The sequence below is a fragment of the Halofilum ochraceum genome (assembly GCF_001614315.2).
GTDB lineage: Bacteria > Pseudomonadota > Gammaproteobacteria > XJ16 > Halofilaceae > Halofilum > Halofilum ochraceum.
Genome location: NZ_LVEG02000004.1, coordinates 56,950 through 114,620, shown reverse-complemented (window position 1 = coordinate 114,620; position 57,671 = coordinate 56,950). Strand labels below are relative to the sequence as shown.

Genomic DNA, 57,671 nt, shown 5'->3' with positions numbered 1-57,671 from the left:
GAGCCACGAAGACGGCAGGAGCTCGCTGGCGACGGGGAAAGGCAATGGTTCACCGGCGGCGACCGCCGCCTCCAGCGGCGGCCGCTCCGCCAGTGGGACCCACTGCAGATGCCGATGGGGCTGACTCGCCCCGGCGACCGCACCGCCGTTGAAGAACGCGAGGCCAGCGCCCGCGCGGAGTATACGCAGCCAGGCCTCGAAGTCCGTCTCATCCAGCACGCCCTCCTGCGGCTGGAACGTCCCGGTAACGATCAGCAGATGATGCTCGAGCACGGGGAACTTGTTCAGCAGGCCGACGTGCGCCGGCGGCACCGGGCCGACGTATAGCCCCTCCTCATACGGGGGCAGGAACGGGTCGCGGTCGAAGCCGCCGGCGCGGGCCTGCTCCTGGGCCGCCTCCTTGCGGGCGAGGCTGGCGACGGTGCGCAGGCGGAAAGCGTAGCCGCCATCGTGCAGCACTTCTTCGCCTGTACCGATCGGGCCAAGCGCACCACTGGCGAGCGCGCGTTCGGTGGCCGCCTGGACCCGCGGCAAAAGCGGGCCTGCCGTGATGTCGTCATCCATGCCCATCTCCGGCATCAATACCGGCGGTCGTTCAGACCGGCTCGCGTTCAAATTTCGGCAGACGCTCGAGCGCGGCGGCAACCTCATCCTCCGGGTAGTCGTAATCATCGAGCTCGCCGGCCAGGTATTTGTCGTAGGCCGCCATGTCGAAGTGGCCATGCCCGGAGAGCGTGAACAGCAGCGTCTTCGGTTCGCCCGTCTCCCTGCAGCGCAGCGCCTCCTCGATACAGCCGGCGGCCGCATGGGCCGACTCGGGCGCCGGGATAATCCCCATGGTCTGGGCGATCAGCTGGCCGGCGCGGAATGTCGCCAGCTGTTGCGGGGCGACGGACTCGATCACGCCCTCGGCATGGAGCTGGGAGACGAGCGGCGACACGCCGTGATAGCGCAGCCCACCCGCATGGATCCCCGGCGGCATGAAATCATGCCCGAGGGTGTACATCTTCATCAGCGGCGTCAGCCCGATCGAATCGCCCCAGTCCCAGGTGAAACGCCCGCGGGTCAGCGTCGGGCACGAGGCCGGTTCGCAGGCCACCAGCCGGATATCCCGCCCGGCGGCCTTGTCCGTCACGAAGGGGAACATCATGCCGCCGACATTGCAGCCGCCGCCGCAGGGCGCGAACACCATATCCGGGTAATCGCCGACCTGCTCCAGCTGCCGCTTCGTCTCCTGGCCGATGACGGTCTGGTGCAGCAGCACGTGGTTCAGCACGGAACCAAGCGCGTAGTTGGTATCGTCGCGCCCCGCGGCCTCCTCGACCGCCTCGGAGATCGCGATCCCGAGCGAGCCGGGATTGTCGGGATCCTTCGCCAGCACATCGCGCCCCGCCTGGGTCAGGTTCGACGGACTCGGGATCACCTCGCCACCCCAGAGTTCCATCATGGATTTGCGGAACGGCTTCTGCTCGGCCGACACCCGCACCATGTAGATGCGCACCTCCATGTCGAACAGTTGCCCCGCCAGCGACAGCGAAGACCCCCACTGCCCGGCGCCGGTCTCCGTCGTCAGGCGATGGATGCCGGCGATATGGTTGTAATACGCCTGCGGCACCGCGGAGTTCGGTTTGTGCGAACCGGCGGGGCTCACGCCCTCGTACTTGAAGTAGATCTTTGCCGGGGTGCCGAGCCGTTCCTCCAGCCGTTTCGCGCGGTACAGCGGGGCCGGCCGCCACAGCTTCAGGGCGTCGCGGACGGGCTCCGGGATCGGAATCCAGCGCTCGGTGGACACCTCCTGCTCCAGAATCCCCGGCGGGAATATCGCCCCGAGGGCCTCGGGGGGCACCGGTTCCCCGTCCGGCCCCAGATACGGTGCCGGCGCGTTGGGCATATCGGCGACCACGTTGTACCAGTGGGTCGGCAGGTCGCTCTCGGGCAGCAGAATCTTCGTTTCACTCAATGGGGCGTACCGTATGTCGGCGGGTTGGGACCTCCTATTCTACCGCAGCGGAATTTTCTGTCCTCCGTACTTGAAGCCGGTGCCACGGGCATCAACAATGTGCGACGCCTCGGGAGGCTGTCCGAGAAACCGCTCGCACGCGATCCGCATCGATCGCAAGGAAAAGCACGCAACCATGAAACGCCTCTCCGCCACCCTGCTGGTCGGCCTGCTTCTTGTTTCCAGTACTGCTTACGCCGCGTCCGAAACGTTCCCCCGGCCACCCGAGATTGAACCCGCGATCCGCTTCTGGACACAGGTTTACACCCAGGTCTCCACCGACGGTGGCCTGCTCCACGACCGCGACAACCTGGGGGTCGTATACGAAAAAATCGCGCTCGACAGCCGGTACCGCGATCAACGGCAACGTCAGGTCAACGCGCGCAAGGCACATTATCGGGAGGTCCTGCGTAACATCGCCCGCAAGGAGCGCGCGAACCTGAATCAGGAAGAACGCCGCGTGCTCGGACTCTGGCCGGAAGGCGTGAACGACAGCCGCCTGCAGCGGGCGGCGAACAACATCCGCTTCCAACTCGGCCAGTCGGACAAATTCCGCGCCGGACTCGTGCGCTCGGGGGCATGGGAGCCGCATATCCGGCGTACCCTGGAGGACATGGGGCTGCCGGAAGAGCTGGCCGCACTGCCGCACGTCGAGTCTTCCTTCAATCCGGATGCATGGTCACGCGTGGGCGCGGCTGGCCTCTGGCAGTTCACGCGCGCGACCGGTCGCCGCTATATGCGCATCGATCACATCGTCGACGAGCGCATGGACCCGTTCACGTCGAGTATCGCGGCGGCCCGCCTGCTGGAGCACAACTACTCGATCACCGACAACTGGGCGATGGCGATCACGGCGTACAATCACGGCCTGGCCGGCATCCGCCGGGCGGCTCGGCAGGTGGGCAGCAAGAACATCGCCACGATCATCGACCAGTATGAGAGCCGGACCTGGGGCTTCGCCTCGCGCAATTTCTATCCCGCCTTCCTGGCGGCGGTCGATGTCGACTTCAATGCCAGCAAATACTTTGGTCTGATCGAACGCGACGACACCATCGTCACCGAAACAATTGAACTGCCGTTCTATGCCCCGGTCGACGCGCTCACGCGGGCCTTCGATGTCGACCGTGAGCGTCTGCGCGACCTCAATCGCGCACTCCGGGATCCCGTCTGGGCGGGCGACAAGCGGGTGCCGCGCGGCTACAGCCTGCGGGTTCCGGCCGGGCCGGAACGCCCGCCCGCGGAGCAGTTGCTCGCCAGAGTGGACCAGAGCGCCCGCTACGTGGCCCAGGTCCCCGACCGCTTCCATCGGGTCCGCAGCGGCGAGACGCTGTCGGCGATCGCCTCACGCTACGGCGTATCCAGCAACGCGATCATGTCGCTGAACAACCTCCGCAGCCGCAACTTCATCCGCGCGGGACAGACCCTGCGCCTACCGGTACCGGCGGGTCAGGGCGACGATAGCGGCCGCTTCTACACCGTCAGCCGCGGGGACACGCTCTCGGGCATCGCGAGCCGGACGGGGCTCAAGGTTTCCAGCCTGGCCGCCGCGAACAATCTCGGTGACGAGCACCGCATCTACCCGGGACAGAGACTGCGGGTGGACGGCCGCGTGGCGGAGGATGCGCAGACGGTCGCGAGCGCGGCTACCGGAACCAGCGCGGATGATGGCGGAGATGCGAAGGCGGCGTCCGCCGCGCAGGAGGACGCCGCCGCCGACACCGCGGAGACCGGGAGCGGGTCGCCGACGGACGTCGCCACGACCGAAACGGATGCAGCCGAGCAGACCATAGCCGAGGCCGAATCCGCCGCCGAGACGACGGACACCGCAAGCGCGGAAACCGGATCCACCGCCACGGCCGGAGAGGCGACCGACGACACCGACAACACCGGGCCACTGGCGACGCTGCGGGCGAACAACCCGGCCCAGTCCAGTCGTGCGGAGCCCGTACCCGCATTGTCGGCCGACCCTGCGGATTACAGCGTCGCGGCCGACGGCACGATCGAGGTGCAGGCGGCGGAGACGCTCGGCCATTACGCCGAGTGGCTTGATCTGCGCGCCAGCGAGCTGCGCCGCGTAAACAACATGCGCTACGGCAAACCGGTGGTTATCGGCAAGCGGATCAAGCTGCGCTTCAGCCGGGTCGCCCCCGCGGAATTCGTACAGCGCCGTGAGGCATACCACGAGGAGCTGCAGGCGCGTTTCTTCGAGCAGTTCCGGATCGCGGGCACCGAGAAGACGCTGGTGCAGTCCGGCGATTCCCTGTGGACGCTGGCCCGGCGGGCCGACAACGTCCCGGTCTGGCTGCTGCGCCAATACAATCCGGACCTGAACTTCGAGGACCTGCATCCCGGTATGCCGGTTTCACTACCCAAGGTCGAACGCCAGGCCGACAGCCTCGGCGACAGCGACGCGACGGCCGAGGCGGATAGCGACGGTCCGGGCGACGGCAGCGGCGCCTGAGCGTACGTGGGTGCCATCCTGGACACGCGCGAGGGGCTGGCCCCACTGACGGGCAGCTGGGCGTTCGTCGATCTGGAGACCACGGGCGGGAATCCGGCCCGTAACCGCATCATCGAGGTCGCCGTGGTCGCCGTCGACGATGGCGAGGTCGTCGACGAATGGTCCCGCCTGGTCGCCCCCGGGCGCCCGATCCCGCCCTCGATCACCGGCCTGACCGGCATCGACGATTCGATGCTCGCGGATGCCCCGGCGTTCGCGGATATCCGGGATGAACTGCTCGAACGCCTGCGCGGGCGCACGGTGGTCGCCCACAACGCGCGTTTCGACTACGGCTTCCTGCGCAATGAATTCCGGCGCGAGGGCATCACGTTCCGGGCCCCCGTCATGTGCACGGTGCGTCTGTCGCGGGCGCTGTATCCCGATCACCGCGGTCATGGCCTCGACGCCCTGATCCAGCGCTTTGATCTGCCGCGCGATGCGCGTCACCGGGCCCTCGGCGATGCCCGCGCCGCGCTCGCCTTCGTCGGCGCCGCGACCCGCGATCGCGGCACCGCGGCCGTCACCCATGCGATCGAACGTCAGTGCGGCGGCCCATCGCTGCCGCCGCAGCTGGCGCCGGATGCGCTCGAGGGGCTGCCCCACAGGCCCGGCGTGTACCTGTTCTACGGCGAAGACGACGCGCTGCTCTACATCGGCAAGAGCGTCGACCTGCACGACCGGGTACGCAGCCATCTCTCCGGCGACCACCGCTCGCACACCGCCACCCGCATCGCCCACCGGCTCACGCGCATCGACTGGCAGGAGACCGTCGGCGAACTGGGCGCCCTGCTGCGCGAGGCCCGCCTGATCAAGCAGCTGCGGCCGTTACACAACCGACGCCTGCGCGAGGCCGGCGCGCAGGTCGTGATCGCCGTGGCCGAAGACGCGGACGGTTACCTGGAGCCGTTGATCGTGCCGGCACGGGCCCCGGACGCATGGCCCGGCGACCGCTGGTACGGCCCCTTCGGCGATCGCCGGGCCGCGCGGCGGGAACTGGGGCGCATTGCCGATGAAAACGCCCTCTGCCGGCGCCGACTCGGGCTCGAGAAGGGTCGGGGGAACCGCCCCTGTTTCGGCCGGCAGATCGGCCGCTGCCAGGGCGCGTGCACCGGTGAGGAAGCGCCCGTGCGCTTCAACATGCGCCTGCTGGAGGCCCTCGGCGAACGCCGGATCCAGCCATGGCCGTGGCCCGGCGCCGTCGCGATCACGGAAACGGATCCGGAAAGCGGCCGCAGCGAATGCCATGTGATCGACCACTGGCGTTACCTCGGCTCGGCCAGGGATGAGACCGAGGCCGCCGAACTCGCATCCGACCCACCCTCCGCACCGTTCGACCGCGATCACTACCGGCTGCTGGCGCGCTGGCTGCGGCGCCACCCGCAGTCCGCCCGCCGTCTCGACGCCACGCGCTGAACGCCTGCCCGCCGCGGGATCCAGCGCCCGTGACGGGCGCCCTCAGACCCGCCAGCCCGGGCCCAGCCTGGCGCGCAGACAGCGTGCGAGCCGTGCTCCGGACCGCCATGCGTTCAAGCCGGGCGGCGTTTTAATTTGATCGTCCATTCAAAAACCCGTACCGTGAATATCAACAACGCGGATTACTTGCGTCATGCCCAAGCTCGGAATGCAGCCCGTTCGCCGGCGACAGTTGATCGAAGCGACGATCGACACGATCGAGGCGCATGGCTTCGCCGAGACGACGATCGCCCGCATCAGTAAGGCGGCCGGGTTGTCGAGCGGGATCATCGCCCATTATTTCGGCGGCAAGAACGCCCTGCTGGCGGCGACCATGCGCTCGCTGCTGAACGACCTGCAGCGGGAGATGATTCAGCGACAGCGCCGGGCGGCGACACCGATCCAGCGGATCGAGCAGATCCTCGGGGCGAATTTCGCCGCGGAACAGTCGACGCCGAAAATCTGCGCGGCCTGGCTGTCGTTCTACGGACAGGTCCCGCACTCGCCGGAGCTCAAGCGCTTGCATCGGGTCTACGTGAGCCGGCTGCGTTCGAACCTGCTGCACGCCTTCCGGCAATTGCTGCCAGGCGAGGAGGCCGAGCGCGCGGCCGAGGGCATGAGTTCGATGATCGATGGCATCTGGGTCAGGGCGGCGCTCGCGCGCTGTACACCGGAAGCCGCAGGGGCGCATATTATCGCGGACGACTATCTGCGTATGATACTGAAACACTATCGCGCGCAGGCCGGTCGGCCAGACAACGGCGGTCGTTTAGGCGCGATCTGAAAGCGGAGACGAACTGCATGCAGGGCGAATACAGACAACTCTTCATCGATGGTCAGTGGTGCGACGCCGAGTCGGGCGAGACCTTCGATGACATCAATCCCGCGACCGGCGAGACGCTCGCCCGGATCGCGCTCGCCGGCGCCTCCGACGTGGACCGCGCAGTTCAGGCAGCGGCCCGCGCCCAGCGCGAATGGGCCCGCTGGACCGGCGCCGAGCGCGGCCGCGTACTGCGCCGCGCGGCCCAGCTCCTGCGCGAGCGCGTCGATGAATTCGCGCGCCTGGAAAGCCTGGATACGGGGCGCCCGATCCAGGAGACGCCCGAGGCCGACGTCGAATCCGGCGCCGAGTGCCTCGAGTACTTCGGCGGTATCGCCGCCGGCATCGAGGGCGAGTACGGCGACCTCTCGCGCGCCTTCTATTACACCCGCCGTGAGCCGCTCGGCGTCTGCGCGGGCATCGGGGCGTGGAACTATCCCCTGCAGATCGCCTGCTGGAAGTCGGCCCCCGCGCTCGCAACCGGCAATGCGATGGTGTTCAAACCGGCCGAACTGACGCCGTTGACCGCCCTGAAGCTCGCCGAGGTCTTCCGTGACGCCGGATTGCCGGATGGACTCTACAATGTGGTCCAGGGCTTCGCCGACACGGGCCGCGCCATGACCGCGCACCAGGGAATCGCCAAGGTCTCGTTGACGGGCGAGGCCGGCACCGGCAAGAAGGTGATGGCCGGTGCCGCCGAAACGCTCAAGCAGGTCACCATGGAGCTGGGCGGCAAATCACCGCTGGTGATCTTCGCCGACGCCGACCTCGACGAGGCCGTCTCGGCCGCGATGATGGCGAATTTCTACAGCCAGGGTGAGATTTGCACCAACGGAACGCGCGTGTTCGTCGATGCATCAATCGAGGAAGAATTCCTGAAACGCCTGAAGGCGCGCACGCGGAAACTGAAACTCGGCGACCCGCTCGACCCGGAAACGCAGGTCGGCCCGTTGATCTCGAAAGAGCACATGGAACTGGTGCTGTCCTACATGGAGGCCGGCAAGGAGAGCGGCGCAAGGCTCGTCTGCGGTGGCGAACGGGCGAGCGACGGCGACCTCGCAGAGGGCGCATACGTGCAGCCGACAATCTTCGCCGGCTGTGACGACGACATGAAGATCGTCCGCGAGGAGATCTTCGGCCCGGTCATGTCGGTGCTGACATTCACCGACGAGGCGGACGTGGTGCGTCGCGCCAACGATACGGAATATGGACTGGCCGCCGGCGTCTTTACGCGCGACCTCGCCCGGGCGCACCGTGTAGCGGGTGAGCTGCAGGCCGGCGTGGTCTGGGTCAACAATTACAACGTTACGCCGATCGAGATGCCTTTCGGCGGTGTGAAGGGCTCCGGCCTCGGCCGTGAAAACGGACACGCCGCGATCGAGTTCTATACGCAGCGCAAGAGCGTGTATGTGGAACTCCAGGGCGTTGATTGCGCGTACGACTGAAAGACCGGACATCGCCGACTCGACGATCCCGCAGAAGATCGTGAGCGGCAACCTGAACGAGCCGGCGATCACGCCCGCGGCAACAGCGGCGGCCGTGATCGCCAGCCGTGATCCGCTGCCACCGAATGCTGTGCCTACGGACACATCGGGAGTGGCAGATAAAGCGCCGCTGACGCGGCGGGCCGCGAGGTCTGACCGCGTCGGCATACCTCACCCCGGCGGGGGTATACAGCCGGGTTTCGCCAACGGAGCGCAGCGACCCATCGCCACGCGCTCCCGGACCGGCCGCTGGCCGGTCACGAACACGACTTCACAAGGGTGGAGGTTTTGATGATGAAACGAACCATTACGGCACTTGCGGCGACCGCCGCACTCGCCATCGGCTCCACGGCATCTGCCCAGGAAGAAGCATCCTGCGGCACCATCGAGCTCGGTCAGGTCAACTGGACCGGCGTCTCTGCCAAAACCGAGACGGCTGCGTGGATGCTTGAGGAGATGGGTTACGAGGTCAACGTGACCACGGCATCCGTGCCGATCATGTTCCAGTCGATGGCCGGCGATGATCTGGATGCCTTCCTCGGCCTGTGGCTGCCGACGCAGCGCAGCATGGTCAAGGAGCACATGGTCAAGGGCGATATCGACATCGTCACGAAGAACCTGAAAGGCGCCAAGTACACGGTCGGCGTCAACAAGGCGGCCTGGGAAGCCGGTGTCCGCAGTTTCGAGGACCTGGCGGAGAATGCCGACAAGTTCGACGGCAAGATCCTCGGCATCGAGGCCGGCAACGACGGCAACCAGATTATCCAGCAGATGATCGACGATGATGCCTACGGTATGAGCGGTCTCGAACTCCAGCCCTCCAGCGAGGCGGGCATGCTGACCGAGGTCCAGCGTCGGATCGACCGCGGCAAGTGGGCCGCGTGGCTCGCCTGGGCGCCCCACCCGATGAACATCAACATCGACCTTGAGTTCCTCAACGGGGGCGAGGACTACTGGGGCCCGAACCAGGGCGGCGCGACCGTCTACACGCAGGCGCGTGAAGGCTATGCCTGGAGCTGCCAGAACGTCGGCCAGTTCCTCGAAAACTATGAGTTCACCGTCGAGGAGCAGTCGCAGATGGCGGGCTATGTCATCAACGATGAGATGGACTACGCCGAAGCCGGCCGGAAGCTCATCGAGGAGAAACCGGAACTGCTGGATCGCTGGTTCGCCCAGGGCGGCACGTACCAGACCGGCCCGGTGAAGACCCAGGACGGTGAGAGCAACGCGAAGGATGCCGTCAGCAAGGCCCTCGGCCTCTGATCGCGCATCGCTGAAAAGCGTTGTCACAAACACCCCGCGCTCCGGCGCGGGGTGTTTTTGTTTGGGTACGGCGAAATCTCCGGCGGCGCCGTGCACCGACCGCATTGTTACACTTGCCGCGAACCACGCCTTCCCGGGGCACGCTCTGGATGCCATGATGACCGCTTCGACTCAGCAGCCCCACCGCATCGTCATCGTCGGCGGCGGTTCCGGCGGCCTGAAACTCGCAACCCGCCTCGGTCACCAGTACCGACGCGATCCGACGGTCAGCGTCACCCTCGTAGACGCCGCGCTCACGCACGTCTGGAAACCACTTTTCCACGAGGTCGCCGCCGGCACGCTCGACGTGCACGACGACGAGTGCGACTACATCGCCCACGCCCGCGCGCATCACTTCACGTTCGTCTGGGGCGCGATGGAAGGGCTCGACCGCGAGGCGCGCGGCATCCGGGTGGGCGCCCCGCGCGGTGGCAGCGATTCCGAACCCCGGACCATCGGTTATGACACCCTCGTGGTCGCCGTCGGCAGCGTCAGCAACGACTTCGGCGTAAAGGGCGTAGCCGAGCACTGCTTCACGCTCGACTCGGCCGAGGAAGCGGAGGAGTTCCGCCGCGACCTGTTCGAGGCCTACCTGCGCACGACGCCGGGCAGTGGCGAGCGCCATCCGGGGGCGCTCGATGTCGCCATCGTCGGTGCCGGCGCCACCGGCGTCGAACTCGCGGCCGAGCTCGACAAGATGCGCCATGCCCTGGCCGAGTACGGCGCCTGCGCGATCGACCCGGCCCGCGATACCCGCCTGATCATCCTGGAGCGCGCGCCGCGCCTGCTGCCGGGGCTGCCGACCGACCTCGCCGAAGCGACCCGCGACCAGCTCGAGCGCCTCGGCGTCGAGACGCGCCTCGGCGAGGAGGTCGCCGAGGTCGTGGCCGACGGGATCCACACACGCTCGGGCGACTTCATCCCCGCACGCTTCAAGGTCTGGGCGGCGGGCGTCGCGGCACCGCCCTTCCTGAGCGAACTGGGCGGTCTGGAAACGAATGGCCGCAACCAGCTTGTGGTCAAGCCTACGCTGCAGACCACGCGCGACCCGTCGATCTTCGCGCTCGGTGACTGCGCGGCCTGCCCGACCGAGAGCGGTGGCCAGGTCCCGCCGCGGGCCCAGGCCGCCGACCAGCAGGCGGGCCACCTGGCACGGGCGATCCCGCGCCACCTGGCGGGCCAATCCCTGCCCGAGTACACCTATCGCGACCGCGGCTCGCTGGTGAACGTCAATGACAGCGCGTTCGGCACGATCATGGGCGCCCTGCTGGGCAACGTCACGATCGAGGGCTGGTTTGCCCGCATCAGCTACCGCTGGCTCTATCGCTCGCACCAGCGCGCGCTGCACGGTTCACGGCGCGCCCTGATGCTGTTCCTCTCGGACCTCGTCTCCCGCCGGACCCGGCCACGCCTGAAGCTGCACTGATTCGCGCGTGGAATCGCCCCGGCCGCAAGCGGGGTCGAATCCGACCGTCGCCACGATTGCAAATCCGATGCATTCTCATCTAGGCTTGATCTCCGATTACGGACACGACTGGAGGGAACGCGATGATCAACCGTTGGCTTGTGGGTCTGGCCGCCGCGGCAGTGGCGCTGCCGGCAGCCGCCGAGAGCGTCAACGTCTACTCGGCGCGGCACTACGACACCGACGATCGCCTGTATGAGATGTTCACCGAGCAGACCGGGATCGAAGTCAATGTCCTCGAGGGCGACTCGGACGAACTGATCCAGCGGATCAAGCGCGAGGGCGATGCCAGTCCCGCCGATATCATGATGACCGTGGACGCGGGCCGCCTCTGGCGCGCCGAGGACGAGGGCATCTTCCAGCCGATCGAGTCCGACGTGCTCGATGAGCGCATTCCGGACCGGGTCAGCCATCCCGATGGCCTGTGGTACGGCTTCAGCCAGCGTCTGCGGCTGGTGTTCTACAACAAGGAGAACTTTGATCCGGACGACCTCGAGACCTACGAGGATCTGGCCGACGACCGCTTCAAGGGGCAGATCTGCATCCGCTCCTCATCGAACATCTACAACCAGTCACTGCTCGCCTCGCTCATTGCCGAGCATGGCCAGGTCGACGCGAAGGAATGGGCCCAGGGACTGGTCGACAACCTGGCCCGCTCCCCGCAGGGCGGCGACACCGACCAGATCCGCGGGGCCGCGGCCGGCGAATGCGAACTCGCCGTCGCCAACCACTACTACTACCTGCGCCTTCTGAACTCGGACGATCCGGAGGATCGCGAAGTCGCTGAACAGGTCGGCGTGATCTTCCCCAACCAGGACGGACGCGGTGCCCATGCCAACATCGGCGGGGCCGGCGTGGTTGATGGTGCGCCCAATCGTGAGGCGGCCATCAAGCTCCTCGAGTTCCTGGCCAGCGATGAGGCGCAGCGGTTGTTCGCCGAGGGCAACAACGAATACCCCGTGGTCGCCGATGCGCCCCTGCCGGAAACGCTGCAGGGCTGGCACCAGGACATCGTCCTCGACGACGTCAATGTCAGCGCCCTCGGCCGTAATAACCCCACGGCCGTGCGGATCATGGACGAGGTCGGCTGGCGCTGACACGCGCCGAGCGGCGCTCGACATTTCCTGCCCCGGGGGCCGGTTCACACTGAGCCGGCCCCTTTTCGTATCCCGGCTTGCACCGCCCCGGGCGCTCGGCGACACTCGCCGCCGCTGGCCCGACCGGACCTGCCCACCGTGCAACCGCACCGCAGCCTGTCCGCACCGGTGTCGCGCATGGCCACCGCATGGGGTCACGACCCCGCTGGATAGATGGAAGCGTAGCCGATGACCGACCGCCCCTGCAGCCACGCCCTTGTGCGCGCCGTGCACCACGGCGGCGTGCGTGGTCGGCCCACGGGCCGCACCAACTGCAGCCCGGAGGCCCGGTGATCGCGACCGCGCTCAGCCGACTCGCGCCGGCCTGGCGCCGGGCGCGCGCCGGGATCAACGCCTGGGGCGCGGCGACCTGGCTGATCGCGGCACTCGTGGCGCTGCCGATTCTGGCGGTCCTCGCCCACGCATTCGTCCCGGCGCCGGAGGTCTGGGACCACCTGGCGAGCACGGTGCTGCCCCGTTATCTCATCAACACCTTTATCCTGGGCGCCGGGGTCGCGGCCCTCGCGCTCGGGGTCGGCGTGGGCAGCGCCTGGCTGGTGGTGATGTGCCGCTTCCCCGGGCGGCGGATCTTCGAATGGGCACTGCTGCTGCCGCTGGCGGTACCGACCTACGTCATCGCCTACGCCTACACCGATTTCCTGCAGTTCACCGGCCCGATCCAGACGGCGCTGCGCGGGTTCTTCGACTGGACGCGGCACGACTACTGGTTCCCCGATATCCGCTCACTCGGCGGCGCGATCGTCCTGCTGGCGCTGGTGCTGTATCCCTATATCTACGTCCTGACGCGGGCGTCTTTTCTCGAGCAGTCGGCCTGCGTGCTCGAAGTCGGCCGCACCCTCGGGCGCACGCCGGCGCGCCTGCTCTTCGGGGTCGCGATACCGCTGGCACGGCCGGCGATCGCCGGCGGCACCGCACTGGTGCTTATGGAAACCCTGAACGAGTTCGGCGCGGTGCACTTCTTCGGCGTGGACACATTCACCACGGGGATCTACCGCACCTGGTTCGGTCTGGGCGAGCCGGTAGCCGCCGCGCAACTGGCCGCCAGTCTGCTCGCCTTCGTGATCCTGCTCGTCCTCGCCGAGCGCTGGTCGCGCGGCCAGGCGCGCTACTTCCACACGACGTCGCGCTATCGCGAGTTGCCGCGGTTCCAGTTGCACGGTGCGCGCGCCGCACTGGCGACGCTCGCGTGTGCGACACCGATCACCGTGGGCTTCCTGCTGCCGGGGGGGCTACTGCTTGGCATGAGCATCACCGACGGCGACGACCTCTTCAGCAGACGATTCGTCGATCTGACGACCAACAGCGTGACCCTGGCCGCCGTCTCGGCCGTCGTGGCGGTGATGCTGGCGCTGCTGTTGAGTTATGGGGTGCGCCTGCAGCAGAGCCGCAGCGCGCGCCTCGCCGCGCGCATCGCGGCCATGGGCTACGCCGTGCCAGGGGCCGTGATCGCCGTGGGCATCCTGATCCCGCTGGGCGCGGTCGACCGCACGCTCCACGCCTTCTTCCAGGACCAGTTCGGCATCTCAACGGGGCTGATCCTGACGGGCACGATGGTGGCGCTGGTCTACGCCTATGTCGTGCGCTTCCTGGCAGTCGCCTACAACGCCATCGAGGCCAGCCTGGAGAAGGTGACACCGAACATGGACGCGGCGTCACGCACGCTCGGCAAGACCGCCGGGCGCACGTTGCGCCTCATTCACGCGCCGATGATGCGCAGCAGCCTGCTCGCCGCGGGGCTGCTCGTGTTCGTCGATGTCATGAAGGAGCTGCCGGCCACCGTCATCCTGCGGCCGTTCAACTTCGACACCCTGGCGATCCGGGCCCACCAGCTGGCCTCGGACGAGCGCCTCGCCGAGGCCGCCACGGCCTCGCTCATGATCGTCGCCGTCGGCATCGTGCCGGTGATCCTGCTGAGCCGGGCGATGGGGCGGTCGCGTCCGGGCAGCACGGACGCCGATTGATACCGCCGACCCCTCGAGGGCCTCAGCCCGCGCCCGGGAAGACGAAGACCTGGGACCAGTCGAGCTGCAGGGTGACGGGCTGATTCTCGGGGGGCAGGAATACGCCCGGCATGCGCGAGTGCATGTGGACTTCGCTGCCGTCGCGGGCATGGGCGCAGACGTGGATCAGGCTGGTCCGCCCCAGCAGGCGCGAGACCATGACGTGGCTCGTATCGGGGACCTCCATGGGCTCGCCGAGCGGCACCAGGTGGATGGCCTCCGGACGCACCAGTATCTGCACGGGCGTGCCGTCCGGCGTGTCGGGCACGTCGATGGGCCCCACGACTGTATCGACATGGCCGCCTTCGACGACGCCATCGAGGCGATTCACGTCGCCGAAGAAATGCACGACAAAGGGATCGACCGGGTGGCAGTAGAGTTCGACCGGCGGCCCGGCCTGAACGATGCGGCCGTGGCGCATCAGCGCGATCCGGTCGGCCATGAACATGGCCTCCTCGGGGTCGTGCGTCACCAGCAGCGTGCCCGTTCCCACCTCTTTGAGCGCATGCAGCGTGTCGTCCCGGATCTGGTCGCGCAGGCGCGTATCGAGCCCGCTGAAAGGCTCGTCGAGGAGCATCAACGGTGGCGCCGGCGCGAGCGCGCGGGCGAGCGCGACCCGCTGTTGCTGGCCGCCCGACAGCATGTGCGGATACGTCTGGGCGTAGTCGAGCATGCCCAGCCGCTCCAGCAGCTCGCGGCCGCGCCGGGCGCGCTCACGCGGGGCGAGGCCATCGAGACCGAAGGTCACGTTCTCCAGCACGGTCAGGTGCGGGAACAACGCCGATTCCTGGAACATGAGACCGACGTTGCGGTGCTCGGGCGGAACCTGACGGCCCCCCGCCGCCTGCGCCATGAGCTGCCCGTCGATACGGACTTCGCCCCGCTGCAGCGTCTCCAGGCCCGCGGCGAGGCGCAGGAGCGTGGTCTTGCCGCAGCCTGAGGGCCCCAGCAGGCAGACGACTTCGTGCGGCCGCACGTCCAGCTCGACGTCATCGACGGCGACCAGTCCACCGAAGGCGTGGCGGATGTCGCGCATCGCCAGTACGTCATGACGCTCGGCGCTCGACGCCGGTTCGACCGGCCGCGACCGGTGTTCGGGCAGCATTTGGGTCGCCATGGCGGCGGTGACGTCCCCGGGGATGGTGGCAAGTAAGAGAACGATAACAGAGATACGGACTGGAATGCTTCTCAGTCGCTGAACGCCCCGCCCGGTGACGGCGACACCCTCGCCGTCACCGTTACCGTTACCGGGCGCCTACCGCCTTATCGTTGTGCCACCAGACGCTGCAGCCGATCGATCTCGTTGACCATGTCCCACCGGCCACCATCGTCCTGCACACGCTGCTGCCAGTGGCTCACGCGCTGGCGGTAGTGGGCCGGATCGATGTTGTCGCGATCGCGCCGGATGACATTGACCGCGACGACCTCGATACCGTCCAGCTCCAGTGGCCCGCTTCGGTCGAGTTCCGGCTTCAGATCCTCGTCCAGATCCGACAGCAGGAAGATCTGCTTGTCCGCCGCTCGGGTCCGCTCCAGGAAATCCCGCGCCAGCAGGATGCCGCCCGTGAGATCGCTGTGCGCGCTGGGCACGCTGAAGCGATCGAGAAAGGCATCAAGCTCCTTGCGGACGGCGCGTTTCTGGTCGTTGGCCACACTGGGCCGATGATCGAAATCGACCCGCGCGATGAAATTGCGGTCGCTGTAGCTCGTGTTGTCGATGAACGCCACGGCGATGGAGTCGCCCGGATCGAGACGTCCCAGCAGCAGGCTCGTCACCCGGCGGGCCTTCTCGATCTCGGTCGCGTACTCCCCCGAGATATCGATCAGAACGACCGCCGCACGATTGTGGGGTCCGCTGTCGCAGCCCGACAGCAACACCGCCACCAGGGTCAGCAGTCCGGCCGTCGCCGCCCGCGCACGGCGCGGGTGGCGCTCCGGCGCATTCGTAACGCGCGGGTTGCGATGGAATGGATTGAGATAGGTCATGGTTCAGCCCTCCGCCGGGGTCGGTTCGACGCCGAGATCCGGCTCCTGCCGCTCACGGCTCCCGCGGCGCTTGCGGCCGCGCTGTTTCGTACCGCTTTTGGCGCCACCTTCATCGATGGACGCTTCCGAGGCTTCCCTCTCGTCGCCCTCGCCGTGCCGCCGATTGGCCGCGGCCTCGCCGAGTGAAGCCCCGCCGCGGACCGCCATCCGCTCGATCGCCAGCGGCAGCATGACGAACAGGTCGTACAGGCTGATCAGCATCCGGCTCAGGTGCCGCGCGCTGCCACCCACGATGCGCAGAACCACGCGCAGCGTGCGCAGCAGGCCGAGCGCGACCAGCCCGAGCACGGTCCGCAGCGAATGGATGAACGACTCCAGCGGGATGCCGACGAAGGCCAGCGCGAACGGCAGGATGAAGCCGAGCATCATCTGCGCGACGGACGGAATCCAGCGGAACTGCGCGTCCGCGATCTGCGCACCGGCGAGCGACTGCGTCAGCTGCTGCTGATCGAGAATGAGCAGATCGCGCAGATACGCCAGTGAGGCCTCGATGCTCGCGAAGATCACGAGGATCACCAGTGCCGCGATGCCCATGCCCTTGCGCATGCGGTCATCCATCCGCCCGATCATCGGGAACAGGCTGGTGATGCCCAGTGCCTCCAGCAGGAAGATCCCCATGGAGATCTCGACCATGATGATCACGAGCGCCGCGATGTCGGACACCGGCATGCCGGCGAACCAGGCGCCGCCACTGACCATCTCCGACATCGGCAGCGCGATCAGATGGAAATTGATCAGACCACCGAAGGCCGAGACGGCCAGGATCAGCGCGGCGATGAAGAACTGCGTCAGCGATGACGCGGTCAGCGAATGCAGCGCCTTGTCGTCGTTGTTGCGCATGGCTTCGTAGTTCGCCATGTGCCGGTCGATCGACTCCGCGCGGCCGTCGAGACCGCTGATCGTCTTCTGCACCTTCTCCATGTTCTGCTTCAGGCCGCGCCAGTCCGAGGCCATGCCGCTCAGGATCTTGTGGCGCTCCTGGGCGTTCTTCTGATACGCCTTCAGCGTTTCCTTCTGCGCGCTCTCGACCGAGCTCTTGATCTCGTTGAGGATCTTCGTGATGGCCGGATCGCCCGAGTTCGGCAAAGCCGAAATGGTCTGCACCACTTCCGACCATTCGGGCGGCAACGGCGCGTTATGGGTCGAGGCCTGGTAATCCGCCTCGACCTTCTCCAGCGTCTCTTCGAGCTCCCGATGCAGCGCCGGGTACTGCCCGAGTTCGCGATCGACGATCGACTTGACCCGGGAAAACTCGCGCTCGATGGCCTGCTCGGTCGCCTCGCGACCCTGGGCGACGAGGACGTCGCGGTTGCGGGCCGAGACCCGCTGCTCGAGCTGGCGCACGCTGGTCGCCGCCAGCCGCAGCGCGTGATCGATCGCACGCCCCGTGCTCTGCAGCAGTTGATGGGCGTGCGGGCGCCCGAAGTAGAGAACGACCATGGCGATCGCCAGCCAGATCGCCACGGACAGCGCGGGTGATGCGCTCCAGATGGTGAGGATATCCCACATGACATTGTCTCCCGTTGCGTGTCGATGCCGCGGCCGCCGCCCGACCACCGGGCGGCAACCGCCGCGTGGGACCGATTCTCGGAAGCGCTGGTGAAAATCGGGTGAGCAACCGCCGTGGTAGGCTGTAGCGCGGTTGGCGACGGGGAATCGGGGCGCGCGATGGCCACGATCATGTGGGTGGAAGACCAGTCGCACTGGGTCGATCGTTTCCGCCCGGTCCTGGAGGCGGCGGAACTCGACGACGAGCCGACGCGGCTGCAGGTATTCCGGCTCGCCGAGGCCGCCTGCCAGTTCGTGCGCACGGCCAACGAGTCCCAGCGACCCGACCTCGCGCTGCTCGACGCCAACATGAAGGGCGACACCGGCGCCGGGTTCTCGGTATCGCGCGCCCTGCAGCGCAAATGGCCGGACGTGCCCATCCTGTACCTGTCGGAATACAGCGGCACCGATGTCGAGCAGGAGGCGCTCGAGTCCACCTGGGCGCAGGACTTCATTGCCAAGCATCAACGCAACATCGAATCCGTGCTCTGCTGGCGCATCCGCGCCACCCTGCGCCAGGCCCGGCTGGGCGCCGCCGGGCAGACGGACAGCGACGACCTGCTCAAAAGCGGTGACCTGACCATCGACACCGCGAGCTGGACGATCTACTGGCGCGGCACGAAGCTCATGAACCCGGCCGACAGCCGCCGCCCGCTGGCGCCGACGCCACGGAAGATCCTGCGCTACCTGGTGGAATCGTCACCCCGCCCGGTATCCACCAACCGCATGGCCGAACTGCTCGACGCCGACCCCGACCGCTTCACCTGGGGCGGCTACCGCCAGCACGTGCGCATCCTGCGCCGCGCATTCGACCAGGCGATGCCCGGCGAGGGTCGCTTCACGGCGCTGTGCAAGACCGATCAGGGCATCGTCGCCTTCGGCGACGAGATGGCGTACTGCTGGAAACCGGTCCGGAGCGACACATGAGCGACGAAGGCGACAAGCGTCAGCGGCGCGGCGATCCGGTCGCCTTCCCATGGTTCGCCCTGTTGCTGGGACTGGCGGCCATCGCGTTTGTCCTCATCGCGACCGATCCACGGCTGGCGTCGTTCTATGCGCTCCCCGATTTCCTGCAGGGCCGGGAGGCGCACTATGGCGTGGTGGCCGTCCTGGTGCTGCTCGCCGGCCTCGACGTGCGCCGGGTCCGCCGCCGACACGAAACGCAGCGTACTGAACTGCAACAGCGCCAGGCGCAGATCGACGATCTGTGGGCGCGCAACAAGCAGCTCCAGCTGAAGGCACACACGTATTCCGAGCACGCCGATAAACTCAAGCTGTTCATCAGCGACAAGCTGCTCGAATACATCGAGTACGACGAGAAGTTCCTGCACTTCAAGGGCATCGCCGCCGAGGTCCGCCACAACGGCGTCATCAGCTTCGACAAGGTGCAAACCGCTCTCCAGCGCCAACTCACCGCCACGGACCCGGCGTCAGGATCAGACACGGCCACCGGCACCGCGGAGACCGACCCGCAGGCCGCACTCGATGCCCTGCACTACCTCTGGGATCTGCTTGATCTCTCCACCGCCGAGAACCTGACGCTGCATATCGGCAACCTGATGTGCGAATGCGAGGAGCAGTACTGCCAGCGCCTGCTCGACAGCGATCAGGCGCGCACCCTGCCGGACGAGCCCGCCTACCCGCCACAGCGCGCCGCCTGGCGCGCACTGGCGATGGTGCGCGAGGAACCGTTGCCGGCACTCGACCCGGATACGCCCTACAGCCTGGATGATGGCCGCATCCATGCCCGCCTCGAGCGCTGCGGGGAACTGCTGGGCAAGGAGAATCACCTCGTCCTCCTGCTGGAGAACCTGCTGCGCAATGCCCAGTTCTACGCCGCCAAGCGCGGCTACAGTTCGCAGTTCGCGCCGATCGCGCTGACGCTGTCGGAAGAAGACGGCGATGTCTGTCTGCGGGTCTATAACCGCGGGCCGCACGTGCGGGAAGAGGACCTCCCCAACCTGTTCCAGCTCGGTTACAGCACCCGCCGCAAGCGCGAGCATCATGGCCGCGGCCTCGGGCTCTATTTCGTCAACGAGATCGTGAAGGGTTACGAGGGGCGGATCACGGTCCACAACATCGACCATCCGCGTTATCGATACACGCTCCGGATGAGCCTGCTGAACGGTAAGGAGCTCATCGAATCGGTGGAGACCGTCAACGAGAACGGGCGAACCCGCTGCCGCAGCGCCGAAGGCGACACCGTGCGCAGCCGCGAGTGGACCAATCCGTCCCCCGTGACCCACATCGTGATCGAGTCCGATGACGGCACGGGAAGCGTCGTGCTCGACGAATTCAGCGCCCGCGGCACCCAGGATTTCCACGACCCGGCCCACCCCGAGCGCCCGCACTGGCGTCTGCGCTATCGCCCGAAGCGCAACGCCCACCGGCTCGAATTCATGCCACTCGACATCACCGGCGTCGAGTTCGAGGTGCGCCTGCCGACGGCACAGAAGCGTGTAGACAACGCCGGTGCCGTCATCGAGACGGATACCATCGACGGCGATATCGACCCGCCCTGACGCGGAAGCCTGGCGGCAGGCGCCCCCGGCTGCGGATGCTGACAGCACCCCGGCGAGTCGCGCCGAGGCCATTGCCCAAGCCTCCCGGGATCGCCGGCGGCTACTGCAGTTCGACCACCCGATCCGTGGTTGGCAGGGCGGTGGTGTCGTGGGCCAGCAGCAGCGCGGTCCGGCCGCGCAGCCAGGGTTTCAGGCGCGCGGCCACCTCCGCCGCCGTGGCCGCATCCAGCCCCGCCAGCGGCTCATCCAGCACGACCACGGATGCATCGCGCAACACGATCCGGGCAAGCGCCAGCCGCCGCGCCTGACCACCGGAGAGACGCACACCGCTCTCCCCCACCCAGGTGTCGAGCCCCCGATCGAGTCCCTCGACGAAATCCGCGAGGGCGACCACTTCGAGTGCGTACCACAGGGCGCGGTCATCGGCCTCGGGGCGCGCGAGGAGCAGATTGGCGGCGATCGTATCCGCGAAAATCTCGTTGCGTTGCGTGGCATAACTCACGCGCGCCTGGACGGTCGCCTGCGCCAGTGCGGGCAGCGCGGTGTCGCCCAGACGGACCTCGCCGCGCAGGGGATCGAGCAGGCGCACGGCCAGATCGGCCAGGGTCGATTTGCCGCAGCCCGACGGACCGACCACAGCGACATGCTCGCCCTCGGCGAGGTGGAGCGAAAAGTCGCGCAGGATCGGCTCCGGCGCTTCACCGCGCCCGGCATCCACGTGATCGAACGTCAGCTCATTGGTTTCGGGGGGCGGCGCCGGCGCGTGCGGCTCGCGGATCGTTGGCTCGACCGCCCCCTGAGAATTGAGACGACGCGCGGCGGCGCGCGCCCGCCCCAGCTGGAGCAGACCGCCGGGTACCGGTGCGAGGCCTTCAAGCAACGCCAGCACGGCGAGCGGCATCAGGACCGCCAGCGGCCCGCTGAGCGTCTCGGTCGTATACAGCGACAGCCCGAGGAAGAGCGCCAGCGCCATCACCAGGTGGACCACCAGCCCCATGCCGGCCTCGCCCACGGCCGCGAGCCCCGCGGCGCGCTGCTGCTCCGCGACCAGCGCACGGTCGCTGCGTTCGATCGCGGCCTGCTGGCGATTGACCACGCCGAAGGCGCGCAGTTCGGCGAGACCGCGCACCAGGTCGACGATCTGCGTCCGTGCCGACTCGGTGCGCCGGGCGACGCGTTCGCCGATACCGGTTCCCGGCCAGGCGACCGCCACGGTCACCACGCCCGCCCCGACGAACAGCACGGCGCCGACCGCGAGTCCGGCCGCTGGCGCGATCAGCGCCAGCAGTCCGGCAACGCCGAGGACCGCGAGCACGGCGGCGGCCGGCGGCGCGAGGCAACGCAGATAGAGGCTGTCCAGGGCGTCGATATCGGCCGTCAGGCGGTTGAGTACCAGGGCATTGCGGAAGCGAGCCAGTGCCGCCGGATCGAGTACCGTCAGGCGGGCGAATACGCGCTGGCGCAGATCGGCGAGCAGTCGCAGGACGGTGTCGTGATTCTGTACGCGCTCGATGTAACGGGCCGCCGTGCGGCCGAGGGCGAAGAAGCGGATGCCGGCGCCGGGTATATAGATATCGAGCTGCGCCTGGATCCCGGCAGCCAGCGCGAGCGCCGTCACGCCGGTTGCCGTGATGAACCACCCGGAGAGTGCGAGCAGACCGACGCCGGCGGCGATCGTGGCGAAGACAAGCACACTGCCCAGCAGCATGCGGCCGCGATACGTGGCCAGCAGGCGTAGATAGGGGCGGAGTTCGATCATCGCGCGACCTCGCGCACCACACCGGCATCGATCTCGATCACCCGATCCACCATCGCCCGGACCGCGTCGTGATGGCTGGCGACGATCAGGGTACGGCCCTCGGCGGCGAGGTGCCGCAGCGCGTTCAGCACCATCCGTTCGCTGGCGGTATCGAGGCTGGCGGTCGGCTCATCGAGCAGCAGCAGCGGCGCCTGCGCCAGGAACGCACGGGCCACGGCGATGCGCTGCCCCTGCCCGCCGGACAGTCCGAGACCACCTTCACCGATCGCGGTCTCCAGGCCATCCGGCAGGTTGTCGGTAAACGCCGTTACACCGGCCTGTTCGGCCGCCGCGCGGACGGCGGTGCCGGTCGCCGCCGGCCGCGCCAGCGCGATATTGGCGGCGATAGTGCCACTCATCAGAAAGGGCCGTTGCCCCACCCAGGCGACCGGGCCGATCCGGCCTGCGGGTTCGCCGTCGATGCGGATTTCACCCCGATCGGGTTGCACGAAGCCGGCGAGCAGTTGCAGCAGGGTCGATTTGCCGGAACCGGACGGTCCGATGAGGGCGACGCGCTCGCCCGCGGCGATATCCAGGTGGGCACCGCGGAACACCGGGCCGCGCTCCGGCCACGCGAAGTGGAGATCGGCGATCGAGATCGCAACGGCCGCCCGTTCGGTTTCGATGGTTACGCCGTGATCGTGCGGCCCTGGCCGTTCGAGCAGGCTGCGGAGGCCGCTCGCCGCGCCGAGTGCCGCGGCGCGATCATGGTAGGTCTGGGCGAGCGTGCGCAGCGGCTGGAAGAAATCCGGTGCCAGCAGCAACAGGAACAGGCCCGAGAAGAGCGTCAGCTCGGGGGCGTTGCCGAATTCGATGTACCCCAGCAGGCCGAAGCCGATGTAGATCGCGATACTGGCGATCGCGACCGAGGCGAAGAATTCCAGCACGGCCGACGACAGGAAGGCGACGCGCAGCGTGCGCATATTGCGCCGCCGATATTCGTCCGCCATGGCGCCCACTTCCGCGACCGCATCCTGACCCCGGCCGAACAGGCGCAGTGTCGACAAACCGCGTACGCGGTCGAGGAAATGACTGGCGAGGCGATTGACCGTCTCGAACTGCTCGCGGTTGAGGTGCTCCGCACCCATGCCGACGAGCGCCATGAATAGCGGGATCAGCGGCGCTGCCAGGATCAGCAGCAGGGCGACGATCCAGTCCTGGGTCAGCGCGACGGCGGCGATCGCGAGCGGTACGCCCATGGCGACCACCAGCTGGGGACGGTAGCGCGCGAAGTAGCCGTCGATCGCGTCAACCTGCTCCATGGTGCGCTGGGCAAGGTCGGCACTGTGCTCCCCCGCGAGATGGGCCGGCCCCAGTGCCGCGATGCGCTCGAGCAGCGCCGCGCGCAACCGCCGTCGGATCCGCGCCGCGGCGGCGATCCCGGCGGCCTGCTGCCCCCAGTGGCTCATCGCACGCGCGGCGACGACACCGACCAGCCCCCCGAAAAGCGGGAGAAGCTCGCCGATCGGGGCCTCGGCGACAATGACCCGGTGCACGATCAACGCGATGAGCCCCGCCTGCATGATGACCAGCAAGCCGGTGACCAGACCGGCCCCCGCCGCCAGCGCGAGGAGTCCGCGCTGCTGCCGGGACAGTTCCTGCAGCCAGCGCGCGTGCCCACGCATGCCGTGGTCGCTCATACCGCTCCCGGTCAGCCGAGGATGGCGCGTTCAGTGTGGCGTTCGATCTTAAAGGGGCGCCGTGGACCCACACCGCCGTAATGAACGGCGGGAATAAGCGATGGCTGCCGGATGCCCGTGCCCGGGCGCTGCGTCCCGGTGCCCGTGCCTGACGCGCCCCCGACGATCGGGAACGCTGCAGGTCGGGCTTCCAGCCCGACAGATCAGGGGCTCACGAGTGTCGGGCTGTAAGAGTCTGTGTAACCCCGAACTGCAGGACTTCCAGGCAGCAGAGGTTACCTAGTGGTACCCCGAATCCGGCGTCACCTTGCCCCGGAAGACCCAGTATGTCCACGCGGTATACGCCAGGATCACCGGAGTCACGAACAGCACGCCGATCAGCAGGAACAGCTGCGAGCCGGGATCGGAGGCCGCGTCCCACAGGGTGTGGTCGGGCGGCACGATGTAGGGCAGCTTGCTCACCAGCAGGCCGAGGTAGGCGCAGATGAAGATGCCCATCGTCGTGACGAAGGGGGTGATCTCCTCGCGCTTCTGGACCGCCCGATACTGGATCCATGCCAGCAGCACCGCACCGGCGGGCAGCACCCACAACACGTGCAGCTGACCGAACCAGCGCTGGGCGACGAACTCATCGACCAGCGGCGTCCAGATGCTGATGATCACGAAGATCGCCATAACGGCGGCCAGCAGTCTCGGTGCCAGCCGGTAGGCCCACTCCTGGGTCTGGCCCTCGGTCTTCATGATCGTCCAGGTCGCACCCAGCAGCGCGTAACCGGCAACGAGGCCGATCCCGGTGACGACGGTGAACGGCGTGAGCCAGTCCAGCGCGCCGCCGACGTAGACGAAGCCCTCGGTCTCGAAGCCCTGGATATACGTACCGACCACGGCGCCCTGGGCGAACGAGGCGACCAGCGAGCCGCCGAAAAACGACCAGTTCCAGAGGTAGCGCGACTGGTTCGCCTTGAAACGGAACTCGAAGGCGATGCCGCGGAAGATGAGCCCGGCCAGCATCAGGAACACGCCGATATACAGCGCGGGCAGGAATACCGTGTAGACCAGCGGGAACGCGCCGAGCAGGCCCGCACCGCCCAGGATGAGCCAGGTCTCGTTGCCGTCCCAGACCGGTGCGACCGAGTTCATCATCATGTCGCGGGAGGTTTCGCTCGGCGCGAACGGGAACAGGATCCCGACGCCGAGGTCGAACCCGTCCATCAGGATGTACATGATGACGCCGAAGCCGATAATGGCGGCCCAGATCAGAGTCAGATCGATCAGTTCCATCGTCTTTTACCTCGCCGTCGCCGGAGCGCCACTGTCGCCTTCGAGCGGAACGTCGGCCGCAGAGAACGGGCGCTTGGCGCGATGGTGTTCCGGATGCTCGTCATGGGCCTCGACCTCTTCCATACCGGTACGCACGATGCGCACCAGATAGTAGAGCCCGGCGGCGAACACGACGCTGTAGACCACGATAAAGCCGATCAGCGTGAACAGCGCCATGCCACCCGTCAGTGACGGCGTCAGGCCCTCGGCCTGGGTCATCAGGCCATAGACCAGCCACGGCGCGCGGCCGATCTCGGTCACGAACCAGCCGGCCAGCACGGCGATGAACGGTGCCGGGATCATCGCGACCAGCACGCGCTTGAACAGCGGCTGGTCGTAGAGCCGACCGCGGAAACGCAGCCACGCCCCCCAGAGCCCGACGCCGATCATCAACAGGCCGATGCCGACCATCACACGGAACGACCAGAACGTGGGACCCACTGGGGGCCGCTCATCGGCCGGCACGTCCTTGAGACCGGGGACGACTCCGTCGACGTCGTGCTTGAGGATAATGCTGGCCAGGTACGGGATACCGATTTCCAGATGATTGGTCTCGTCCGCGGAGTCGGGGATCGCGAACAGGATCAGCGGGGCCCCGGCCTTGGACTCCCAGTGCCCCTCCATCGCGGCCAGCTTGGTCGGCTGCTCCTCGAGCGTATTCAGCCCATGGAGGTCACCGATGACCGCCTGCAGCGGCGCGATGAACAGGATCAGCCACATGCACATGGAGAGCGCGCGTTTATTCAGGTCGACCTCACGGCCCTTGAGCAGGTACCACGCGCTGACGCCGGCCACCACGAAGGCGCCGGTCAGGAACGAGGCCACCACCATGTGCGAGAAGCGATACGGGAACGAGCTGTTGAAGATCGCCTCGCCCCAGGAGGTCATCTGGAACATCCCGTTCTGCAGCTCGACACCGGCCGGCGTCTGCATCCACGAGTTGGCGGACAGGATCCAGAAGGACGAGATCAGGGTCCCGACCGCGACCATGATGGCCGAGAACAGATGGACGCCTTTCGGGACCTTGTCGCGACCGAACAGAAGAACGCCGAGGAAGGTCGCTTCCAGGAAGAATGCGGTCACGACCTCGTAGCTCAGCACCGGCCCGAGGAAATTCGCCGACGCGTAGGCGAAATTGCTCCAGTTCGTGCCGAACTGGAAGGCCATGACGATGCCGGAGACCACGCCCATGCCGAAGACGACGGCAAAGACCTTGGTCCAGAACTTCGAAAGCCGCTCCCACTCGGGGTTGCCCGTGCGGAAGAGCAGGCCCTCGAGCACCGCGATATAGGCCGCCAGCCCGATCGTGAATACCGGGAAGATGGCGTGGAAGGAAATCACGAACGCGAACTGGATTCGCGAGAGCAGCAGTGGATCGAGTTCCATCGGACTACCTCAGGCAGATGAGCCGGTCATCGACGCGGAGCCGCTCGGCTTCGCACGCGCAGGAGAATCCCGGCGCCCCGCGGGTCTCGCGCCGCCCCATGATACGCATGAGCGTGATCGCGTCTTGATCCTGATCAAATCCCGCGGTTTTCACGGTCGCGCCGCATCTCACTGTTCGCACATTCGGCGCGCATGGATCCAGGCCCCATCCATGTCGCTCCAAGGGGCTTCACGCCGCCCCCGCCGCGCCATGAGTCCGGACTGCCGCGGGCGAAAGTGCGGGCCGTATCCCTGCCCTGCACTGTACATGATCGCCGCCACGCGATCACAACGCCCGCCAGCTCACGCCGCATTCGTCGGCGCTGGCGGCGTCGCCGGGGAAGTGCGGGGCACTACTGGTCGACTGGCCGCTACCGTCGGGCGCGGGTCCGGGAGTCCTGCAAGCGATCCGGGAGGATATTGTTTCAGCCGAGGGCCGGTACCTGTGCCGTGACGGATGCTGGCCGGGAAATTCGCGCCCACCTCATGCTGTCGCCGAATTCTCATGGGCCATTAGCGTACGATCATGGGCAGGTGAAGCTATTCCGGGTAGATCGGCGTGCGCAATGAGAAACGGAACCGGCGGCAACGCTGGCGTCTGGCCAAGATCGAGGAAGAGCGTCAGAACCGATCGAGTCGGAAACTGGCGGCACAGGAAGCGGATGTGGCGACCGACCTCGCCGATCCCTGTCCCGGCCTCATCACGGCACACCATGGTGGAAAGGTCGAAGTCCGCGGCGAAGGCGGGCGGCATTATCGCTGTCACCTCCGAGCCAGTCTCGATCAACTGGTCGTCGGCGATCACGTGAGCTGGCAATCGGCGCGGAACGAGGGTGACGGCGTCGTCGTGGCGCTGGACCCGCGTACCAACGTGATCCGGCGACCGGACCGGTACGGCAGGCTGAAACCGGTTGCCGCCAACCTTGATCGGCTTTTCCTCGTGTTTGCTCCATTGCCGATACCGTCCAGCGAGTTTCTGGATCGCTATCTGGTGGCCGCGGAACTCAGTGGCGTGCCGCCCTGCCTGATTCTCAACAAGGCCGACCTGATCGATGACAAGGCACGCCCGCGCCTGGACGAACTGTGTGCCATCTACCGGCACATCGGTTATCCGGTCATCGAGGTCTCGGCGACCGAGGGCACGGGTATCGCGCAGCTGAAAGAACAACTCGCCGGGCGCACCAGCGCCCTGGTCGGGCCATCCGGCGTCGGCAAATCCTCGCTGATGAACGCCCTGCTCCCCGATGCCGGCGCCAAAACCGGTGCGTTATGGGCCCAATCGGGTACCGGGCGCAATACCACCCGGGCTTCGCAGCTGCTCGGTTTACCGAACGGCGGCGACCTGATCGATTCACCGGGCATTCGCGAGTTCGGCCTGTGGAACGTCGACAAGGAGGAACTGCTGCGCGGTTACATCGAGCTGCAACCGCTGGTGGGGCAATGTCGCTTCCGCAACTGCTCACACCAGCATGAGCCGGGCTGTGCGCTCCTGGCGGCAGTGGATCGCGGCGCCATCAGCAAAGAGCGCCTGACCAACTTCGAGCGGCTTGCCGCCGCGCAGGGCGAGATGCGCCGGACAGGGCGCTGGCAGCGCAACGACGACTGAGCGGGCGCAGCTGGCGGCAGGGATCTGGAACGAGTCGTCCAGCGACTATGGCGCGGTGCGGGTGCATGCGCGCATTCGCCTTCGGCGAAGACGCGCCTACGAACCCCGGATGGACCGTAGGCGCGTTTTCGCGAAGCGAACGCGCGCACCTTTGCTGACCATCATTCCGACCGCCGTTCCGCCAGGAATCCCTTCAGCACGCGCGCAGTCTCGCTTTTGCGTTTCGTCTTCACGACCTTCTCGGGCGGGCCTTCCGCCACGACCTTGCCGCCGGCGTCACCGCCTTCCGGTCCCAGGTCGATCAGCCAGTCCGCCTCGGCGATGACGTCGAGGTTGTGCTCGATGAGGATGACGCTGTGGCCGGCGTCGACGAGCCGGTGGAGGACGCGGATCAGGCGTTCGACGTCCGCCATGTGCAGGCCGACCGTGGGCTCGTCGAGGATGTAGAGCGTGTGCGGCTGTTTCTGCCGCTTGAGGTCCGGGCGCGCCTTGGCGAGTTCGGTGACCAGCTTGATGCGCTGGGCCTCGCCGCCGGAGAGCGTCGGGCTCGGCTGGCCCAGGGTGAGGTAACCGAGGCCGACCGCGCGCATGAGTTCCAGGGCGTGGTGGATCTTCGGATGGGCGCTGAAGAAGTCGACCGCCTCGTCGACGCTCATCTTCAGCACCTCGCCGATATGCCTGCCGCTGTAGGTCACCGCCAGCGTCTCCGGCGTGAAGCGGTCGCCATTGCAGACCTCGCAGGGCACCGAGACGTCGGGCAGGAAGTTCATCTCCAGGCGCTTGTAACCCTGGCCGTCGCAGCCGGGGCAGCGGCCGTCTTTCGTGTTGAACGAGAAGCGGCCCGCCTCGTAGCCGCGCAGGCGCGCCTCTTCCGTGCGCGCGAACAGCTTGCGGATGTCGTCCCAGAAGCCGATGTAGGTGGCGGGACACGAGCGGGGCGTTTTGCCGATGGGCGTCTGGTCGACTTCCAGCACGCGGTCCAGTTCCTTCCAGCCCTCGATGGCCTCGCAGCCCAGCGGTTTCGGCTTGCGGCCCTTGCGCTGGGCGGTGAGGCGGCGGAGGTTGTCGTGCAGCACACCGCGCACCAGCGAGCTCTTGCCGGAGCCGGACACGCCGGTGACGCAGACCAGGCGTTCGAGCGGCACGGTGACGTCGATGTGCTGCAGGTTGTGCAGGTCGGCGCCGCGCACGGTGACCGCCTGCTCGGGTGCGTCGGTGCGCCGGTTCTCCAGCAGCGGGTGGCGGATGGGATCGGCGAGCGCCCGGCCGGTCGTCGAGTCCGGGTTGGCGACGAGTTCGTCCACGGTGCCCTCGGCCACCACGCGGCCGCCGTTTACGCCCGCGCCGGGGCCGAGATCGATGACATGCTCGGCGCGGCGGATGGTCTCCTCGTCGTGCTCGACCACGAGGATGGTGTTGCCCTTGCCGCGCAGCCGGTCGAGCGTGTCCAGCAGCATCCGGTTGTCGCGCGGATGCAGGCCGATCGTGGGCTCATCCAGCACGTAGCAGACGCCCTGCAGATTGGAGCCGAGCTGGGCGGCGATGCGGATGCGCTGTGCCTCGCCACCGGAGAGCGTCGGCGCGGCGCGGTCCAGGCTCAGGTAGTCGAGGCCGACCTGCTGCAGGAAGTCCAGCCGGGCGCGGATCTCGGGGAGGATGTCGCGGGCGATCTCCGCGTCGCGCCCCTTGAGATTCAGTTTGCGGAAGAGCTTCTCCGCCTGGGTGACGGACAGCTCGGTGTAGTCGGCGATCGACCAGTCGCGGAAACGCACGGCGAGCGCATCGGGATTGAGGCGGCGGCCATTGCAGGCGCGGCAGGTGCGCGGCTCGCCGTCCTCTTCCTCCTCCAGCCACGCGTTCTCTTCGCCCGTCTGTTCCTCATCGAAACCGGCGATCGCGAGGCCCGTGCCGAAGCACTTCCCGCACCAGCCGTGCTTGGAGTTGTACGAGAACAGGCGCGGATCCAGTTCCGGGAAGCTGCGGCCACAGCACGGGCAGGCGCGCTCGGTGGAGAGGATGGTCTCGTCCTTCGACGTAACGAGTTTCATCGTGCCCTGCCCGAACTCGAGCGCCTGCGCGATCAGCGCGTCGAGTTCGTCCTCCATGCCCGCGTTGACCTTGAGCGTGCCCACGGGCAGATCGATGTCGTGCTCGTGGTGGCGGGCGAGGCGCGGCCAGTTGTCGGTGGGCTGGTATTCGCCATCGACCCGCAACGTCGCGAAGCCTTTCTTCCCGGCCCAGGTCGCGAGATCCGTGTAATAACCCTTGCGTGCGACCACCATCGGCGCGAGCAGGGTCGCCTTGCGGTTGCGCGCGTCCCGCATGATGCGCGCGCGGATCGCCTCCGGCGTCTGTTCCTGAATGGGCACGTCGCACTCGGGGCAGTACTGCGTCCCGAGCTTCACGAACAGCAGGCGCAGGAAGTGATAAACCTCGGTCATCGTGGCGACGGTGGACTTGCGTCCGCCGCGGCTCGTGCGCTGCTCGATGGCGACCGTGGGCGGGATGCCGAACACCGCGTCGACATCCGGGCGCGAGGCGGGCTGGACGAACTGCCGGGCGTAGGCGTTGAGCGATTCCAGGTAGCGGCGCTGGCCCTCGTTGAAGACGATATCGAAGGCCACGGTCGACTTGCCGGAACCGGACAGGCCCGTGAGCACCGTGAGCCGATCACGCGGGATGCGGATGTCCGCGTTCTTCAGGTTGTGCTCGCGGGCGTGGTGGATGGCGATGGCATCGGGCAGCGCGGCCGGCGTGCCGCCATCCGCCACCGCCTGCGCCTCACGCATCTGCAGGGCGGCGACACGGGACTCGTCACCCAGGTCGTCGTCGGCGGGGATACCGAGGTACGCCCGCAGTGCGCGGCCGGTGTGGCTGCGCGGCTCGGCCATGATCGCCTGCGGCGAACCCGCGGCGATCAGTTCGCCACCGGCATCCCCGCCTTCCGGGCCGAGGTCGATGATCCAGTCGGCCGCCGCCATCACGTCCTCGTTGTGCTCGATCACCACCAGCGAGTGGCCGGCGTCGAGCAGGCGGCGGAACGCCTGCAGCAGCGTCGCGACGTCGTCCATGTGCAGGCCGGTGGTCGGCTCGTCGAAGATGAACAGCAGCGACTCGCCGCGGCGGCCGCCCGCCTTGGCCAGATGGCCGGCGAGCTTGAGCCGCTGCGCCTCGCCGCCGGAGAGCGTGGGCACCGGCTGGCCAAGGGCCATGTAGCCGAGGCCCACCGCCTGCAGCGGCTCCAGCCCGCGCAGCACGTCCGGGTAGTCGGCGAAGAACTGGACCGCCTGGCTCACCGTCATCTCCAGCACCTCGGCGATCGAGCGCGGCCCGGTGTCGCAGCCGATCGACGGCGCGAGCGTGACCTCCAGGATCTCCGGGCGGAAGCGGCGGCCGTCGCAGTCCGGGCAGCGCAGGTAGACGTCCGAGAGGAACTGCATCTCGACGTGCTCGAATCCATTGCCACCGCAGGTGGGGCAGCGCCCGTTGCCGGCGTTGAAGCTGAACGTGCCGAGCGTGTAACCGCGCGCCTTCGCCTCGGGCTGCGCCGCGAAGACCTTGCGGATGACATCGAAGGCGCCAACGTAGCTGGCCGGCGTGGACCGGGTCGTGCGACCGATGGCGGACTGGTCGATGAGCACGACATCGTCGATGTGCTCGTACCCCGAGATCGCCTTGTGGGCGCCCGGCACCTCGCGCGGATGCCCCTTGAGCTCGCTGAGCGCGCGATAGAGCACATCTTCCATAAGCGTGGACTTGCCGGAACCGCTGACGCCGGTGATGACCACCATGCGCTGCAGCGGCAGATCCACGTCGATGCGCTTGAGATTGTGCTCGGCGGCGCCGCGGATGCGCAGGCACTCGCTGGCCTTCGGCGCGCTCGCCGTCCCCTGCTCCGGCACGGCGTCGTGTTCGACCACCCGGCGCCGGCCGGTAAGGTAGTCCGCCGTCAGCGAGTGTTCGGACTGCAGCAGCTCGCCCGGCGAGCCCTGGAAGACGATCTCGCCGCCGCGCTCACCCGGCCCCGGGCCGATGTCGATCACCTGGTCGGCGGCGTGCATCACCTTCGGATCGTGCTCGACCACCAGCAGCGAGTTGCCGGCGTCACGCAGGCGATGCATGACGCCGATGATGCGGTCCATATCGCGTGGGTGCAGGCCGATGCTCGGCTCGTCGAGCACGAACAGCGTATTCACCAGCGAGGTGCCGAGCGCCGTGGTGAGATTGATGCGCTGGACCTCGCCGCCGGAGAGCGTGCGCGACTGGCGGTCCAGGGTCAGGTAGGCCAAGCCGACGTCGACGAGGTAATCGGTGCGCGCCCGAATCGCGTCCAGCAGCAGATCGGAAGCGGCGTCCAGCGGCGCGGGGAGGTGCAGGCGCTGGAACAGTTCGCGCACGCGGCCGAGGGGCAGGCCCATGATGTCGGCGATGTTGAGCCCGGGCTGCGCTCGGAGCCGCGCGCGGGAGAACGCCGCGCCGGTCGGCATGAAGCGCTCCTTCGGCGCGAGGACGGCGTCGGCGTCTTCCTTCGTCCCGACCCGCCACTGCAGCGACTCGGATTTCAGGCGCGCGCCGCGGCAGCTCGGGCACTCGTCGTAGGAGCGGTAGCGCGACAGCAGCACGCGCACGTGCATCTTGTAGGAGCGCGATTCGAGCCAGTCGAAGAAGCGCTGGACGCCGTACCAGCCACCGCGCGTCGAGGACCAGCTCCAGTCGTCATCGCCCTGGATGACCCAGTCCCGGTCCGCCTGCGGCAGATCCTTCCAGGCGATGTCCGTCGCCACGCCCGCGCGCCGTGCATGGCTGATGAGGTCGCGCTGGCAGCCGGCATACGTCTCCGTCTGCCACGGCTTGATGGCGCCACCATCCAGCGACTTGTGCTCGTCCGGGATGACGAGGCGGTAGTCGATACCCATCACGCGTCCGAAGCCGCGGCATTCGCCACAGGCACCCATGGGCGAGTTGAACGAGAACGAGTTGGGAATCGGGTCGCTGTAGTCGCGGTCGCAGTCCGGGCAGTGCAGGCCCTCCGAGAACCGCCAGTGGTCGGTCGGTTCGCGGTCGTCGTCCAGCGGGAAGACGCTCACCCGCCCCTGGCCGGCACCCAAGGCGCCCTCCACCGCTTCCGTGATCCGATCGCGGTTGTCCGCCACCAGGCGCACCCGGTCGCGCGTGACCCGCAGCACGTTGCCGTCCACGGTCTCGACCCGCGTGAAGCCCTGGCGGTCGAGTTCCGCGCGCACCTTGTCCTCGGCGACGTCGCCCGTGAGCGGCACGTCGAACGCGATCACGGCGCGCGCGCTTTCACCGCGGTCGAGCAGATCGGCGACGATGTCGTCGGCGCTGTCGCGGCGCACCTCGCGGCCGCAGCCCTGGCAGTAGAGCCGCGCCGCGCGCGCGAACAGGAGCTTCAGATGATCGTTGAGCTCCGTCATCGTGCCCACGGTCGAGCGCGAGTTCTTGACCGGGTTGGTCTGGTCGATGGCGATCGACGGCGGGATGCCCTCGATGGAGTCGACCGCCGGCTTGTCCATGCGGTCGAGGAACTGGCGGGCGTAGGGCGAAAACGTCTCGACGTAGCGGCGCTGGCCCTCGGCGTAGACGGTATCGAACGCCAGCGAGGACTTGCCCGAGCCGCTGGGCCCGGTGATGACGGTCAGCGCACCCAGCGACAGATCGACGTCCAGGTTCTTCAGATTGTTCTGGCGCGCGCCGCGCAGGCGGATGATCTCGTGCGTCATGGGTGCTGTCCGCGAGGGGTAGGCAAGGATAGGAGATTCACCCTTCTCCGTCGAAGCGTTCCGGGATTCACCAGGGTGCCCCGACCAACGGCTTTCCCCGGTGATCATGCGACGTTGGCCCGGATACGGGCTGAAAATCGGTTCACGCAGAGCCGCAGAGCGCGCAAGGAAGGCGGGGATCACACGGCGAGAACGGATTACGTTTATGCGCGACGGTTCGGGGTGGTCCGGTCCCTTTTCCCGCATTTGCTTTTCTCTCTTCCTCCGCGGCCTCTGCGGCTCTGCGTGAAAACGCCTTTCGACCTCACTCGCACGGTCAGACGCGCTCGGCCCGTGACCGGATTGCGTGAACGATGCTCGGCAGGTCGTCACGCGGCCGGTCAGCCATGAGGGTGATGAGGGTCTGTTCGATACCGGCGAGCAGGGCGATTGGGGCGCCGATGTGCAGCGGCCAGGCGGGACCGCCGGCGAAGAGGACGAGGAACCCGATCGAGAGCAGCCCAACGGCGAGTTTCGCCGACCAGGTATGGTAGGAAGACAGGCGATGAAAGCGCAGCAGGGCGACCGCGCCCGGCAGCGCATAACCGATCACGACCAGCCCGAACCAGAATGCCTCGCGCTTGACCAGTTCCGGCCACAGCCACCAGCCGCCGAGCGGGATGATGATGTAAATGGCGTAGTCGGCCAATGAATCCAGACGTACACCGAGCGCGCTGTAGGCATTGAAGCGGCGGGCGATCCAGCCGTCGATGCCGTCCGAGAGGATCGCCAGCAACAGCACGACCAGAAACGCCGTGGCCTCCCCGAACCATGCGAGCGCCAGCCAGCAGCGGCCCCGTCGCCGCCAGGCGCAGTCCACTGAGTATATTCGGCAGGTACTTCATTCCATCGCTCGCCACGACCGGGAGCGCCCGGCCCGCCATGCATTGTAGGCCGTGCACGGCGCGCCGACACGCGTGAAGCGATCGCAAGCAAGCCGCCACGACATGCCCCCCTTGTAGGAGCGAGCTTGCTCGCGATCAACGCGCACTGGCGCACCACGGCCACCGGCCACCCGCGCATCGTCCCGCCCCGCGATCGCCCCGAACCGCTACCATGACCGTAACCATCGCCAGACGGTAAACGCATCCGGCCCCCGCGGCGCGAATCCCGCCGGCGAACACGGGACGAACATGATGTTCCCATCGGCACGGACTCGACGGAGCACAACGGCATGACGGCAACGGACCCCATCGTCGTCTTTGATGACGTCCATTACGGCTACGTCGAGGCCGGTCGGCGACACGAGGTTCTGCACGGCATTGACGGCACGATCGCGCGTGGAGAAACGGTCGCGCTCCTCGGGCGCAGCGGATCCGGCAAATCCAGCCTGCTCAATCTCACGGCCGGCCTGGCGCAGCCGGGCCAAGGCCACATCCACGTCGCCGGCAAGGACATCGCGGCGCTGGACGAGACCGCGCGGACGCGCCTGCGCCGGCGCCACGTCGGTTTCGTCTACCAGTTCTTCAACCTGATCGACACGCTGAGCGTCCTGGACAATGCCCTGCTGCCGCTGGAACTCGACGGACGCATCGATGAAGCCGCGCGCGAGCGCGTCGAATCCCTTCTGGCCGAGGTCGGTCTGAGCGATCGGCTGGAAGCGCGGCCGGACAGCCTCTCCGGCGGCGAACAGCAGCGCGTCGCCCTGGTGCGCGCGCTCGCGCATTCACCGGCGCTGGTACTGGCCGACGAACCGACCGGCAACCTCGACAGCGAGACCGGGACCCGAGTCCTCGACCTGCTCGACCGGTTGGTCCGCGACGCCGGCCACAGCCTGCTGCTGGTGACCCACAGCAGCGAGGTCGCCGCGCGCGCGGACCGGGTGATGCATCTGGTCGATGGGCGCCTGCAGGCACCGGAAGCGGTTTCGTGATCCCCCGCTGGCGCCGTGCCAGCCTGCGCTGGCTGCTGCGGCATCCGTGGCAGCTGGGCCTCGCCTTCGTCGGCGTCGCCCTCGGCGTGGCCGTCGTGGTCGCGGTGGATCTCGCGACCGGCAGCGCCGGCCGCGCGTTCGAACTGTCGATGGAACGCGTGACCGGCGACGCCACGCATCGCATCGTCGGCCCGCCGCGCGGCCTCGACGAGGACTTCTACCGCGAACTGCGGATCGAGCGCGGCGTCCGCTCGAGTGCCCCGGTCATCGAGGGCTTCGCCGACTTCCGCGGTGAGACCCTGCGCGTGCTCGGCATCGACCCGCTGGCCGGCACGGGGGCGGCGGGCCGCCTCGCGGATGTACGCGGCGATGATCTGGCCGCCCTGGTCACCGAGCCGGACACAATCCTGCTGGCCGCACCGACGGCCGAGCGGCATGGCATTGCCCCGGGTGACACGATCACGCCCCGGATCGCCGGGCGCACGCATGAACTGCGCGTGGTCGGCCTGATCGAGGGCGAGGGGCGCGAGGAGGCGGCGCTGGACGGTATCGCCGTGGCGGACATCGCCAATGCCCAGGCGTGGTTCGACCGCATCGGGCGCATCGACTACATCGATCTCGCCATCGACGCCCGAGCGGCCGAGCGCATCGCCGACAACCTCCCGGCCGGTCTGCGCCTCGAATCCACCGCGGCCCGCAATCGCCAGGCCCGCGAGATGACGTCCGCGTTCCGCACGAACCTGACCGCGATGGGCCTGCTCGCGGTCGTCGTGGGCGTCTTCCTGATCTACAACACGATGACCTTCACCGTCGTCCAGCGACGGCGGCTCATCGGCACCCTGCGCGCGCTGGGCGCGACCCGCGGCATGATCTTCGGCCAGATCGTGCTCGAGACGCTGCTGCTCGGTGCGGCCGGCACCCTGGCCGGTCTGCTGGCCGGCATCGTGCTGGCGCACGGACTGGTCCATCTGGTTACGCGCACGATCAACGATCTGTATTTCGTGCTGACCGTGCGCGAACTGTTCATCGACGCCGGCGTGCTGGCGCAGGGCGCCCTCGTGGGCCTCATCGCCGCGCTGGCCGGCGCGCTGGGCCCCGCGACCGAGGCGGCCGGCTCGCCGCCCGACACCGCCGGTCGCCGCTCGGTGCTGGAACGGCGCACGCATGCGCTGGTCCCCCGCTTGGCGCTCGCCGGCGTCGCGATCCTCGCCCTGGGCGGTGGCGCCCTGCTCCTGCCCGAAGGCGGCCTCCCCGCCGGTTACTTCGCGCTCTGCGCGCTGATCGTCGGCAGCGCCTGCCTGATCCCGCAGATCCTGCGCGTCGCCATGCCGCCTATCGGGCGCGGACTCGGGCGCGTGTTCGGGCCGCTCGCCCGAATGGCCGCCGCGGGCATCCCCGCGGCGCTGTCACGCACGGCGCTGGCTGTCATCGCGCTCACCATCGCCCTCTCGGCGACCGTCGGCGTGGGCGTGATGATCGACAGCTTCCGCGGCACCGTCGCCGCGTGGCTCGAACGCACCCTCGCCGCGGATATCTACCTCTCCGGCCCCGACCGCGTGGCGGCGCGCCATTCCTCGCCGCTGCCGGACGGCCTCGCGGCGCGCGTGCGCGAAGTCGAGGGCGTCGGCTCGATCTCCACCGGCTGGCGGGTCGAGGTCGAGTCGGAGCGCGGACCGACGCCACTGATGGCGCTCGACCCCGCACCCGAAAGCCTCGACGCGATCCGCCTCCGCGACGGTGATCCGGACCAGGTCTGGCCGCGTTTCAGCGAAGGCGAGAGCGTACTGGTGACGGAACCCTGGGCCCGCCGCCACGAAACGGGCGTGGGCGATACGGTCCGGCTGCAGACCAGCCGGGGCTGGCGCGAAGTCCCCATCGCCGGCGTCTACTACGACTACAACACCGATCGCGGGATCGTGCTGATGCACCGCGACCTCTACGACCGCTGGTGGCCGGATAACCCGATCTCCTCGATCGGCGTATTCCTGGCCGACGGGGCCGACATCAACACGGTCACCGAGCGCCTCCGGACCCTGCTGCGCGACACCGGCCCCGTGGACCTGAACCGCAGTGCCGAGATCCGGCGCCTGTCGCTGGAAGTCTTCGACCGCACCTTCGCCATCACCGGCGTGCTGCGCGCCCTCGCGCTGGTCGTCGCCTTCGTCGGCGTGCTGACCGCGCTGCTGGCGCTGCAGCTCGAACGTGGCCGCGAACTCGGCATCCTGCGCGCGACCGGTGCCACACCAAGGCAGATCCGCGTCCACGTCCTCGGCCAGACCGGCCTGATCGGCCTCGCCGCCGGCCTGCTGGCCATCCCGCTCGGCCTCGCACTCGCCGAAGTGCTGATCCACGTAATCAACCAGCGCGCCTTCGGCTGGAGCATCGCGACCAGCATCCCGCCGCTGGTCCTGATCGAGGCATTGGCACTCGCCGTCGCCGCCGCACTGCTCGCCGGCGCCTGGCCGGCCTGGCGCGCTGGCCGGGTCGAACCGGCCTCGGCGCTGCGGGAGGAATGAACATGCGTGCCCTGATTGTCATGATCGTCCTGGCGCTGTCGCTCATCACCGGCTGCGACCGCGGCGATCAAACCAAGTCCACCAACACCGGGGCCGATACGCTCGGCGACGCGCTGGGCGGCGACGCCGCGCCCGGATTCGAACGCGCGACCGGCGAGCGCGAGTTTCGCTTCCCGTACGACCACGGCCCGCACCCCGACTACCGCAACGAGTGGTGGTACGTCACCGGCAACCTCGACGGCCCGGACGGCCGCCGCCTCGGCTTCCAGTTCACCCTCTTCCGCATCGGCCTCGCGCCCGGCGAGGGGGATCGCGCATCACGCTGGGCGACGAATCAGGGGTGGATGGCCCATTTCGCCGTCACCGATGCCGCCAACGATGAATTCCACGCCTTCGAACGCTTCTCCCGTGGCGGCGACATCGGTCTCGCAGGCGCCGAACGGGATCCGGTGCGCGTCTGGCTGGAGGACTGGCAACTGGCGCAGGAATCCGATGGCACGTGGCGCCTGCAGGCGGCGGCGGATGACGTCTCGGTCGACCTCACGTTCGACCCGCGGAAGCGGCCCGTCCTCCAGGGCGACGACGGCCTCTCGCACAAAAGCGACGCGCCGGGCAACGCGTCCTGGTATTACTCGTACACGCGCATGGCGACCGAAGGCGAAGTCGCGTTGTCCGCAGAAACACTACCGGTCACCGGTAGCGCCTGGATGGACCGCGAATGGAGCACCAGCGCCCTCGGCCCGGATCAGGAAGGCTGGGACTGGTTCGCCCTGCAGCTTCACGACGGCACCGACATCATGCTCTATCGGCTGCGGGAAAAAGACGGCTCTACCGATCCGTGGTCGGCCGGCACGGTCGTTGCCCCGGATGGCCAGGTCACGCGCATGGACCACAACGATTTCGAACTGGAAGTCCTCGACCGTTGGGAAAGTCCCCGCGGCGGCATCTACCCCGCCCGGTGGCGACTCGACGTGGCACCGCTGGATCGGACCCTGACTGTCATCCCCATCCTCGCCGATCAGGAACTCGACCTCACCGTGCGCTACTGGGAGGGTGCTGTCGACGTAACCAGCGATGGTGCCGCCATCGGCCGCGGCTATGTTGAACTCTCCGGCTACGGAGATACCTCCGGTCGTTGAAAGGCCGGCCGGCTCATACCGCCCATGGTGAATCGAGCTGCCTCGCCCGAAACGTAGGTTGGGTTGACGAAGGAAACCCAACACCTCGAGCCACACCCCCAGAACTCACGTCTGCTCAGCGCGATTCGGCCGCCAGCCTCCGCGCCTTGGCCAACTGTTTCTCCGCCAACGGATAACGCTGAATGTCGAGTGCTGTCTCGAAACGCTCAATCGCCTCGTCATACCGATCCTGCTCAAGGAGGAATGCGCCATAGTTCCCGTAGCCGTGTGCACGATCGGGAAACGTGGCAATCACTTCCCGATGAACCTTCTCCTCCTCCGCCGGATCATCCGTCGCTTCCGCAAGATCGATTCGCTGATCAAAAACCCACCGCATCTGATACGGATGCTCGGCCGCCGATTCAGCTTTCCGGAGCATCTTGGCCGATTGCTCATATTCCCCGTAATACCGGTTCAACACCCCCATCAGATACCATGGATTGAAATCACCCCGGTCAAGCTCGTATGCCCTGTTCAGGGTATCCCACGCCTTTCGATACTCGCCTTCGAGCATCTGCAGTCGCGCCCGCATCGCGTATCCGCGGGCCAGTTCCGGATCCAGTTTCAATGCGTGCTCGACCAGCCGGCCGGCGTTGTCCACGGAGTCAGACGAAAAACTGTCGGCCTCGAACCGGCTCCCCGACCGATAGCCGTCGATCAGATACGCCCTGGCAACGCCCAGGTAGACCCATGGATCCTCGGGCGTCTGCTTCATCGCTTCCTGCAATGATTCCACCGACGACATCAACACGTCCGACTGAAACGGATGTGCCTCTACGGATTGCAGTGCCTTTTTCGGGTCCATATTTCCGGCATGCACATACACTCCACTGGTCATAATTATCACGACCATGGTTACCATTACCCTCCGGATACACGAGCGCATGTACACACCTCCCTGTTTTTCCATGATGCTTGGATTCTTGGGATGAGAGCCTTGATACATTCGGGGCCAAAGTAAAAACCGAGATCAAGATCAGAGCCAATTCACGGTCATCAGTGCAGCCAATTCCCTGTTCGAGTGCCGGCATCGCTTTCAACTCACCGGCATTCATAGGTCAGCGTAACCACTCCGAATCCGAATCTGGTTTTTACCCCGACCCCGATCTTCTGGGACTATCTTTCTCAGCGTCGATTATCTTCGCTCGCACTCTTTGCATTCTTCATGACCCCCCAAAGGAGAAACGCCCCGAAGGCAAAGTAGAAAATCACGAACGACCAGAACCCAACAGTATGTCGCTCACGATCCAGGGTTGCACCTGGAGTACTTTTTGCTCCGAACGCAAACACGTCCCCTGTAATAACACCCTCAATTCCAAGGCCAATCAGAGAAACGGCTAGGACGAATACTATCAATATGTTTCTGGTCATTCCGGTCCCTATTTCCCGATCTAGAATGCCGCTCCCCCGGCCATTGTCACTCCAGACGAAGTCACAGATCCTGCAATTTCTCCTCCAATGATCTGCGTAGCCACAGGCGAATTTCGATTCAATGAACGAACCGCCTGATTGGCTTGACCTGGCAAACCAGTAGCACCCAGCAGAGTAGCGGTAGCGGCCTCCGAGAAGTCAAAGTTCTCACACGGGCCTTTGGATGCCGCCTGCGAGGCGATGTTGCCGACTAGGCCAACTGCAGCCCGCCCCACAGCGCCGGCTGGATTGATCAACCCGGTAGCCGCTCCGACGAGTCCCTGGTTGACGATCTCGGTCGCACTCTTCCCTTGCGCGGCTGCTACCGCGGCGTTGACGGTGCCGTTGATTATCGAACCAATGACATTGAGGGCAAACTTGCCATTGCGATCGACGAAGTTGACCGGGTCGTTGACGGCGTAGCCGTAGAGGTTCGTGGAGCCACCCGCGAACCCGATCGGGTCCGTTGCGGTCCACCGCCCGATCTCCGGATCGTAATCCCGTGCGCCGAATCGCACCAGCCCCGTATCCGCGTCATGCAGTCCACCGGCGAAGCCGAACGGCTGGAAGCCAGGGTTCGTGTCGGTCGTGATGTCGCCAAACGGGCTGTAGTCGATCCGCTGCACGACCTCCCCGGACTCCGTGTCGATCACGAGTCGGACCGAGCCGAGGTGGTCGGAGACGATTCGATAGGTGGTGCCGTCGTGGACCATATAGACCGGCACGTTCGCCTTGTCGCCATAGACGAAACGGTGGGTGACGCTGCCGTTCGGGCCGATTCGGGCGACGGGGTTGAGCTGGTCGCGGTAGAGCCAGCCGTGCTGGAGGTCGCCGTTGATACGCTTGCCGACGCGGCGGTCGCGGCCGTCGATCAGATACTCGATGGTGGTGCCGTCGGGCTGGACCACCTCGCGCAGGTTGCCGGCGGCGTCGTAGTCGTAGGTGGTCTCTCCTTCGGGCGTGGACTTCGTGGCCCGTTCGCCGGCCAAAGTGTGGGTGTAGGTGGCATCGCCGTAGGCGACAAGACGATCCTGGTCGTCGTAATCACCTGTACGGGTGCCGGCCGGGCCCATGTGGCTCGTGCGATTGCCGTTGGCGTCGTAGCTGTACAGGTGCACGGGGGTACCATCGGCGCGGACTTCGGTCAGCCGGCCGACCTCGTCGTAGTCGTAGGCCCGGGTGGTGGTCTCACCGGCGATGGTCTCGGTTTCCTCGACGATGCGGCCGAGCTTGTCCCGGGTGTACCGGACGTCGTAGGTGACGTTGCCATCGACCTCGACGCCGCGCTCGGCGAGCTCACCGAAGGGATTGTGGGTGCGGGTTCCGGTTACGCCTTGCAGCGTGGTGCCGGTGACCAGGCCGTTAGCTGCATCTCGGTCGATGGCAAGCGCGCCGGATTCGATCAACAGGCCATCGTCGTCGTAATCGAACGGGATGGGCTGGCCGTTGACGGTTTCCTCGGTCAACCAGAAGTTGTTGTCGAAGCGGCGGCTGACGGTGCCGGACACCGGGCCGATCCATGCTGTCCGGGTCGGCAGGAAGCCATCGTACTCGAACTGCAGATCGATCCCGCCCGGTGCCTGGATGGAGGCAAGCTGTCCGGTATCGGCCGTGTAGGTGTAGCGGGTATCACCGACGGGCATGCGGCGGGCGAACAGGCGCCCGCCGGCGTCGTGGTCGAAGGTGATGGTTTCGCCGCCGGGGCGCTGGATCTCCGTCAGTTGGCGGTCGAGGTTGTAACGGTAGCGGGTGACAGTCTCCGTCCCGTCCAGGTCGGGCGGGGTGTAGTCGGTACGCTGGTCGAGGCCGTCGTACTCGAACACGTGCGCGTCGCGGCCCGGCGGTGTGAGTGCCGTCAGGTTGCCGCGGGCGTCGTACTGGTAGCCGATGCGGCGGCCATCGGGCAGGGTCTGTTCGGTGACGCGGCCGGCGGCGTTGGTGTCGAACGCGGTGGTGCGCCCGAGGGCGTCGGTGACCGAGGCCAAGTAGCCCACCTGATCACCGCTGTCGTGATAACTGAAGCTCGTCGTGCGGGCGTTCGCACCGTCGCCCTGCTCCGCCGAAACGGGCCGTCCGCGGTCGTCGTAGGTGGTGGTGATCGGAGCGAGATCCGGGATGGATCGCGTGAGCGGCCGCCCCTGCCCGTCGATCGTGGTAGTGACGGTTCGGTCTTCGGGGGAACTGATTGACCATTTGCGTGCGGCGCCATCATAGGCGGCGGTGCGCGGGCGCCCGTTCGTGGTGGTGGTCTCGATCAAGGTCTCGAACGACAGTGGATCGCCCGGGTCGGTCAGTTCCGCCGTGCGGTCGGTCGTCTGCTCCAGCGTGAGGCCCGTGGGCAGTTCGATGTCGCGTTCCGCGACATACGGCGCGCCGATACCGAAACGCGGATCGGGTTCTTCCGACGTGGTGATCGTCGTACCGTTCGGGCGTTCGATGGTAGTCCCGATGTCGGTGTGCACACGTCGCGTGACCGTTCCGTCCGGGGCCTCGCTGGTGTAGATCCGCTTGCGGTCGTCCGGGCGCTCGGTCGTGAAGCGGTGGACGCGGCCCCCGCCGCTGGTCATGTCGGTGCGATAACCGTCTTCGAGTTGCGTGCGGGCGAGCTGCCAGCCGCCGCCGTTGGGATCGACATCCTGGAGCAGGCGACCGCGTCCGTCGTAGGTGAAGGTGTTGACCGCCCCGCCGGGCCGCTGGAAGCGCGTCAGGAGGCCATCGTCCGTGTATTCTATCGACCAGGTAGCGCCGGTGGGATCGGTCAGGGCTGTCAAGTGGCCGGCGCCATCGATGCTCAATTCGGTGCGCTGACCGTCTGGACCGATGATGGCCTCGGCGGCACCGTCGGCATCGCGCTCGATAGTGGTGGTGTTGCCGTCGCCGTCGGTAATATCGATGGGCCGCCCGCCCTGGTCCCGTGTCATCGAGACAATCGTCTCCCCTGTAAGGGTTGACTCGCTGCGAAGGAACCTGCCGTCCTCGCGGAACACGTGACGCCGCATGGGATCGTCCGCCGAAGGCAGAATCCGGTGTCCATCGACCGTCTTCGCCACGGCTCCGGCACCGACCTCGCGGATGCGGCCATTCAACCATTCGGCTATATACATATTCCCCGCGGGACCAAACAAGACATCCTGCACCGTGCCCAGGGTCGCATCGATCGCCGGGCCACCGTCGCCGCCGAAGCCGTAGTCGCCGTTACCGACGACGGTTTCTATCGTGCCCTGTGCATCCACCCTGCGGATTCGCTGGCTATAGGAATCGGCGATGTACATCTCGCCCGAAGGGCTGAACGCGATCCCCCCTGGCCCATTGAGAGCAGCGTCAACGGCCGGGCCGCCGTCACCGCTGAATTCGAAGTAGCTGCCGTTCCCGGCAACGGTGTCGATCGTTCCATCAGCGGCTATGCGGCGGACCCGAGCCACCGTGACGATGTGAAGGTTGCCGTCAGGATCAAACGCGATTCTGCCGGGACTCTCCAAACCGGCCTGCGAGGCCGGGCCACCGTCACCGCTGTATTCGTTCTCGCCATTGCCGGCCACGGTGTCGATGCTTCCATCGGGCGCAACGCGATAAACGCGACTGGTGTCCAGATCGGAATAGTAGACCCCCTGGTCAGGCCCGACTGCGACCCCGAAAGACCGCTCAACCCGGGCTATGGTCTGAATGATCCCGTCCTGATCAACGCGGCGAATGCGCTTGTTGTTGAGGTCCGCGATATAGAGATTGTCGTTCGGTCCGATTTCGACATCGACCGGGTTGTTGAGGCGCGCACTCTTCGCGGGCCCTCCATCCCCACTGGAACCGGCTGTGCCGGTGCCGGCCACCGTGGTGATCGTCCCGTCGGTGTCGATACGGCGGACACGGTCGCTGCCCGCGCCCGCGATATACAGCCGCCCGGCGGAATCGATTGCGAGGCCCTGGGGAAAATCGAGCGACGCCTCAAGTGCGGACCCACCGTCGCCGGCCGCCACGCTGTCCCCCGTCCCTGAAATCGTTTCGATGATGTCCGTCGTGTACGCCCGATCACGCGCGTCGCCGCGGTGCAGGGTTTTGCCCCGGATATCCAGCCGATGGTGAACGTCGAGTGACCACTGCCCGGCCACGCTGTCCGGGTTGGCCCTGGCCGGGCCGGACAGCCAGTGGCGGGTGGTACGGTCAAAGCTGAAACCTTCACAGTTTTCGCGCGTTCCGATCGCGGTGAACACGGTGGCAAAACGGCCAAAGCTGGCGGCACCCCCGCCACCAGATCCGGAGCCGGATGGTCTTCGGGCGCTGCGGGGCATACATGGATAAATATAGTTCACGGTGACACGCGCACGGGCCGCGCCGGATACCGACCGACCATAGGCATCAAGACCGTCCCACTGGAAGCGATAGCTCAGGTTGCTGGCCGGCTGGAAGGACTTGCGGATGCGCTGGCCCGCTATTCTGATATCCACGGTGACCCTGCGCATCGATGCAGGCAGATCATCTCCCGTCAGGGGAATGTCGATAAATGACCTGCTGCGGTAACCCGGCGCACGATCGCTGCTGTAGTGCAGGCTGTAGGGCGTGCCGGCGATGTCGATGGACTCGCCCAGGGTCTGCTTCTGCGGGCTGATCACGCAACCGTCGCAATCGTTCTCCTCATCCGAGTCGCGCGGCTCGTCCTCGCCATCGTTCTCCGGTGACGGCACGCGCAGCTCCCTCGCGTCGTCCGGTGGCTCGTATGGCCAGTTGCAGTCCCAGGTCGAGAGGTGGTTGGTGGCGAAACGCCAGACGTTGTCGCCAACGGCGTAGAGCTCAGCCAATTGGGTGCGCTCTGCGTCGCCGATACCGAGGGACGCAAGTTCTTCGGCGGTCGCGGGCTCGCCGTCGCCGCTGACATCCAGCACGGCGCGGCCGTCCTCGATCGCGAGGAGTTCTACGATGCGCCCGTCTTCGTGCGCCACCCAGGCGGCGGAGTCGTTGTCGTAGTAGCCTACGGGCACGGGCTCACCGGTGGGGAAGTCGAGGAAGTTGTCGACGTAGACCGGCACGGCCTCGCTGAAAGTGACGTCCTTGCCGCCCACCTTCACGCCCTGCTCCAGGGCCTGGTCGACCGAGAGCTCGACGGCGTAGGTGTAGCCGCTTGCCGGTGGCAGTTCGCCGGGCATTGCGGCGGGACCGGTCGCGCCGACCGTGTATTCGGTGGCACGGACATCCAGTTCGGTGAGCTGCTTCTTGGTACCGTCCGGCAATGTGATCTCGGCAGTGGTGCCGGCCGGGAACAGCACGGTCGCCCGGCGAGAGCCGTCACTGTCGGTGACCTCGCTGCCGCGGGCGACCTGGAAGGGCTGGCTTTCGTCAGAGAGATCGATGGATGTGACCTTGTCGTCCAGTTCGATCATCACGACGTCGTCGGCGTGGTACCAGCCATTCCACTCGGTACGGAGAGTCCGCTGGACACGCAGGTAGCCGTCCTTTTGGTATTCGACGGTGAGATGCCCCCCACCGTTGACGGCCATGTCGAACCCGCCATCCGCCTGGGTGGCGGTATGACCGAATTCGGGGCGATCGAGAATGGTGATATCGACATTCGGGATCGCCTGGCCCTGACGATCGCGGACCTTGCCGCGGAGTACGGATACCCGCTCGGGATCGATGGTGTCCGGGGCGACACCCTGCTGGATCGGCTCGGTGCCCTCATACAGGAACGAGACCTGCTCGACCAGCGGCGGCGTTCCCTTTGCGGGCAGCGGCGGAGCGATGTCGACCGGGTCCGGCGGCGCGTCCGGACCGCTTGTGACTTCGGTCGAGTCGCTGGTGTTGCCGGCAGCGTCACGCGCCGTTACCGAGAAGGTATCTCCAGGTTCGGCGGCCAGGGTGGCGCTGAAGGCGCCTTCGGCATCGGCGATCACGGTTACCCGTGCACCGGTGCGCTCGTTGGTAATCACGAGGGCGGCGTCCGGTTCAACCGAACCGGCCGCGCCGGTGACGGTGGCCGCGTTGCCGTCGATGGCAACGGAGAGACCGTCAGACGCCGGGGGCGATGGCGCCACGGTATCGAGTGTTCCGGTCAGGCTGCGTTGGGTGGTGTTGCCGGCACGGTCGGCGGCGCTGAGGTCGAAGGTATTGACGCCCTCGGACAGATCGACGGCCCGCTCAACCTGTTCAACGTCGGTGGCGATTGTATTGCCGTCGAGCGTCACGGTGGCCGGTTCGTCGAACTCGGCGGTGAGCGTCGGCGCCGGATCGTTGGTGAGAAACTGCGGAACCAGTGCACCGGTGAAGCGAATGGTCGGCGGCACGGTATCGATACGGAGCGTGAGATCGGCGGGGTCGCTTTCGTTGCCGGCGTGATCCGCGACAGTCGCGGCGAGCTGATTGGTCCCCTGATCCAGCGGACTGACGGGGACGCAGGTGGCAGCGTCAGTGCCGGTATCGCAATCGACGGCGAGCGGCCCGCCGTTGGCCTTGATGTTCAGGCTGGTCGGGTCAACGCCGCCGCCGACGTCGTCATAGGCCAGATCGATCGGTGGCCGAACGTCATTGAGCAGGGCGCCGTCGGCCGGCTGATCGATAGCGAGCTCGGGGGCTATGAGGTCGGCAAACAGGCCGAGCGCCGCGATCCGGCCCGGGGCGGCGCGTCGCGGCAGGCGCTTGCGGTAGTCGACTCCGCCGTCGGCACCTACATGCACGAGCCGGGAACGCCCGGCCAGCCAAAGCGACTGGTCGGCAGGGTTCGCGGCGAGATCGACGAGGCGACCACGCTGGAGCGGGTGACGCAGCATTATGCGACGGTTGCCAGCGACATCGAAGCGCAGCAGACGGTGCCCGTTGGCGGCCCAGACTCCGCCAGCGCCGTCGGCCGCTATGCGGTCGAGACCCCGTGCACGCAGGCGCATTTCAGTGCTCCCGTCGGCGGCGGCAAGCCGGCGCAGGCCGCGCGGTGTCGCAAGCCACAGAGCGTCGCCCTCGGCCCCGTAGTCCAGATCGCGGACGTGCGAACCGCGGACGGAGTCGAGTCTCGCCACCGCGGTACCGGCCGCGTCGTAGCCGATGATCCGACCCGGCGTGGCAAGCCACAGGCGATCACGAGCCGTATCGATCGTGGCGGCAAAGACCGGGCGGCGCAGATCGAGATCGACCTGGTGCTCCCCGTGTGCGTCATAACGCCAAGCATGGTGGCGGCTCAGAACCCACACACCTCCGTCCGCCGGGTTGGCCAGAAGACGGAGGCGATGCCCCTCGCCAAGCCCATGGCCACGGGAGACGCCCCGTGCCAGTTTGTGGTTACGGCCGTGCCTCCTGCCATGCTTTCGATCCGAGCCGGGGCCGCGGCGCCAACCGTTGTCGCCCCTACCGTTTTCGCGGCTCTCCCGTACGTGGTGTGGCCGGGACAGCGGTACAGTCGACTCGACCGTACCGTCCGACGCCACGCGCGCCAGATGACTGCCGTCGCTGATCCAGGCGTGGCCGCGACGCGGATCGACCGCCAGCGCCGGGATGCGCCCGAGACCCGGCAGATGCCGCAAGAGATCACCCTCGGCAGCCAGCAGCTGGACGGCACCGCGGCTGCCGCCAGCCCACAGGCTGTCCGGGGTACTATCGGAGTCGGAAGGCGCATTGCCGGCGGCACCGACGAGCAGCGGCACGCCGATCAACAGTGCCAGGATAAAGGTGGGGCGGATTACCGCGCGGCGGTACGTGCGAGTGGCGGGCATGTTTTTCACCTCGGCGGCCTCTCCTGGCCGGTCGTTGTTCTCTTTCCATGAGACCGAGGGCTAATGCCCTGGATCGATATCGCAGTGTCGAAGCTTCTCCTGTCTATATGTCAATGTCAACAAACCACTGTTTCAATCGTGGCGCGGTTTACCTGTCCGCGCGCGTACTCACTTTGCGTGCAGTCGCGGGAATGCGCGCGATCAATCCGCGGCAGCGTGGCCATGATCACTGCGACACAACTCGTGGTCGCCGAGGACTTCGAGGACGCGGCAGTCGGTGACGCGCCCGCCGGAGCATTCGTCGACCATGCGGTCGAGTTCGGTCTCGAGTTCGCGCAGCAGGCGGATACGGCGGCGCACGTCCTCGCGGTGGCGGCGGGCGATGGCATCGATCTCGGCGCAGGAGCGGTTGCGCTGGGCGGCGAGGTCGATGAGTTCGCGGATCTGGTCGATCGCGAACCCGAACTCGCGGGCATGGCGGATGAAATGCAGGCGCTGGCAATCGGCCTGCGAGTAGCGCCGCTGGCCGCCCTCGGTGCGGGCGCCGGGCACCAGCAGGCCCTCGTTCTCGTAGTAGCGCAGGGTCTGGACGTGGACGCCGGCCTGTTTCGCGAGCTGGCCGATCGTGAGTGGATACGCTTCGGACATGGCGGCTTGAACCTACAGGGACTGTAGGGAACAGAATGTGCTCAACGCATTGAGGAGACAACCCGCGATGGCCGGCTGCTGTAACGACCAACCCGCGATGGATAACACCACGCCGGCGTACCGGCGTGTGCTGTGGACCGTGATCGGGCTCAATCTCGGCATGTTCGTCGTGGAGATGTTCGCGGGGCTGAAGGGGCAATCGCTTGCGCTGCAGGCGGACGCGCTCGATTTCCTCGGCGATGGGCTCACGTACGGGCTGAGCCTGGCGGTGCTCGGTTCGGCGCTGCGGGTCCGGGCGACCGCCGCGCTGATCAAGGGCGCCTCGCTGGCCCTGCTGGCGGCGTGGATCCTGGGCAGTGCCGTATGGCGCGTGTTTTTTGTCGGCGACCCGAGCCCGCTGGTGATGAGCACGGTCGGGCTGCTGGCGCTGGCCACCAACGCGGTCAGCGCGCTTCTGCTGATGCGGTATCGCCATGGCGACGCCAACGTTCGTTCGGTGTGGCTTTGTAGCCGGAATGACGCAATCGGTAACGTCGCGGTGATCGCGGCCGCGGGTCTGGTGGCGGTTACCAGTTCCGCTTGGCCGGATCTGGTCGTCGCCGCCGCTATGGCGTCGCTGTTTCTTTCATCTTCGACCGGGATCATCCGGCAGGCGCGGGCGGAATTGCGGGAGGAACCGGCCGTTGCGGAAGTTTCGGTGCGGTAGGCTGAGTAGACGCTTGCCAATCGGTTCTCGCCAAGGCGCGGAGGGCGCCAAGGAGCGCAAAGGGAGAAGTAGGCTGGCTTGCGACCGGAGGGAGCCAGCCGGCACGCTCGTCGCGTGACGGCCTGCCGAGTGGGTTCAACGCGCGCAAGCCGGCCCGATTCGGCGCGCGACGGGCGAGGATCTGAGCCGGGAACAATGCATCCGCCGTTGGAATAGATTGAACGCGGTTGCCGGCTGGCTCCCTCCGGTCGCAAGCCGGCCTACGTCCATGTGGCCGGTACGGGCGGCAACGCTCTCTTCCCTCTTCGCGCCCCTTGGCGCCCTCCGCGCCTTGGCGAGAACCAATAACTGCGTGAATGCGGCCACACGCACCGGAATCAAAAGACCCCGTTTCCGGCGATAATGGGAGCAGCCATGCATCACCACGACCATCACGATCACGACGCGCTTCCGGACAACCGGCGGCGGTTGCTGGCGGCGTTGCTGCTGACGGGCGGGTTCATGGTGGTCGAGGCGGTCGGGGGGTGGCTGGCCGGGTCGTTGGCGCTGATCGCGGATGCGGCGCACATGCTCACGGATACGGCCTCGCTGCTGCTGGCGTGGCTGGCGTTCCGGATTACGGATCGGCCGGCTGACCGGAAACGGACGTTCGGGTATCACCGATTCCCGGTACTCGCTGCGTTCGTGAACGGGCTCGCGCTGCTCCTTATCGTCGGCTGGATCGCGTTCGAGGCCATTGGCCGGTTGCTGGAACCGACGCCGGTGATGGGCGGGACGATGCTGGCGATCGCGGTCGTCGGTCTGCTAGTGAATATCGTTGCCTTCGCACTGTTGCACGGTGGCTCGCGGGATAACCTCAATATGCGCGGTGCGGCGGTGCATGTGCTCGGGGATCTGCTCGGTTCGGTGGGCGCGATTCTCGCGGCCGGCGTGATCCTGGTGACCGGCTGGACGCCGATCGATCCGATTCTGTCGCTGCTGGTGGCGTTGCTGGTGCTGCGCGCCGCCTGGTTCGTGCTGCGCGAGGCCACCCATGTTCTGCTTGAAGGTGCGCCGCCGGGGGTGGATCCGCATGAGATCGAGCGGGTGCTGCCGACCGCGGTCGAGGGGCTGATCGACGTCCACCACATCCATGCCTGGAGCCTGTCCGGCGAGCGGCCGATGATGAGTCTGCACGCCCGTGCGGATGGCGCGGTGGCGCACGATGCGCTGGTCGCGCGGATCAAGGCCGTGCTGCTGGAGCGCTTCGGGGTGGAACACGTCACGCTGCAGATCGAGTATGGCGAGGGGTGTGTGGATCACCAGGACCGTGATGCGGGTCGCGGCGGCAGCGAGCTCGATGAAGGGCCGGCGAAGGGGTGACCTGGGTGCGTGGCTTTGTGGTGGTGGGCGGTTGATGACGGTCGGTTGAACGGGCTGGGGAATCCTGTGGATCGGTATGCAAGACGGGATTCTTGTGCTGCGGCGGTGTCGGGCTTAAGCCCGACCTACGGCTCCAGAAGCGCTTTGATACACCGTAGGTCGGACTTCAGTCCGACACGGCTGTCAGGATTCCACCGGCGGCGCGCATGTCTGTGGGCTGTACGCTTGCAACGCCGGCGGCCATGACGTCCAATCGCGTGCCCGAAACGGAGGAAGCAGTCTTGCGGCAACCCGCCAGTGTGGATGACGACATCGCCCGCGCCCTTGCGGAAGACGTGGGCGGCGGCGACCTCAGCGCCGCGGCGATCCCCGCCGACCGCATCGAGCGCGCGCGGGTAATCGCGCGGGCACCCGGCGTGGTCTGCGGGCGGCCGTGGTTCGACGGGGTGTTCCATTCGGTCGATCCACGGGTAACGATCGAATGGCATGTCGACGAGGGCGCCTCGGTCGCGGCGGAGACGGCGCTGTGCTCGCTGGAGGGGCCGGCGCGGGCGCTGTTCACGGCCGAGCGCAGCGCGCTGAATTTCCTGCAGCTGCTGTCCGGCGTCGCGACGGCGACCCGCGCCTATGTCGACGCCGTCGCGGGCACCGATACGGCCATCCTTGATACCCGCAAGACACTGCCGGGGCTGCGCCAGGCGCAGAAGTACGCGGTCGCCTGCGGCGGCGGCGCGAACCACCGGATGGGCCTGTACGACGCGGCGATGCTCAAGGAGAACCACCTGCACGCCGCCGGCGGCATCACGGCCGCCGTGCAGGCGCTGCGCGCGGAGCATCCCGAGGCCCCGCTGACGGTCGAGGTGGAAACGCTCGACCAGGTCCGCGAGGCGCTCGCGGCCGGCGCCGACCGCCTCCTGCTCGACAACTTCTCCCTCGATGATCTGCGCACCGCCGTCAGCGACAACGCGGGGCGCGCGTGGCTGGAGGCGTCCGGCGGCATCACGCTGGCGAACGTCCGCGCGGTCGCCGAAACCGGCGTCGACTGTATCTCGATCGGGGCGCTGACCAAGGATATCGCGGCGCTGGATCTGTCCATGCGGTTCGCCGGTGACGGGGTGTCCGGGGGCAACGCGCCGACGGGCGGCGCCTGACACGCGGGAGCCGGACGGTACACTGGGGTCCGCGTGAACGCTGGAGAGACCATGGCGACGCTGCGCGAACGGATGGCGGATTTCGGCTTCGAGTCGAATATCGACTACGGGTATCACCTGCGCTGCGTGCTGTCGCAGCCGACCGAGCAGGTGCCGGCCCTGAATGTCGAGGGCGACTCCGGGCGCCGCAAGACGGCCTTCGCCTCCGCGCTGGCCTCGGCGCTGGATTATCCGCAGCGCGTGTACCACGACTTCACCCAGCAGAACGAGCCGCCGCCGAAGGTGATCCCGCCGCCGTCGAAGGATGAGGACGGGCGGGAAGAGCCACCCATCCCGGCGTTCGAGCGCGTGATGAGCGACGCCTGCGCGTATTCCGAGGGCGAGAAGACGATCCTCATCCTGGACCAGCTGCAGGCGGCGGACTTCCGCGAACATATCCGCCTGTACGAGTTCCTGACCGCGGCCGAATGGCATTTCCGCGATGCCACGTTCAGCGCCAATCCGCAGAATCTGCTGGTCCTGCTGATCTCCGAGGAGTCGCTCTACCACTCGCTGCAGAAGGCGAGCTTCAGCGCATGGGTGCCGAAGGCATCGGTCGGCGAGAGCGATTACGAGTCCGCCGACTTCGGTCTCGGCCCGGAAGCGGACGAGCTGATGGAGCACCTCGGCGCGCTGTTTCGCGAGCTCGGCGTGCAGCCGACGCCATCCGAGTTCCGCAAGCTGCTGAACGACATCCAGCAGAACGTGCGCACGCCCGACCAGCTGACTCATTCGATCTACGGCTGGACCGAGGGCATCGACCGCACCCTGCTCCTCGCCGATCGCGTTCAGCAGCGCATTCATGAATTGATGCCGGTGATCGAGGAATACGTCGGCATCGAGCACGTCGAGTTGCGCAGTCTGTAGGTCACGGCTTCGGTCCGACCCCGCCAGGGGGCTATAATCGGCCGCACGCAACCGACGGAGGCCCCATGTCGCAGACCGAAGAGTACGCCCGCCTGATCGAAGCCTATATCCCGGACGCCAAAGCGAAGGTCGAGGGAGGTGGCGGCAAGTTCGAGGCGACGGTCATCAGCGACGCCTTCGAAGGCAAGAGCATCCTCGCGAAGCACCGCCTGGTCTATGCGGCGCTGGACGATCAGATCAAATCGGGCGAAGTCCATGCCGTATCCATCCGTGCCTACACGCCCAGCGAGTGGAGCCAGGCCGGCGGCGAACTCTGAGCGCCGTTGCGGCCGCGCGGGCGCCACGGCGCTCGCGCTGCTACTGCTCGGCGGTTGCGCCACCACCGCACCGCTCCCGGAAGATCCGGCCGACCGCGTCGGCCTGTGCCGTGCGCAGATCGCGCGTGTGGATGCGGCCGTGGCCGGCGCGGACGTGGAAGACGCGGGCGCGAAACGCATCGAGGGCTTCCCCTGGCTGCGCGTGACCCGGCCGCTCGCCTCCTTCGCCGACGAGACCGATTCCGATCGGCGATTCGAAGCCTGGCTCGGGCGGCTCGGGGAGACCGCCGCGGATGCCCGCCGGCACGAACTCGCGAACCTGCCGCAGGCGCGCAGGGAAGGACTGACCGATACATGGGCACCGGCAGCGGCGGAGGCCGGCCTGCCCACCGGTCTCGAATCCGGACTGGCCGCCTGCCGGGAACACCTGAATCGCGACACGTTCGCGGGAGAGGCGGCGCGGGAGCGCCTCCGCGAGGCGGCGGTCGCGCCCGATGAATACATCACCTGGCAGCGCGTCGTCGGCTTCTATCCCATCGCCCGGCTGGTCGCGCGACCGCAGATCGTCGATTACCAGGCAGAGCGTGACGCGGTGTTCGGCGAACCGGCCGATGAGCCCGTCCGGCGCTACGCGGTCGACAGCGAAGGCCGTCGCGACGCCGTGGAAACGGCGCGCGCAGTCGAGCGCGATGCACTCGGCATTCCCGCTCCGACGCGCTCGGAGGCCGCTCGGCTGTTCGATGCGCATGCCCCCGTGTGGGAGATCTCCACGACCAGCGACTCCGATCACCCCGGCGCACTGCGGCTCACCGACGGCGAGCGCCCGGCCGCCGATACCAACCGACCGGCTGAATACCGGCGCCTGTCATGGACCCGTTTCGGCGACGAGGTGCTGCTGCAGCTCAACTACATGATCTGGTTCCCGGAACGGCCGAAGGAAGGCGCCATCGATATGTACGGCGGCCATCTCGACGGCCTGATCTGGCGCGTCACGCTCGGGCCGGACGGCGAACCGCTGGCCTACGACAGCATCCACCCCTGCGGCTGTTACTACACGCTGTTCCCGACCGATGGCTGGCGCGTCGCCGATATGCCCGGTGACGCCGAGCCGGTCGCAAGCCCCGTACGTGCACCGGACTATTCCGCGGACGAGCGGCTGGTGGTGCGGGCGGACAGCGCCACGCATTACCTCGCGGGACTCGAATCGGTCGAGCGCCCGGCCGGTGACATCACGGCACTCGCACCGCTGCCCTTCGGGCAACTTCGGTCCCTGTCCCGCCCGGACGGTGGTAACGCCAGCGCGTTCGCGCCGGATGGCCTGATCCCGTCCAGCGCGCGCCTGGAACGCTTCTTCTTCTGGCCTTTCGGCGTCCCCAGCGCTGGCGCGATGCGTCAGTGGGGAACGCATGCCATCGCCTTCGTCGGGCGCCGCCATTTCGACGACCCGCGGCTGCTGGAACGCCTGCTGGAACCGGAATAAAGCCATGTTCCCGCGCATTCTGCCGCTCGCCATCCTGGCGCTGACCGCCCTGCCCGCCGCGTTCGCGGACGAGGCACCGGACCGGCTCGAGTTCACGCCCGCGGAGATCGCGGATTGGCCGCAGCGCGAGTTCGACGGGGCGGTCACGTATCGCCTGGCCGAGGACGATCGGCCGGCGGTGGAGGCCGTCGCGGAGGATGGCGCCACGGCGCTGTACCACGAGATCGAGATCGACGTCAGCGAGACGCCCTGGCTGGAATGGAGCTGGCGGGTCGATGAGCTGCCGCAGGGCGAGGCCAGTGAACGCGAGAAAGCCGGCGATGACTACGGCGCCCGCATCTACGTGGTCCAGGAAGGATTCTTCGGCAAACTCAGTGCACGCGCGCTGAACTACGTCTGGTCACGCGAACTCGCGCCCGGCACCCAATGGCCCAATGCCTTCACCGGGCGGGCGCACATGATCTCGGTCGAACGGGGCGATGAACGCCGCGGCGAGTGGGTCACCTACCGGCGCGATCTGCGTGAGGACTGGCAGGCGGCGTTTGGCGAAGCGCCCGGGACGATCCACGGCATCGCGATCATGACCGACAGCGACAATACGGACAGTCGTTCGGTGGCCCGGTACGGCAGGATCCGTTTGTTGCCGGACGAGTAAACGGGCGATCCCCGGAGTCCATTTCAGGGACTCCGGTCGATTCTGAGCCGGATTCGCGATCCAATGGCATAGCGCAGTAGCCCGGATGGAGTGGAACGGAATCCGGGGGCTTGTTCGAACACGATTCCGGGCGATGCCGTGCAGACGTTTCCCGGATTCCGTTTCACTTCATCCGGGCTACGATGCGGGGAACAACAACTGGAGGCGTCATGCAGTTCGCAAGTATGCGGGTGGGACAATCGGAGCGCTGGGGTGTCGTTGACGGATCGACGGTGTACCTCGCGCCTGGGGATGGCGCTGCGCCGGCCAGCCTGCGTGCCCTGATCGAAGCGGGCGGCGATCTGCCGGACACGGCGGACTGGGAGCACATTCCACTGGCGGACTGCGAACTGCGCGCCCCGATCCCGGAACCGCGGCGCAACGTCATGTGCCTCGGTCTGAACTATGCGGACCACGCGGCCGAGTCGCAGGGTACGACGCCCGACCAGGTCGAGTTGCCCCGGTCACCGGTCGTATTCACGAAGGCCACGACGACGGTAACCGGCCCTTACGCGGACATCCCCGTGGATTCACGCGTGACCCGCCGGCTCGACTGGGAGGTCGAGCTGGCCTTCGTCATCGGTCGCGGCGGTCGCTTCATCGCCCGGAGCGAGGCGATGCAACACGTGTTCGGCTACACGATCGTGAACGATCTATCGGCGCGCGAACGCCAGAAGCACCACAAACAGTTCTTCCTCGGCAAGAGCATGGACGCGAGCTGCCCGATGGGGCCCTGGATCACCACCGCCGACGCGGTCCCCGATCCGCACGCGCTCGCGATCAGCAGTACCGTCAATGGCGACGTGAAGCAGGACTCCAGCACGCGGAACCTGATCTTCGACATCCCGCGCATCATCGAGGAACTGTCGACCGTCATGACCCTGCTGCCCGGCGACATCATCGCCACCGGGACGCCGGCCGGCGTCGGCTTCGCACGGACACCGCCGGAGTATCTGCACACCGGCGACGTCGTCGAATGTCACATCGAAGGGCTCGGCGCACTGCGCAACACGATCAGTGAATAGGATCCGGGAATAACCATCATTCCCCGGATTGCGTTTCACTCCATCCGGGCGCCGCGCAACACGATCATCCCCCCTGTAGGAGCGAGCTTGCTCGCGAACCGCCCCGAGGATCGATCACGTCCTCACTCAGGCACAAGCTCCCGATCGGCCACGATCACGCCATTGTTATCCGCATAAACCCAGTCACCGGGCCTCACCGTCACGCCCCCGAACGTCACCGGCACATCGCGATCGCCGATACCGCGCTTCTCGGTTTTCACCGGTACCGAGCCGATCGCCTGGATACCCAGTTCGGTCTCGGCCAGTTCGTCCACGTCACGCACACAACCGAAAATCACCAGGCCGGCCCAGCCGTTTTTCGCCGCCTGCGCCGCCACCTGATCGCCCAGCAGCGCGCGGCGCATCGAACCCCCGCCGTCCACGACGATCACGCGCCCCTCACCGGGCGAGGCGACGAGTTCCTTGACGACCGAGTTGTCCTCGAAACACTTCACGGTCACCGCCGCCCCGCCGAAGGCATCGATGCCACCGAAGTTCGCCAGCATCGGCTCCAGCACGCGCACCAGATCGGGGTATGCGTCGCAGAGATCGGGGGTCGAGATCGTATCGGTCATGTGGCCTCCATTCAGGCTTCAGGGGCTTGCGATTGTCGGGATTCGACCAACCGGCCTTTCAGTCGGATAGATCAGGGGCTTGCGAGTGTCGGGCTGTAAGCCCGACCTACGTAACCCTGCAATCAGGGATTTCCTTCCGGCGTATCCGTAATCCAGATATCAGGGCGCATCGCTCCTTCATTCAGCCGGGGCGCGCGCGGTTCAGTCATCGCGATCATCATCGTGATCTCCGGCCATATCGC

At 67.2% G+C, this 57,671-nt stretch carries 38 protein-coding genes (2 of these 38 only partly in view); 22 read left to right on the top strand and 16 right to left on the bottom strand.

The annotated features are described in order from the left end of the window. Both A0W70_RS04590 and A0W70_RS04585 read right to left on the bottom strand, forming a co-directional pair. Nucleotides 1–564: the 5' portion of an ATP adenylyltransferase family protein gene (locus A0W70_RS04590; protein WP_067560939.1), read on the bottom strand. The gene continues 279 nt to the left of window position 1, outside the view; 564 of the gene's 843 nt are visible here — the first part of the coding sequence; it begins with the start codon at nt 562–564; its stop codon lies off the left edge, out of view. 31 nt (nt 565–595) lie between these two features. Continuing rightward, nucleotides 596–1,960 carry a TrpB-like pyridoxal phosphate-dependent enzyme gene (locus A0W70_RS04585; RefSeq protein WP_067560937.1) on the bottom strand — a complete coding sequence of 455 codons (1,365 nt, stop codon included), beginning with the start codon at nt 1,958–1,960 and terminating at the stop codon, nt 596–598. 175 nt (nt 1,961–2,135) lie between these two features. Between A0W70_RS04585 and A0W70_RS16955 the strand changes: the two genes are divergently transcribed. The 8 genes from A0W70_RS16955 (at nt 2,136) to A0W70_RS04545 (ending at nt 14,140) form a co-directional block, all read left to right on the top strand. Next, nucleotides 2,136–4,460, top strand: coding sequence for a LysM peptidoglycan-binding domain-containing protein (locus A0W70_RS16955; protein WP_067560935.1), 2,325 nt, complete (start codon nt 2,136–2,138; stop codon nt 4,458–4,460). 6 nt (nt 4,461–4,466) lie between these two features. Further along, nucleotides 4,467–5,912 carry an exonuclease domain-containing protein gene (locus A0W70_RS04575; protein ID WP_067560933.1) on the top strand — a complete coding sequence of 482 codons (1,446 nt, stop codon included), beginning with the start codon at nt 4,467–4,469 and terminating at the stop codon, nt 5,910–5,912. A 193-nt stretch (nt 5,913–6,105) separates the two neighbouring features. Next, entirely contained in the window at nt 6,106–6,735 is a 630-nt protein-coding gene (gene betI / locus A0W70_RS04570) for a choline-binding transcriptional repressor BetI (RefSeq protein ID WP_067560931.1), read from the top strand. A gap of 17 nt (nt 6,736–6,752) precedes the next feature. Continuing rightward, entirely contained in the window at nt 6,753–8,216 is a 1,464-nt protein-coding gene (gene betB / locus A0W70_RS04565; RefSeq protein WP_067560929.1) for a betaine-aldehyde dehydrogenase, read from the top strand. A gap of 333 nt (nt 8,217–8,549) precedes the next feature. Continuing rightward, nucleotides 8,550–9,518 (top strand): glycine betaine ABC transporter substrate-binding protein, encoded by a 969-nt coding sequence (locus tag A0W70_RS04560; protein ID WP_070988402.1) that lies wholly within the window; start codon nt 8,550–8,552, stop codon nt 9,516–9,518. Nucleotides 9,519–9,675: 157 nt separating this feature from the next. Further along, complete coding sequence (locus A0W70_RS04555; RefSeq protein ID WP_067560925.1) at nt 9,676–10,983, top strand: NAD(P)/FAD-dependent oxidoreductase; 1,308 nt, start codon at nt 9,676–9,678, stop codon at nt 10,981–10,983. Nucleotides 10,984–11,105: 122 nt separating this feature from the next. Next, entirely contained in the window at nt 11,106–12,119 is a 1,014-nt protein-coding gene (locus A0W70_RS04550; protein WP_067560922.1) for a Fe(3+) ABC transporter substrate-binding protein, read from the top strand. A 329-nt stretch (nt 12,120–12,448) separates the two neighbouring features. Continuing rightward, nucleotides 12,449–14,140 carry an ABC transporter permease gene (locus tag A0W70_RS04545; protein ID WP_067560920.1) on the top strand — a complete coding sequence of 564 codons (1,692 nt, stop codon included), beginning with the start codon at nt 12,449–12,451 and terminating at the stop codon, nt 14,138–14,140. A gap of 22 nt (nt 14,141–14,162) precedes the next feature. Here the strand turns inward: A0W70_RS04545 and A0W70_RS04540 are convergent, their stop codons facing one another. From A0W70_RS04540 to A0W70_RS04530, 3 genes are all read right to left on the bottom strand, one after another. Then, entirely contained in the window at nt 14,163–15,296 is a 1,134-nt protein-coding gene (locus A0W70_RS04540) for an ABC transporter ATP-binding protein (RefSeq protein WP_245675808.1), read from the bottom strand. Nucleotides 15,297–15,442: 146 nt separating this feature from the next. Then, complete coding sequence (locus A0W70_RS04535; RefSeq protein WP_245675807.1) at nt 15,443–16,165, bottom strand: VWA domain-containing protein; 723 nt, start codon at nt 16,163–16,165, stop codon at nt 15,443–15,445. Between the two features lie 3 nt (nt 16,166–16,168). After that, entirely contained in the window at nt 16,169–17,734 is a 1,566-nt protein-coding gene (locus A0W70_RS04530; protein ID WP_067560918.1) for a hypothetical protein, read from the bottom strand. Nucleotides 17,735–17,893: 159 nt separating this feature from the next. Between A0W70_RS04530 and A0W70_RS04525 the strand changes: the two genes are divergently transcribed. Together A0W70_RS04525 and A0W70_RS04520 are read left to right on the top strand one after the other, a co-directional pair. After that, a complete protein-coding gene (locus tag A0W70_RS04525; RefSeq protein WP_067560916.1) occupies nt 17,894–18,700 on the top strand; it encodes a response regulator transcription factor in 807 nt (268 codons plus the stop codon). Further along, entirely contained in the window at nt 18,697–20,295 is a 1,599-nt protein-coding gene (locus tag A0W70_RS04520) for an ATP-binding protein (protein WP_067560914.1), read from the top strand. Before A0W70_RS04525 ends, A0W70_RS04520 begins: the two co-directional genes overlap by 4 nt. 100 nt (nt 20,296–20,395) lie before the next feature. Here the strand turns inward: A0W70_RS04520 and cydC are convergent, their stop codons facing one another. From cydC to A0W70_RS04500, 4 genes are all read right to left on the bottom strand, one after another. Then, nucleotides 20,396–22,054 (bottom strand): thiol reductant ABC exporter subunit CydC, encoded by a 1,659-nt coding sequence (gene cydC, locus A0W70_RS04515; RefSeq protein ID WP_067560912.1) that lies wholly within the window; start codon nt 22,052–22,054, stop codon nt 20,396–20,398. Beyond that, the gene (gene cydD, locus A0W70_RS04510; protein ID WP_067560909.1) at nt 22,051–23,733 is read right to left on the bottom strand and encodes a thiol reductant ABC exporter subunit CydD; all 1,683 of its coding nucleotides are present in this window, start codon (nt 23,731–23,733) and stop codon (nt 22,051–22,053) included. Before cydD ends, cydC begins: the two co-directional genes overlap by 4 nt. A 279-nt stretch (nt 23,734–24,012) precedes the next feature. Beyond that, a complete protein-coding gene (gene cydB / locus A0W70_RS04505; protein WP_067560907.1) occupies nt 24,013–25,014 on the bottom strand; it encodes a cytochrome d ubiquinol oxidase subunit II in 1,002 nt (333 codons plus the stop codon). A gap of 6 nt (nt 25,015–25,020) precedes the next feature. Then, complete coding sequence (locus A0W70_RS04500; RefSeq protein WP_067560905.1) at nt 25,021–26,439, bottom strand: cytochrome ubiquinol oxidase subunit I; 1,419 nt, start codon at nt 26,437–26,439, stop codon at nt 25,021–25,023. Nucleotides 26,440–27,037: 598 nt separating this feature from the next. Between A0W70_RS04500 and rsgA the strand changes: the two genes are divergently transcribed. After that, complete coding sequence (rsgA, locus tag A0W70_RS04495; protein ID WP_067560903.1) at nt 27,038–28,084, top strand: small ribosomal subunit biogenesis GTPase RsgA; 1,047 nt, start codon at nt 27,038–27,040, stop codon at nt 28,082–28,084. A gap of 161 nt (nt 28,085–28,245) precedes the next feature. Here rsgA and uvrA read toward each other — a convergent pair whose 3' ends face one another. Together uvrA and A0W70_RS04485 are read right to left on the bottom strand one after the other, a co-directional pair. Beyond that, a complete protein-coding gene (gene uvrA / locus A0W70_RS04490) occupies nt 28,246–33,825 on the bottom strand; it encodes an excinuclease ABC subunit UvrA (RefSeq protein WP_067560901.1) in 5,580 nt (1,859 codons plus the stop codon). Nucleotides 33,826–34,141: 316 nt separating this feature from the next. Further along, nucleotides 34,142–34,684, bottom strand: a complete 543-nt coding sequence (locus A0W70_RS04485) for a CDP-alcohol phosphatidyltransferase family protein (RefSeq protein WP_067560899.1) — start codon at nt 34,682–34,684, stop codon at nt 34,142–34,144. A gap of 354 nt (nt 34,685–35,038) precedes the next feature. Between A0W70_RS04485 and A0W70_RS04480 the strand changes: the two genes are divergently transcribed. Genes A0W70_RS04480 through A0W70_RS04470 form a run of 3 tightly spaced genes read left to right on the top strand, consistent with a single transcriptional unit; the run spans nt 35,039 to nt 39,392 of the window. Continuing rightward, on the top strand, nt 35,039–35,737 hold the full coding sequence (locus A0W70_RS04480) for an ABC transporter ATP-binding protein (RefSeq protein WP_067560897.1): 699 nt from the start codon (nt 35,039–35,041) through the stop codon (nt 35,735–35,737). After that, nucleotides 35,734–38,253, top strand: a complete 2,520-nt coding sequence (locus A0W70_RS04475; RefSeq protein WP_070988367.1) for an FtsX-like permease family protein — start codon at nt 35,734–35,736, stop codon at nt 38,251–38,253. The genes A0W70_RS04480 and A0W70_RS04475 overlap by 4 nt, the downstream gene beginning before the upstream one ends. 2 nt (nt 38,254–38,255) lie before the next feature. After that, nucleotides 38,256–39,392 carry a lipocalin-like domain-containing protein gene (locus tag A0W70_RS04470; RefSeq protein ID WP_067560895.1) on the top strand — a complete coding sequence of 379 codons (1,137 nt, stop codon included), beginning with the start codon at nt 38,256–38,258 and terminating at the stop codon, nt 39,390–39,392. 115 nt (nt 39,393–39,507) lie between these two features. On the opposite strand, the gene A0W70_RS04465 is transcribed toward A0W70_RS04470, so the two are convergent. The 3 genes from A0W70_RS04465 to A0W70_RS04455 all read right to left on the bottom strand — a co-directional run bounded on the left by A0W70_RS04465 (nt 39,508) and on the right by A0W70_RS04455 (nt 49,174). Beyond that, the gene (locus A0W70_RS04465) at nt 39,508–40,293 is read right to left on the bottom strand and encodes a tetratricopeptide repeat protein (protein ID WP_175443066.1); all 786 of its coding nucleotides are present in this window, start codon (nt 40,291–40,293) and stop codon (nt 39,508–39,510) included. A gap of 529 nt (nt 40,294–40,822) precedes the next feature. Beyond that, nucleotides 40,823–48,526 (bottom strand): NHL domain-containing protein, encoded by a 7,704-nt coding sequence (locus A0W70_RS04460; RefSeq protein ID WP_067560891.1) that lies wholly within the window; start codon nt 48,524–48,526, stop codon nt 40,823–40,825. Nucleotides 48,527–48,727: 201 nt separating this feature from the next. Continuing rightward, nucleotides 48,728–49,174 (bottom strand): MerR family transcriptional regulator, encoded by a 447-nt coding sequence (locus tag A0W70_RS04455; RefSeq protein WP_067560889.1) that lies wholly within the window; start codon nt 49,172–49,174, stop codon nt 48,728–48,730. A 67-nt stretch (nt 49,175–49,241) separates the two neighbouring features. Here A0W70_RS04455 and A0W70_RS04450 point away from each other — a divergent pair, with 67 nt between their 5' ends. From A0W70_RS04450 to A0W70_RS04415, 8 genes are all read left to right on the top strand, one after another. Next, nucleotides 49,242–49,880 (top strand): cation efflux transmembrane domain-containing protein, encoded by a 639-nt coding sequence (locus A0W70_RS04450; RefSeq protein WP_067560887.1) that lies wholly within the window; start codon nt 49,242–49,244, stop codon nt 49,878–49,880. A 414-nt stretch (nt 49,881–50,294) separates the two neighbouring features. Then, the gene (locus tag A0W70_RS04445; protein ID WP_217495385.1) at nt 50,295–51,242 is read left to right on the top strand and encodes a cation diffusion facilitator family transporter; all 948 of its coding nucleotides are present in this window, start codon (nt 50,295–50,297) and stop codon (nt 51,240–51,242) included. A gap of 281 nt (nt 51,243–51,523) precedes the next feature. Continuing rightward, entirely contained in the window at nt 51,524–52,393 is an 870-nt protein-coding gene (gene nadC, locus A0W70_RS04440) for a carboxylating nicotinate-nucleotide diphosphorylase (protein WP_245675806.1), read from the top strand. A gap of 51 nt (nt 52,394–52,444) precedes the next feature. Then, nucleotides 52,445–53,299: a hypothetical protein gene (locus A0W70_RS04435; protein WP_067560883.1), complete on the top strand. Its 855-nt coding sequence runs from the start codon at nt 52,445–52,447 to the stop codon at nt 53,297–53,299. Nucleotides 53,300–53,364: 65 nt separating this feature from the next. Further along, nucleotides 53,365–53,616: a BolA family protein gene (locus A0W70_RS04430; RefSeq protein WP_067560881.1), complete on the top strand. Its 252-nt coding sequence runs from the start codon at nt 53,365–53,367 to the stop codon at nt 53,614–53,616. Nucleotides 53,617–53,755: 139 nt separating this feature from the next. Then, entirely contained in the window at nt 53,756–55,096 is a 1,341-nt protein-coding gene (locus tag A0W70_RS04425) for a hypothetical protein (protein ID WP_067560879.1), read from the top strand. Nucleotides 55,097–55,100: 4 nt separating this feature from the next. Continuing rightward, nucleotides 55,101–55,751, top strand: coding sequence for a DUF3047 domain-containing protein (locus A0W70_RS04420; protein ID WP_067560876.1), 651 nt, complete (start codon nt 55,101–55,103; stop codon nt 55,749–55,751). A gap of 209 nt (nt 55,752–55,960) precedes the next feature. Next, nucleotides 55,961–56,815: a fumarylacetoacetate hydrolase family protein gene (locus tag A0W70_RS04415; protein ID WP_067560874.1), complete on the top strand. Its 855-nt coding sequence runs from the start codon at nt 55,961–55,963 to the stop codon at nt 56,813–56,815. A gap of 122 nt (nt 56,816–56,937) precedes the next feature. Here the strand turns inward: A0W70_RS04415 and rraA are convergent, their stop codons facing one another. Continuing rightward, a complete protein-coding gene (gene rraA / locus A0W70_RS04410) occupies nt 56,938–57,429 on the bottom strand; it encodes a ribonuclease E activity regulator RraA (protein WP_067560872.1) in 492 nt (163 codons plus the stop codon). A 201-nt stretch (nt 57,430–57,630) separates the two neighbouring features. Next, nucleotides 57,631–57,671, bottom strand: the end of a protein-coding gene (locus tag A0W70_RS04405; RefSeq protein ID WP_067560869.1) for a DUF2721 domain-containing protein. The gene runs 373 nt beyond the window's last position; 41 of the gene's 414 nt are visible here — the last part of the coding sequence; the start codon falls outside the window, past its right edge — the gene reads right to left on this strand; its stop codon occupies nt 57,631–57,633.

Excerpts from the sequence above, each read along its gene's own strand:
- A0W70_RS04420 (WP_067560876.1), top strand. The coding sequence starts at position 55,101 with ATGTTCCCGCGCATTCTGCCGCTCGCCATCCTGGCGCTGACCGCCCTG.
- cydC (WP_067560912.1), bottom strand. The coding sequence starts at position 22,054 with ATGATCGAACTCCGCCCCTATCTACGCCTGCTGGCCACGTATCGCGGC.
- A0W70_RS04500 (WP_067560905.1), bottom strand. The coding sequence starts at position 26,439 with ATGGAACTCGATCCACTGCTGCTCTCGCGAATCCAGTTCGCGTTCGTG.
- cydB (WP_067560907.1), bottom strand. The coding sequence starts at position 25,014 with ATGGAACTGATCGATCTGACTCTGATCTGGGCCGCCATTATCGGCTTC.
- A0W70_RS04455 (WP_067560889.1), bottom strand. The coding sequence starts at position 49,174 with ATGTCCGAAGCGTATCCACTCACGATCGGCCAGCTCGCGAAACAGGCC.
- A0W70_RS04470 (WP_067560895.1), top strand. The coding sequence starts at position 38,256 with ATGCGTGCCCTGATTGTCATGATCGTCCTGGCGCTGTCGCTCATCACC.
- A0W70_RS04540 (WP_245675808.1), bottom strand. The coding sequence starts at position 15,296 with ATGGCGACCCAAATGCTGCCCGAACACCGGTCGCGGCCGGTCGAACCG.
- A0W70_RS04480 (WP_067560897.1), top strand. The coding sequence starts at position 35,039 with ATGACGGCAACGGACCCCATCGTCGTCTTTGATGACGTCCATTACGGC.
- A0W70_RS04560 (WP_070988402.1), top strand. The coding sequence starts at position 8,550 with ATGAAACGAACCATTACGGCACTTGCGGCGACCGCCGCACTCGCCATC.
- betB (WP_067560929.1), top strand. The coding sequence starts at position 6,753 with ATGCAGGGCGAATACAGACAACTCTTCATCGATGGTCAGTGGTGCGAC.
- A0W70_RS04550 (WP_067560922.1), top strand. The coding sequence starts at position 11,106 with ATGATCAACCGTTGGCTTGTGGGTCTGGCCGCCGCGGCAGTGGCGCTG.
- A0W70_RS04415 (WP_067560874.1), top strand. The coding sequence starts at position 55,961 with ATGCAGTTCGCAAGTATGCGGGTGGGACAATCGGAGCGCTGGGGTGTC.
- A0W70_RS04465 (WP_175443066.1), bottom strand. The coding sequence starts at position 40,293 with ATGGTAACCATGGTCGTGATAATTATGACCAGTGGAGTGTATGTGCAT.
- A0W70_RS04450 (WP_067560887.1), top strand. The coding sequence starts at position 49,242 with ATGGCCGGCTGCTGTAACGACCAACCCGCGATGGATAACACCACGCCG.
- rraA (WP_067560872.1), bottom strand. The coding sequence starts at position 57,429 with ATGACCGATACGATCTCGACCCCCGATCTCTGCGACGCATACCCCGAT.
- uvrA (WP_067560901.1), bottom strand. The coding sequence starts at position 33,825 with ATGACGCACGAGATCATCCGCCTGCGCGGCGCGCGCCAGAACAATCTG.
- A0W70_RS04555 (WP_067560925.1), top strand. The coding sequence starts at position 9,676 with ATGACCGCTTCGACTCAGCAGCCCCACCGCATCGTCATCGTCGGCGGC.
- A0W70_RS04435 (WP_067560883.1), top strand. The coding sequence starts at position 52,445 with ATGGCGACGCTGCGCGAACGGATGGCGGATTTCGGCTTCGAGTCGAAT.
- cydD (WP_067560909.1), bottom strand. The coding sequence starts at position 23,733 with ATGAGCGACCACGGCATGCGTGGGCACGCGCGCTGGCTGCAGGAACTG.
- betI (WP_067560931.1), top strand. The coding sequence starts at position 6,106 with ATGCCCAAGCTCGGAATGCAGCCCGTTCGCCGGCGACAGTTGATCGAA.
- A0W70_RS16955 (WP_067560935.1), top strand. The coding sequence starts at position 2,136 with ATGAAACGCCTCTCCGCCACCCTGCTGGTCGGCCTGCTTCTTGTTTCC.
- A0W70_RS04445 (WP_217495385.1), top strand. The coding sequence starts at position 50,295 with ATGCATCACCACGACCATCACGATCACGACGCGCTTCCGGACAACCGG.
- A0W70_RS04525 (WP_067560916.1), top strand. The coding sequence starts at position 17,894 with ATGGCCACGATCATGTGGGTGGAAGACCAGTCGCACTGGGTCGATCGT.
- A0W70_RS04460 (WP_067560891.1), bottom strand. The coding sequence starts at position 48,526 with ATGCCCGCCACTCGCACGTACCGCCGCGCGGTAATCCGCCCCACCTTT.
- A0W70_RS04535 (WP_245675807.1), bottom strand. The coding sequence starts at position 16,165 with ATGACCTATCTCAATCCATTCCATCGCAACCCGCGCGTTACGAATGCG.
- A0W70_RS04430 (WP_067560881.1), top strand. The coding sequence starts at position 53,365 with ATGTCGCAGACCGAAGAGTACGCCCGCCTGATCGAAGCCTATATCCCG.
- A0W70_RS04530 (WP_067560918.1), bottom strand. The coding sequence starts at position 17,734 with ATGTGGGATATCCTCACCATCTGGAGCGCATCACCCGCGCTGTCCGTG.
- A0W70_RS04520 (WP_067560914.1), top strand. The coding sequence starts at position 18,697 with ATGAGCGACGAAGGCGACAAGCGTCAGCGGCGCGGCGATCCGGTCGCC.